Raw genomic sequence first — 44497 nt, 5'->3', positions numbered from 1 at the left:
TTCTTCTGCAAACTCAAAGAGTTCAAGCGCATCGCCATGCGCGCCTGCAAAACCGATCTAAGCTTCTCCGCAATGATCTACCTCGCCGCAGCCGTCATCAACTCGCGATGAATCCCCACAACCCCTAAAGTTCATGTGGCGATTGCGCCGGACTCTGGTTAAGACGCCCGCCAATCCTCGTATTTCGGAAGCCTATCATGACCGACAGCCTGCCCGACCGCCTCTCGATCAACCCGACCAGCCCGCATTATAATGGCGCGCTGCTCGAACGCGGCATCGGCATCAAGTTCAAGGGCACCGAGAAGACCAATGTCGAGGAATATTGCGTCAGCGAGGGCTGGATCCGCGTCGCGGTCGGCAACACCCGCGACCGCAAGGGCAATCCGCTGACGATCAAGCTCAACGGCCCCGTCGAGCCCTATCTCAAGGACGCCGCCGACACCGCATCGGAAGATGCCGAAGGCTGATTCCGCCATGGCGCTCCGCATCCAGTCGGATCGCCTGACCGCCGAGATTTCACCCGACGGCGCCGAGCTTCGGCGGCTGACCGACGCGGCAGGGCGCGACTGGTTGTGGGACGGCGATCCAACCTTCTGGTCGGGCCGCGCGCCGATTCTCTTCCCGATCGTCGGGACGCTGGGCGGGGATCGCTTCCGCTGGCACGGCCGGGAATATACGCTCCCCCGCCACGGATTCGCCCGCCGCCGCGGCTTCGCGCTCGTCGATCATGATGCCGACGGCCTGGTCCTGCGGCTCGATGCCGACGACGCGACCCGCGCTGTCTGGCCTTTCGATTTTACGCTCGACATGATCTTCACCGTCCGGGGCGCTACCCTGGATTCCATCCGGCGCTGCGCTGGCCGCTACCCGGTACGCCGAGCAAGGCGGACCACATCATCCGCTTCGAAAAGCCCGAGCCCGCCACGGTTCGCCGGCTAGACACGGACGGGCTGCTCGATCCGGAGCGGCGCGCAACCGCCGTCGAAGGCGACACGTTGCGCCTCGATGATGCGCTGTTCACCGAGGACGCGCTGATCTTCGATAATCTGGCAAGTCGCAGTCTGGTCTATGAAGGTCCCGGCGGTGCGCGGGCGACCATCGACTTTCAGGATATGCCGCATCTCGGCCTGTGGATGAAGCCGGGCGCCGGCTATCTGTGCATAGAGCCGTGGCAGGGCTTTTCGGACCCTGCGGGCTTCGACGGCACACTCGACGAGAAGCCCGGCATGGTGGCGGTCGCGCCGGGGGAGAGCCGCAGCTTCTCGATGGCGGTTACGATCGGCTGAGCCCGTGGCCGGCGGCCCCGATCGGACCGCCGGCTTGCGGATCAGGCCGCCTTGGTCTTTCCCTTCAGCTTGGGCAGCAGGCCGCCCCGATCGTTGGCGGGCGCGCCTATTTCGATCCGGCGCGGCTTCATCGCTTCCGGAATCTCGCGCTTGAGGGCGATCGTCAGCAGGCCGTTGTCGAAGCGCGCGGACTGAACTTCGATGAAGTCCGCGAGCTGGAAACGCCTTTCGAACGCGCGGTTGGCGATACCGCGATGAAGATAACGGCTTTGGTCGGATCCAGCGTCATCGGCTTTGCGACCGCTGACGAGCAGTTGATTCTGCTGCGCCGTGATCTCGATCTCATTGGGGCCGAACCCCGCGACGGCCAGGGTGATGCGATAGCTGTCCTCGCTCACCCGTTCGAGATCATAGGGCGGAAAGCCTTCGCCCAGATCGGTTCTGACACCGGTTTCGAGCATGTCGAACAGCCGATCGAAGCCGACCGTCGAACGGCGATAGGGAGTAAAGTCGAAATTGGTCCTCATATCCAAATCCTCTTCTGAGCAATCTGAGCATGAGAAGCGCCGGGGGCAGAGCCGACGCCCTCTCGTTCCGCCGGGTCCTTTCGGCACCCGACGCCGGGCGAGATAATTCGCGCTGCCCTCTCGTCAAGACAGCCCTACGGCCTATTGGAAAAAATTTTCTCCCATCGAACCAGTGGCATCGCGACCCTCTTGACGCGTGAGGCCGGCTTTCCAAAATCGTCCCGTGGCGAACCCGCCATGGAATGCGTGACTGGACGAAAGGAGGAACAATCCATGTCGCTTTCCCATTTCAGACATCCGTTCGATATTGGTCGGCACCCCAGTTTCGAGCCCGAGGTGCAGCGCGCTATCCTCGCGTCCTGGGCTTCCGACGCCGCGACCTTGAAGCACGATCCGCACCTGCGCAGCTCACCGCCGAAGGGGAGCGCCAGCCCCGTCAGCGACGCTCGGTCCGCGCTGAAATCGCTTGACCGATATATGGAGGGCAGATGATGTCGAACCGCTTCTTCGCATATCTGGAACGCGAGCACGCCAGGCTTGAAACGCTTGTCGCCGAGCAGCTCCGCCGGCCGATGCCGGACACTATCGAGATCGCCAAGCTCAAGAAGCAGAAGCTGATGGTCAAGGATCAGATCGACCGGTGGCAAGCCGACGCGAGGGCATCGCAGACCGCATGAGCGCAACGGCCCGACGCTCCTCCAGAAGCGCCGGGCCGCACGCACGAACCGTGCGAAATTTTGGGGGCGATTCCCCTGCGCCCCCGTACGCCGACGCAACCACTCGGACGCCATGCAACGTCGCACCGCACCTTAGGAGGGTTAATGGCAGCGCGCAGTGACGCGCGTCACAGCTTGACCTTGCCCGGTCGCACCACCACATTTCGAAGCATGGACAAGCTAGACCTCACCGATGCCGAATGGCGCGACCGGCTCACCCCCGAACAATATCATGTGCTCCGCCAGGCCGGCACCGAGCGCGCCTTCACCGGCAAATATTGGAACAACCATGACGACGGCAGCTATCATTGCGCCGGCTGTGGCACCCAGCTGTTCGCGAGCGACAGCAAATATGACTCGGGTTGCGGCTGGCCGAGCTTCACCGCCCCCGCCGACGAGGCGATGGTGACAGAACATCGCGACGTTACCCATGGCATGGTCCGCACCGAGGTTCGCTGCGCCAAATGCGAAGGCCATCTCGGCCATGTCTTCCCCGACGGGCCGGGACCGACCGGCCTGCGTTACTGCATCAATTCGGCGGCAGTGGATTTCGACGGGGACAAGTAAAGGGCAACTTGTCCGCGTCGCCCCGGCCCCCGGGTCTGGCTTTCGCCAGCCCGAGGAATGGCATCCCGGGGCCGCCAGCGGCTCTTAGGGTCAGGTCAACGCGGGAGCCTATCGCGGCCCCGGCCTCCGCCGGGGCGACGAAGATCCTTCATTCATCCCGGCGCAATGACCATTGATCGATAGCTGTGGATGATTGGCCGATATGGAGGGGACGCGCTTGGCAGCGATCGGGATAGCTTGTAAGTCGACCGTCGCTGATGCCAACCGCCAAACCCTCTCCGGACAAATCTAAGCGCATGGGCTGGATCAGGACTCTGCTGAAATTCGCGTTGTTCGCCACGCTCGCTGGGCTGGGTGCGCTGGTCGTCGCGGTGCTGATCGCGATGGCGTCGCTGCCTGGGTTCGAGGAGCTGAAGTCGAGCCCGAACGGTCAGATGGTCCGTGTCCGCGCCGCCGACGGCTCGGTGATCGTCTCGCTCGGGCCAAGCTATGGCGACTGGCTGCCGTCGCAGCAGATTCCCGAGGACATGAAGAAGGCGATGGTCGCGGTCGAGGACCGGCGCTTCTACATGCACCCCGGGATCGATCCGATCGGCATGGGCCGCGCCGCCTGGGTCGCGTGGCAGCGCAAGGGCGAGGGCCGCCGCCTCCAGGGCGCGTCGACGATCACCCAGCAGCTCGCGCGCAACATCTTCCTGACCAACGCCTACAGCTTCGGCCGCAAATTCCGCGAAGTGATCCTGGCGCTGGCGATGGAGCGTAAATTCTCCAAGCAGCAGATCCTCGAACTCTATCTCAACCGCGTCTATTTCGGCGGCGGCGCTTATGGCATCGACGCCGCTAGCCGCAAATTCTTCGATCATTCGGCCAGCACGTTGAACCTCGCCGAAAGCGCGATCGTCGCCGGCCTCGTCAAGGCGCCATCGCATTATTCGCCGACCGCCGACCGCCAGGCCGCGATCGACCGCGCAAAGGTGGTGCTCGAAGTGATGCAGGACGCCGGCGCGATCACCCCGTCGCAGGCCGATGCGGTCGACCTCGACAAGGTCGACCTGGCGCCCGAGCGCGACCAGAATGCGGTGCGCTATTTCACCGACTGGGCGCTGGCCCAGCTCGACGAGGTCGTCGACGAGCAGGTCGAGCCAATCGACGTGTGGACCACGATCGACCCGGCGATGCAGAAGGCGGCCGACGCTGCGATCCGCACCAATGCGCCCGAAGGGACGCAGGGCGCGCTCGTGGCGCTCGACCGCGACGGCGCGGTGCGCGCCATGGTCGGCGGGCGCGACTATGTCTCGTCTATCTACAACCGCGCGACCCAGGCCGAGCGCCAGCCGGGCTCCGCGTTCAAATTGTTCGTCTATCTGGCGGCGATGGAAGCCGGGATGAAGCCCGACACGCCCGTGACCGACGAGCCGGTCGATATCGATGGCTGGAGCCCGCGCAACAGCAACCGCGAATATGCCGGCGAGATCGACGTCCGCACCGCCTTCGCCTTCTCGATCAACACCGTCGCCGCCAAGATCGGCCAGCAGGTCGGCTTCGACGCCATCGCCGACATGGCGCACCGCTTCGGCATCGCCAGCAAGCTCAACACCCACCCGTCGATGGTGCTCGGCACCTCCGACGTCCGCCTGATCGACATGACCCGCGCCTTCGCCGCGATCGCGCGCAAGGGGATCGCGGTGGTGCCCTATGGCATCGTCAAGGTGACGACCGGCAAGGGCGACCTGCTGTACGAGCATCGCACCGACGACAATCGCGTGCTGGTCGCGCCCTGGGTCGCCGCCGAAGTGACCGACCTGCTCCAGACCGCAGTCAACACCGGCACCGCGCGGGCCGCGCAGATCGGACGCCCGGTCGCGGGCAAGACCGGCACGACCTCGTCGAACAAGGATGGCTGGTTCCTCGGCTTCTCCTCGGGGATCACCACCGGCGTGTGGATGGGCCGCGACGACGCCAAGGCGGTGTCTGGCCTGCAGGGCGGCCGCGCACCCGCGCGCGCCTTCGCCCAGTTCATGCGCGTCGCGGTGGCCAAGCGCCCGACCGAAGCGTTCGAAACCGCCGTCACCCTGCCCGAGTTCATGATCGAGCCCGACGACGAAGCTTACGGCCTGCCCGACGATGGCTTCGTCACCCCCGACGGCCTGCCCATCGAGGACGGCAGCGAGCCCCCCGCCGATCCCGAGGACGGCTTCGAACCGCAGGCTCCACCGCCGGCCGCGCGCGCACCGCAAGCCGCCGCACCGGCCCCGCCGCGCACCTCGCTCGGCTCGGATTTCCTGAGCGGCGTCGAACCGCAGCGCCCCGCACGGCGGCAGTAAGCGGCGAGCGTCACCCCGGCGGAGGCCGGGCCGCCAACGGTTTTTGCCTCGCGATTGCCTGACTCTCTAGCGGCCCCGGCCTCCGCCGGCGCGACGCTTTTTTAGGGCTCGCGGCCCAGCCAGTAGAGATGCCGTCCATGCTCGCGCAGCCAGTTGCGCTCGGGCAGGGGGTCGCGGCCCAGCAGCCGTTGGACGGCGGCGTGGAATTCACGGCTATGGTCCATGTGGAGACGGTGCGCGACCTCGTGCGCGACGGTCGCTTCCAGCACCTCGGGCGGGGCGAGGATCAGCCGCCAGCTGTAGCGGATGTCGCCATTGGCCGAGCAGCTGCCCCAGCGTGCGCGCGGATCGCCGATCGACACCCGGCCGATCGACACCCCTGCCAGCGTCGCGAAGCGTGTCGTCTCGGCCTCCAGCCGTTCCAGCGCGCGGGCGCGCAGCCACCGCGTCACCCTCGTGGCGAGCAGTTCGTCGGGGCGGGGGACGATCAGCCGGTCGCCGGAGCGCCGGACGATCCGGCCGGTGTCGGTCAGCTCGATCCGCAGCGTCTCGCCCGCGACTTCGATCGTCATGCCGTCCTCGATCGGCCGGGCATTGGGGAGCGCGTCGAGCGCCGCCTCGATCCAGTCGCGCTTGCTTTCGACCCATTTGATCGCGGCGCGCAGCGAGGCGCGGTTCGGCATGACCAGCCGCACCCCGCCATCGCGCGGATCGACGCTGAGCCGCATCCGCCGGGCCTGCGCCATCCGCCGGACGATCAGCGGACGGCTGCGCCCGCCGGCTTCGAAGACAAGCTCGGTCTCGGTCGGCGGCGCGGTGCGGCGAAAGAGCATGTTCGGCAGCTTAATCGGCCTGACTCCGTTCGTGCCCGGCCAGGATAGGCGCTTTACAGGTCACGATCCACCAGATGATGTTCCAGATCGCCCGCCTCATTTTCCGACACCGTCCAGCCGCGCACCGAAACGCCGGCGCGGTGAACCGATTCGGGGTCGCCGGTCTTGAGCGGATGCCAGTCGGGAAGGGGCTTGCCCTCATCGAGCAGGCGATAGGCGCAGGTCGATGGCAGCCAGTCGATCTCCGACAGGATTTTCGGGGTCAGCCGCACGCATTCGGGGACGAAGGTCCGGCGATGCTTATAGTCCTTGCACAGGCCCGAGCGGCGATCGAGCAGGCGGCAGGCGACATTGGTCGCCATCAGCTCGCCGGTTTCCTCGTCCTCCAGCTTGTGAAGGCAGCATTTGCCGCAGCCGTCGCACAGCGACTCCCATTCGGCGCGGCTCATCTCGTCTAGCCGCTTGGTTTCCCAGAAGGGGGGCTGTTCGGTCATGGGGACTGTCTACTCTACTAACGGCGTCATGCTGAACCTGATTCAGCATCTGCCAAGAAACACGGGCGATCCCATGGGCTCGTACGGAGAGCCGGGATTCAAATATGCAGCGCGCTCGCGTGGACAAGGGGATGCTGAAACAGGTCCAGCATGACAGGGTGCAGGCTATCTGGCCCAGCGCTCGATATCGGCGGCGGCGGTGTCGCCATCCTTGTCCTGGGTGATCAGCGCCAGCGGCTCGCCTTTCGGTCCGAACAGCATCGCCTGGCGGGCATGATCGACCAGATAGGTGCCGTCCGGCCTGGGATCCTGCTTCATGTGATAGATCGCGAACTTTTTCGCGACCGCCGCAATCTCCGCCTCGCTGCCAGTCAGCCCGATCAGCTTGGGATGGAAGGCGCGGACGAACTGCTTGAGTGCGGCGGGCGTGTCGCGCGCCGGATCGATGGTGATGAAGATCGGCTGGATCTTCGCCGCGAGCGCGGGATTCTCCGCCTCGATCTTGCGATAGCCCTTCATCAGATTCTGCACGTCGACCGGGCAGACATCGGGGCACCATGTATAGCCGAAATAGACGAGCCGATATTTGCCCGCGAACTCGGTATCGCTGACCTTCTTCCCGTCCTGATCGGTCAGGGTGAAGGGGCCGCCGATGCTGCTGCCCGCAAGGGGCGGGGTTTCGGGCGCGGCGCCGCCGCAGCCGCTCAGCGCCAGCGACGCGATGCCCAGCAGCACCGCCGCCGCGGCAGCGGTACAGCGATCGAAGAAGCTCGGATTGTTCATGGTGCGGCCAGCCATGCTTTGCTATTGCCGCGCATGCAAGGGCGTTTAAGAACAGGGACATGACAGACACTATGGTCCGCCGCCACATCCTATCTCCCGTCCTTTGGGCCGCTGCTGCGCTGGCGATCGCCGCCACGCCGGCCATGGCGCAATTTTCCGACAGCTATAATTTCCTCAACGCCGTGCGTCAGTCGGACGGCGAAAAGGCGACCAAGGCGCTGCAGGGGAACGGCTCGACGATCATCAACACCCGCGACTACACCACCGGTGAGACCGCGCTGATGATCACGATCAAGCGCCGCGACCTGACCTGGTCGAGCTTCCTGCTCGGCAAGGGGGCGAACCCCAATGCCAGGGACGCGCAGGGCAACGGCGCGCTCCACGTCGCCGCACTGCTCGGCTTCCAGGAGGGAGCCGAATTGCTGGTCGCCCAGCGGGCCCAGGTCAATCTCGCCAATAACAGCGGCGAGACCCCGCTGATCATCGCCGTTCAGCAGCGCAACACGCCGATGGTGCGCTTCCTGCTGACCAATGGTGCCGATCCCAAGCAGGCCGATCGCATCGCCGGCAAGTCGGCCCGGGACTATGCCGCCGACGATCCGCGCGGCGCGGCTGTACTCAAGATCCTCAACGAAGCGCCTGCCGTGAAGGCGAAGCCGAAAATGTCGGGGCCGGGGCTTTAGGCGCTATGTCGGGCGCGAGCGCTGAGTAAGGGTAGCCAGCGTTTCGTCGAAGCGCCCTTCGGCTTCGGCATCACGCAGAAATTTGACCCATTGAACCGCGATCTCCTGCGGTGTCGGCGTCTGGGCGAACAGGTTCATCACCTCGTCGATATAGTCGTCGAGCGGCATATAGCCCTCGCGTGTCTCCTGACCGGGGGTGAGTCCAGTCTGGACACCCGGAGGCACCAACTCAATCACCTCGACCCTGCCACGCAGCTGCTCACGCAGCGACAGGCTGTAGCTGTGGATCGCCGCTTTGGTCGCCGAATAGGTCGGCGCGAACACCAGGGGCACGAAGGCGAGGCCTGAGGAGACGGTAACGATCGCCGCGTCCGGGCGGGTGACGAGATGATCGATCAGTGCATCGATCAGCCGGATTGGCCCAAGCAGGTTGGTGAGGATCGTCGCCGCTGCATCGGAGAGATCGCGCGGTGCGTCCAGCGCCTCACTGCGCATGCTTCCAGCGTTGTTCACGACGACATTGAGATCGGGATGGTCGGCGATAACCCGCGCAGCGATGTGACCGATCTGCGCCGCATCCTCGATGTCGAGTTCTACCGCCACCATGTTCGAGCGATCCCCTATCACCTCGTCGAGCGCGGCGCGCCTCCGCCCCGCAATGATCACTTTGTTTCCCTGGTCGTTCCAGCGATGCGCGAGCGCCCGCCCGATACCGGTGCCGCCGCCGGTAATCAGAATCGTGTTTCCGCTCGTCTTCATGGGATCGCCTCGCCTGTAGCTGAGAATGCTGAAGTAGGCATGCGCATGCCATTGAAAAGGCGGCCGTGGAAATTTACCCGCCGGCGAAGGTGGGCAAGCTAGACGCAGCTTTCCGGAAACGGATCGAGATCGCCCCAGAGACGGCGCGCGGCGCGGCGGGCGAAACGCAATGTCTCGGCCTTGCGGCGCGCGCCCGACAAGGGCCGGTGCTGCGGCTCGCGGATGATCGCGGCGTCATAGCGATCGGCGACGATCAGGCCGCAGCATTGGGGGCGGAAAGGATCGGTCTCGAACGGCGACAGATCGAATCCGCTTGGCACCGCCCAGTAGAAGCGGTCGCAATAGTCGAGATAGTCGGGCCATTTGCCGTCGCCGAGCAGATCGCCTCGCGACACCTTGATCTCGACGATGGTGATGCAGCCTTGCGCGTCGATTGCCATGATGTCGGCGCGGCGGCCATTGCCCAGCGGAACCTCGGGCAGCGGCGTCATCTCCGCGCGCAGGAATAGCCGCGCGATGCCGCGTGCGACGTCATTCGCAACGAGCGGAGCGACGATTAGCGGTTCGAGCGACTCAGGGAGGGTAGCCATCACCGGATCTTAGAACAAGAAGGGAACGATTTCCAGCGCACGCCCCTCGCCGCACCCGACGGCCCGGCACGCGCTCAGGATAAACTTCAGCCAAAGGCTGAAGGCTGGCTTCTCGGGCAGCCGCTAAAGCAGCATCTCGCCGGCGATCTTCTCGGCCTCGCGATGATCGACTTCGACCACCCACAGATCGGGATCCGAACGCCGCCGCTTCGCGACATAGTCGCCCGCAGCACCCGGTTCGTTGGGATCGGCGGGCCCGACCCGCTCAAAGCCATGCCCGCCATCGAAGCGCCAGACCCGATCGACGATCGCGCCCACTACACCGCGATCGGCCAGGATAAGGAGCATCGCCCCGGCGACGGCGTCGCCCTTGGCGATCACCATCGCCGAGCCGCCATCCGCCTCGACGCGGCGGATCAGGGCCGAGACCAGCAGCCCCGAAGCGGGCCGCGCTTCGAGAGTCACCGCGAATATCCGGGCAGAGTCGCCAGCGGGATCCGCGAGCGCATGAAGGTGCCGGTGCCGCGCGCGACCTCCTCGCCTTCCGAGTCGATCAGCCGCGCATCGGCGACCAGCACGCGGCGGCGGCCATTGACCCAACGGCCCTCGGCGGTGACGGGTCCCGCCGCCATCGGCCGGGTAAGCAGAAGGTTAAACGCGGTGGTGAGCAGGAAAAAGTCGTTCACCAGGCTGTTCGCCGCGTAGAAGGCGGCATCGTCGAGCATCTTGAAATAGGTGGTGCCGTGCGCCGCGCCGGCGGCATGGAAATGGCCCGGGTCGATCATGAAGCTGATCCGCGACGTTCCCTCGCCGGTAATCTCCAGCCGCGACGGGAACATCCTGTTGATCGGCGCGACCGCATAGAGCGATTCCAGCGCGCGAAAATGCGCCTCGGCGCCCGATGGCGCCTGATCGGCGGGGGTGTCGCCGCTCACGGGCGATCAGGCGGCGTGACGGGCCTCGCCGGTGGCGAACAGTGCGTAGAGCGCATCGTCCGATCCGGCGCCGCGCAGCTTGGCGACGAAGGTCTTGTCACGCATCCGCCGGCTGACCCGGGCGAGCGCCTTGAGATGTTCGACCCCGGCATCCACCGGCGAGAGCAGCAGGAAGACGAGGTCGACCGGCAGGTCGTCGATCGCCGCGAAGTCGATCGGCTGGCCGAGCCGGGCAAACAGCCCGACGACTCGATCGAGCCCTTCGATTTTCCCATGGGGAATGGCGATGCCGCCGCCGAAGCCGGTCGAGCCGAGCCGCTCGCGCTCGACCAGCCGCTCGACGATCATACGCGAGTCCGCATCGACCAGCTTCGAAGCGATGCTACCAAGCTGCTGGAACAGCGCCTTTTTGTTTGGGACGACCAGGGCGGCCTGCACCGCCTGAGGCGATAGCAGATCGCCCAGGTCGTCCATCGATTTGCTGTCAGTCATGTAACGGAGTCGCTATTCCTGTTCAGGCCACCCGGCTCGGCTCCACCCAGCCGATCGTGCCGTCGGTGCGCCGATACACCATATTGAAGGCGCCGGTACCAGAATTTCGGAAAAGAAGCGCGGTCGTATTTCGCAGATCGAGCATCATCACCGCGTCGGATACGCTCGCGTCGGGAACGTCGACCCGGGTCTCGGCGATGATGACGGGGGCGTCGCCCTCGACCTCCTCGTCGCGGACCGGCTCGAACACCGTGTAGCCGGCATTGTCGTCGATCGCCTCGAGCGCGGGGGCAGGGGCCGGCGTGCGGGACTTGAGCCGGTTCATATAGCGGCGCAGCTGGGTTTCGATCCGCTCTGCGGCCTGATCGAAGGCCGGATGCGCATCCATCGCATGGCCGCTGCCCTTCAGGATCACTCCATGCATGACATGCGCGACGATATCGCAGGAGAAGCCGTTGCCATGCTGGCCGCGGCCGAAGGTGACATGCGCGGAGAGACTTCGTGAGAAATATTTATCGGCGATCGCGTGGAGCCGTTCCTCGACATGGGTCCGGAGCGCATCCCCCGTGTTCACCTGATGTCCCGAAACACGAATTTCCATAGCTATTCTCCACTATTGGTCCGGGGATGGTGAAGCGCCCACTGGCGTCCCGCCATCCGCACAAACACGGATCTACCGTCTAGCTCGCCGCGCCCTCCATCCAGATCGGCGCATCGAGCTTCTCAACAAACGCTCTATGTCTCTCCAGTTCCTCCTCACTTGCAAAATGGGGTCGTATCGCCCGGATGGTGCGGGCGGCCGCGACAAAGGCCGGCGTCGCGACCAGGATCCTCTCCTCGACGATGGTCTCGCCGATCGACAAGCCGATCTGGCGGCCGCCAGTCAGCTCGACATAGACCTGCGCGGTCAGCTGGGCATCGAGCAGCGCGCCATGCTTGACGCGGTGGCTGCGATCGATGCCGTATCGCGAACATAGCGCGTCGAGGCTGTGCTTGGCGCCCGGATGCGCCTTGCGCGCCAGCGCGAGCGTATCGACCATCCGGCCGAGATCGACATGCGGATGGCCGCAGGCTTTGAGCTCCCAGTTGAGAAAGCCGAAATCGAAGCTGGCATTATGCGCCACCAGCGGGCTGTCGCCGATGAACTCGAGCAGTTCGGCGACCTTGTGCCCGAACAGCGGCTTGTCGCCGAGAAAGCGGTCGGACAGCCCATGGACCTGCTCCGCCTCGATCGGCATCGCCCGCTCGGGGTTGAAATAACAATGGAAGACCTGACCGGTCTCGACCCGGTTGAACAGCTCGACACAGCCTATTTCGACCATCCTGTCCCCGGTTGCGGGATTCAGGCCGGTGGTTTCGGTGTCGAAAACGATCTCGCGCATGAGCGACAATATCGGACTCCGTGCGCGCGGAGGCAAGTGATCAGATGATGGACGGCGGCACGGGTGCGTCCGGCCGAGCCGCCATTGTCGATCACGAAGTCGGCGCGGGCCCGCTTGACATGGTCAGGGGTCTGCAAGGACCGGATATGGCGTAATTTCAAAGGGTTCATGCCCGGTCTTGCCAGCACGCGACGCGCCTGTTTCCAGGCGGGAGCGGAGACGACGGCGATTGCATCGACCTGCCGCCAGCCTTTTTTTTCGAACAGCAACGGAATGTCGAGCACGACCAGCGGCCGTGAGCGGTGCCGCCGCAGGAAACGCCGCCGCGACTCGGCCACGGCCGGATGGACGATGCGTTCGAGTCGGTGGAGCGCGGCGCGGTCGCCGAGCACGACCTTGCCGAGCACCGCGCGGTCGATGCCATGCGGGCCCGAGCTGCCGGGAAAGGCCGCCTCGATCGCCGCGACTAGCCGGCCGCCGCGCCCCTGGAGGCGGTGGACCTCGGCGTCGGCGTCGAACACCGGGACGCCGGCGCGGGCAAACATCCGCGCGACGGTCGACTTGCCCATCCCGATCGATCCGGTGAGACCCAGGACGATCATGGCTTGCCCATGATCATGAACGACGGCGCGATCATCCGAGCAATTTCTCGCGCAGCGCCTTGTCGTCCCCGCGCGGCGCCGGGGTTCCGAAGAACAGCGCAAAGGCCGCCGCCGCCTGGCCGATCAGCATGTGCAGCCCGTCGATCGTGCGCAGCCCCCGCGCCCGCGCCTCGGCGAGGAGCGGGGTTTCGAGCGGCGCATAGACGATGTCGTAGACCACCGCATTGGGGGGAACATGGCTAAAATCGAGCAGCAGCGCCGGTTGCCCCGCCATGCCCAGCGAGGTGGTGTTGACGATGAGATCGAGAATGCCCTCGCGGTCGTCGAACGGGAAATCGGTTGGGGTGGCGAACAGGTCGAGCGGGGCGATCAGCCGGTCGTCGGGCTCGAAACTCTCCCGCAGCGCGCGCGCCTGATCGGGATTGCGGGCGATGATGACATTGGTGAAACCCTGGTCGTGGAGCGCGAGCGCGACCGCCTTTGCCGCGCCTCCCGCGCCGAAGATCCGCGCCATGCGGAACAGGTGCGCCTGTCTCAACAAGGGCAGCAGAGGCTCGAGAAAACCGATATAATCGGTGTTGTATCCGACCAGCTTGCCCTTCTCGGGCCGCACCGTGTTGACCGCGCCGATCCGCTCGGCGGCGGGATCGATCCGGTCGAGCAGCGGCATCACCGCCTGCTTGTGCGGGATGGTGACGTTGCACCCCCGCCACAGCCGGTCGCGCCGCCGCTCTTCGAAGAAGCTCTCAAGATCTTGCGACCGGACATGAGAAGCGCGATATTCGGCGGTGATTCCAGCCTGTTGCAGCCAGTGGTTGTGAATCGTCGGCGACTTCGAATGTGCGATCGGATCACCGATCACCTCGGCATAGGCCTGCCCGTTCACCATTGCCCCGTCACCATCGCGCCATCCCCCGCCATCATGCGGGCATAACCCCGCGAATGCGAAGATAGTCGAGCAGGGGCAGGAGGGGCAGGCCCAATATGGTGAACTGGCTGCCCTCGATCTTCGCAAACAGCTGCGCGCCCGGCCCCTCGATCCGGTAGCCGCCGACGCAGCCGCCGATCACCGGCCATTCGGCGTCGAGATAGGCGTCAATGAACGCCTCGCTCAGCGGCCGGACATGCAGGCGCGCGACATCGACATGCCGCCACACCGGCGCGCCGGCTTCGCAGATCACCGCCGCGCTGTAGAGGCTGTGCCGCTTCCCCGCGATCAGCCGCAGCAGATCACGCTGCTCGTCGCGGCTCCCGGCCTTGTCGAGCATGGTGCCGTCATCGAGCACCACCGTGGAATCGCAGCCAAGGACGAGATCGGCCGGATGGCGGCGCGATAATTTGGTCGCCTTGAGCTCGGCCAGCGCATCGGCAAGATCGCGTGCGCTTACGCCCTCGGCGCGCAGGGCAGTCTTCATCGACTCCTCGTCGACCGCCGCGGCCATCGCCTGGTGCGGAACGCCCGCGGCGTCGAGCATCGCCCGACGCGAGGCGGATTGGGAGGCGAGGATGAGCGTCACGCGCTCGGATCACCCTCGGGCGAGCGTTCGTTGACGAGGTTGATGATCGCCGCCGCGGTCTCCTCGATCGAGCGGCGGGTGACGTCGATCACCGGCCAGCCCTGATCGGAGAAGATCCGCCGCGCAAAGGTGAGTTCGGTGACGACCGCCTCATGGTCGACATAGGCGGTTTCAGGCGACTGGTTGAGCGTCAGCAGCCGGTTGCGGCGAATCTGGATCAGCCGGTCGGGGCTGGTGGTGAGCCCGACGATCAAGGGATGGACCAGCGAATAGAGACTCTTCTGCGGCGGGGATTCGATCACCAGCGGGACATTGGCGACCTTGTAACCGCGATTGGCGAGATAGATGGCGGTCGGAGTCTTAGACGATCGCGACACCCCGGTCAGGATGATGTCGGCCTCTTCCCAGTCGTCGGAGCCGATGCCGTCGTCATGCGCGATCGTGAACTGGATCGCCTCGACCCGCGCATAATAAGCCGCGTCGAGGATGTGCTGGCGGCCCGGCCGGGCGAGCGCGGTCTGCCCGAGCAGCTGCGACAGCGCGTCAATCACCGGATCGAGCGCCGACACGCTCGGCAGGCCCAGCGCATGGCAGCGCGATTCAAGCCGCTTGCGGATATCATTGTTGACCAGGGTGAAGATGACGAGCCCCGGCCGTTGCGCTATTTCAAGAAGGATGCGGTCGAGATGGCCCTGGCTGCGGACCATCGGCCAGAAATGCTTGATCGTCTCGACGCCTTCGAACTGGGCGAGGCCGGCCTTGGCGATATTTTCGAGCGTCTCTCCGGTCGAATCCGAAAGCAGGTGGAGATGCAGCCGGATCATCGGTGTTGCCTGATCGCTGAAATGCCAGGGACGAGTCTGTGGAAAACCATGGGGATGGGGCTAGCGGAAGGCCGGGGAGTGTTTCAAGCCGCGCTTTCATCCCCGTTGACAGCATTTCTTTCCAGCAACCATCCACAGGGGATCGTTGAAATCGTCTGCCTGTGGATAACGGTAATGGCCGGAGAGACTCGCTTGGGCTAGGCGATTCCGCATGAGTCAAGCTGTTGGCAATCAGGCCAACTGTGAATAAACCCCGCGACACAACGCCCTACTACCCCTTCAGTTCCCTTATTAAGAATCTACTTAAGGAAGAAGATGGCTGCTCAGTTTGCCGAAACACGCCCGTTGCTCGCCGTCCTCAAGGGCGAACGGCGTGATCCGCCGCCCGTCTGGCTGATGCGGCAGGCGGGACGCTATCTTCCCGAATATCGCGCGCTCAGAGCGGAGAAGGGCGGATTCCTCGAGCTCGCCTATGACAGCGACAGCGCCGCCGAGATCACTCTTCAGCCAATCCGCCGCTTCGGCTTCGATGGCGCGATCCTTTTCTCCGATATCCTGGTCATCCCGCATGCCATGGGCCAGGACCTGCGCTTCGAGGCGGGCGAGGGGCCGCGCCTGTCGCCGACCTTGGTCGATCATGCGCTCGAGAGCCTGAGCGCGGTCCCGGAGCGGCTGCTGCCGATCTATGACACGGTCCGCAAGGTCCGCGCGCAACTGCCGCCCCGCACGACCTTTCTCGGCTTTGCGGGCAGCCCGTGGACGGTCGCGACCTATATGGTGGCGGGACAGGGCAGCAAGGAACAGGCCGAGACCCGGCGCATGGCCTATCGCGATCCGGCGGCGTTCGGCGCGATCATCAATGCGCTGGTCGATACCACCGCCGATTATCTGTCGTTGCAGATCGTGGCCGGGGTCGATGCCGTCCAGCTGTTCGACAGCTGGTCGGGCAGCCTCGCGCCGAAGGAGTTCGAACGCTGGGTGATCGCACCGACAGTCGAGCTGGTGAAGCGCCTCCATGCCCGCCACCCGCAGGTGCCGGTGATCGGCTTTCCCAAGGGCGCTGGTGGCAAGCTGCCCGCTTATGCACGCGAAACCGGAGTCGACGCGGTCGGGCTCGACGAGACGGTCGATCCGGTCTGGGCCGACAGGAATCTTCCGGCCAGGCTCCCGGTGCAGGGGAATCTCGATCCGCTCGCGCTGATCGCGGGGGGATCGAAGCTCAATGAGGCGATCGATGTGATCAGAGGGGCTTTCCCCGAGCGCCCGCATGTGTTCAATCTGGGCCATGGCATATTGCTTGATACGCCGATCGCCCATGTCGAACAGCTTCTCGCGCGGCTCAGGGGCTGATCGATGGAGCTGATGGGTTTCCTCGGCAACACCTACCCGTGGGTGAAGGCCGCGCATGTGATCTTCGTGATCTTCTGGATGGCGGGGCTGTTCATGCTGCCGCGCTTCTACGTCTATCATCATGCCGCCGCACCCGGATCGGCGGAGGATCGCGCCTGGATCGAGCGCGAACGGCGGCTGCGTTCGATCATCATCAATCCCGCGATGCTATTCGTGTGGATATTCGGGCTGATGCTCGCCTTCGATCAGGACCTGTGGAGCATACGCTGGTTTCAGGCGAAGTTCGCGACCGTCTTCCTGCTCAGCGGGTTCCACGGCTGGGCGGTGGGCTATGGCAAGCGGATGGCGGCGGGCCATCGCGCACCGTCGGACAAGGCGTTGCGCATCATGAACGAGATTCCGGCGATCGCCACAGCGGTCGTCGTCATCTTGGTGATCGTGCGGCCTTTCTGACCGCGCGATTCCTCGCCGCTTGACTTGGGAAGCGGCGCCGCCTACCTCGCAAGACAGAACAGGCCCGCCGTTCGAGCTGGGTCCCTTTTCTCCTATCACATTGTCGTGCCAGCGCGCCCAGGCCGCTCGAACTTCCCCAAGACCAGCCGGTTAAGACCCAGGAATCCCGTAGATGCATTTGAAGGACCTCAAGAAGAAGAGCCCCGCCGATTTGGTCAGCATGGCCGAAGAGCTGGGCGTCGAGGGCGCATCGACGATGCGCAAGCAGGACCTGATGTTCGCAATTCTCAAGGTCGAGGCCGAGAATGGCGAGCAGATCATGGGTGAGGGCACGATCGAAGTGCTTCCCGATGGCTTTGGCTTCCTGCGGTCGCCCGAGGCGAACTATCTCGCCGGTCCCGACGACATCTACATTTCGCCGAACCAGGTCCGCAAATTCGGCCTGCGCACCGGAGACACCGTCGAAGGCGAAGTGCGCGGCCCCAAGGATGGCGAGCGCTATTTCGCGCTGACCCGGCTGGTCTCGATCAATTTCGACGATCCCGATGTCGTCCGTCACCGCGTCAATTTCGACAATCTGACGCCGCTCTATCCCGAAGAGAAGCTCAATCTCGACACCTTCGATCCCACGGTGAAGGACAAGTCGGCGCGGGTGATCGACATCATCTCGCCGCAGGGCAAGGGCCAGCGCGCTCTGATCGTGGCGCCGCCGCGCGTCGGCAAGACCGTCCTTCTCCAGAATATGGCGAAGGCGATCACCGACAATCATCCCGAGGTGTTCCTGATCGTCCTGCTGATCGACGAGCGGCCCGAGGAAGTCACCGACATGCAGCGCTCGGTTAAGGGCGAGGTTATCTCCTCGACCTTCGACGAGCCTGCCCAGCGCCACGTTCAGGTCGCCGAAATGGTGATCGAGAAGGCCAAGCGTCTGGTCGAGCACAAGAAGGATGTCGTCATCCTGCTCGATTCGATCACCCGCCTCGGCCGCGCCTACAACACCGTCGTGCCCTCGTCGGGCAAGGTGCTGACCGGCGGTGTCGACGCCAACGCGCTACAGCGGCCGAAGCGCTTCTTCGGCGCCGCGCGCAACATTGAGGAAGGCGGCTCGCTCTCGATCATCGCCACCGCGCTGATCGACACCGGCAGCCGCATGGACGAGGTGATCTTCGAAGAGTTCAAGGGCACCGGCAATTCCGAAATCGTCCTCGATCGCAAGGTCGCCGACAAGCGCATCTTCCCGGCGATGGATGTCGGCAAGTCGGGCACCCGCAAGGAAGAACTGCTCGTCGACAAGGGCAAGCTCAGCAAGATGTGGGTGCTGCGCCGCATCCTCATGCAGATGGGCACCATCGACGCGATGGAGTTCCTGCTCGACAAGATGAAGGATTCGAAGACCAACGAGGACTTCTTCGATTCGATGAACCAGTAAGAGCATTTGCGTCGCCCCGGCCTCCGCCGGGGCGACGCGCGCTTTCAACGCTCGCTCGCCGGTCGTGAATTCACGCCACGCGCCACGGTAACATCCTCGACAAGCACGTTGGTTTCGCTAGGTAGGACGCTATGCTCGACCTCTGGAATCACATCGTCGCCGACTTCTCGAACATCGGCAGTCCCGCAACTATGGCGGCCTTTCTCCAGGTGCTGATGATCGACATCGTCCTCGCGGGCGACAATGCGATCGTCGTCGGCGCGCTTGCCGCCGGTCTTCCTGCCGATCAGCGGCGCAAGGTCATCCTGATCGGCATCATCGCCGCGCTGGTGCTGCGGATTGTCTTCGCGCTGTTCGTCAGCTTCCTGATGGGTATCGTCGGGCTGGTCTTCGCGGGCGGGCTCCTGCTGCTGTGGGTAGCGTGGCGCATGTATCGCGAGATTCGTCATGCTGGCATGGCGGCGGGCGATGACCCGGCCGAGCATGACGGCATCCCCCAGACCAAGACCTTTCTTGGCGCGGCCTGGGCGGTCGCGCTCGCCGACGTATCGATGAGCCTCGACAATGTGCTCGCGGTCGCCGGGGCGGCGCGCGAGCATCCCGGCATCCTGGTGATCGGTTTGTTGCTGTCGGTGGCGCTGATGGGCATTGCGGCCAATCTGATCGCGCGTTATATCGAACGCTATCGCTGGATCGCCTATGTCGGCCTTGTGGTGATTCTCTACGTGGCGGTCAAAATGGTCTGGGAAGGCGGGCATCAGCTCATTCCGATTCTCGTCTGATTCGCCCCTTAACGCCTGTTTCCTTGATTTTCTGGATCTCGATTCCACTTTTGTGGCGGTGGAATCCTGTCTGATTTTTTATCAGACCTTCCATCCGGGTATACGAAGTTTTACCCATTAATACTTCGCGATACTGAAGTATGTATTTTATTATTACTTCCTATTTCATTTATACCTAGTGAGTGTCGGATTTTTTTACAGTTCATTCCTGTCCCATAGGCGTGTGTTACCGGGGTTTTGACCTTTTATTATTGGATTTGTCTTAGAAGTTTCGGTAGAGGATCGGTCAGACGGTAGCCTCCGCGATAGAGATGCTGCCAGATGATTTACCGGTTGTGGGGTATTGCGATGCACAAGGTCCGTATGATGCCGCTGATGGTGGCGGGTCTGATGGTGGTGGCGAATGCGGGAACGGCTTCGGCTGCGCTCGTCGGCCAGTCGATCAGCACCGGTATCGCCGCGCTGAAGGAATGGAACGTCGTCTCGTTCAATAACTTCACGACCTCCAACCATGTTGGCGGCCGCGCGCTGGTCGGCGGCAATCTCACCATCAACAACGGCGTGATGGCGATGAACGGCCTCGGCAGCGGCAACAGCACCTATGGCACGGCGGCGATCGCCGTAGTCGGCAACGCCGCCATGAACGGCAACGTCAACGGCGCGGGCGTCCAGGTCGGCGGCAATCTGACCGGCTCGTTCAACAACAATGGTGGCGGCGCGGTCCAGGTCGGCGGCACCGCGCAGAACCAGCCGAATTTCCAGAACCAGATTACGGCCGGTATGGGCGCGAACTTCACCAACACGCTGCTCAGCCAGGCGAACGACATCAAGGCGTCGCTGACCAGTCTCAGCGCTAATCTGGCCGCGCTCTCCAATACCAGCGACGTCGTCGTTGGCGGCGACAGCAACAACCAGTTGATCACCGTCACCGGTACGGGCCTCAAGGTTCTCAACTGGTCGGAAGCGATGTTCGAGGGCACGAGCAACCAGCAGCTGCAGGTGTCGATTCCGTCCGGCGCGACGCTGGTCGTCAACGTCGCCGGCACCGACATCGATTTCAATCGCAACTTCAACACCTACGCCAATATGAGCAACGTGCTGTTCAACTTCTATCAGGCGACCACGGTCGACATCATGAAGCAGTTCAGCGGCTCGATCCTCGGCGTCAACGCCGCGGTCACGGGTGGTTATGCCGGCAATATCGATGGCACCGTGGTCGGCAACAGCGTGACCCAGGGCGCGAATGGCGAGATCCACAACGTTCCCTTCCAGGGCGACTTGTCGAGCGTCGGCGGATCGGTCGTCTCGACCGCGCCGGAGCCGTCGACCTGGGCGATGCTGATCCTCGGTTTCGGCTTAGTCGGACTGCTGATGCGCCGCCGCGAGAAGCGCGTACTGATGGTCCAGGCGGCGTAAGGCGCTGATCATCACGGGAGGAAAGGTCCACCCGATCGGGCCTCTCTTTGCTAGCGGCCAAGCCACCAGCCGGCGAGAACGCCGGCCGTGACCAGCCAGAGCATGACGATGACCACTGCGGCGGCGAGGCTGCACGGGCGCTCCTGCAAGAGCGCGGCTGCGCGATATTCAGCCATTAGCGCGGGTGCTACCCAGCGTAGCGCCAGCCAGATGCCGGCGGGGACGATCAGCAGATCGTCGAGCAGTCCAAGCAGCGGAATCGCATCGGGAATCAGGTCGATCGGGCTGAGCGCGTAGGCCGCGACGGCCCCCGCCAATAGCTTGGCGCTCAGCGGCGTGCGGGGGTCGCGGGCGGCGATCCATAAAGCGACGACATCGCGCTTGAGCGAGCGCGTCCAATCGCGCAGCGCCGCCGTCATAGGCTGGAAGTTCACGGGCTCAGGACAATCGACCCTGTCGTCCGCCGCCCTTCCAGCGCGCGATGCGCCTCGGCCGCCTCGCGTAGCGGCAGACGCAGGGCGATCTCGATGGCGAGCTTGCCGCTGCCGATCATCGTGAAGAGGTCAGCGGCGGCGGCCTCGAGCTCGGCGCGGGTCACAACGAAATCATACATGCGCGGGCGGGTCACTATCAACGATCCACGGCTCGCCAGTTCGAGCGGACTGAACGGCGGCACCGGACCCGATGAGTTGCCATAGCTGATCAGCAGCCCGCGCCGGGTCAGCGAATCGAGCGAGGCGGTGAAGCTCGCCGCGCCCACGCCATCGAACACCACATCGACGCCGCGCCCGCCCGTCGCATCGCGCACCGCGGTGGCGAGCGCCTCCTGCGGGCAATGCAGCGCATGCGCTGCACCGAGCTGCGCGGCGATCGCCGCTTTCTCCGCCGATCCGGCATGGGCGATGACGGTGACGCCGATCGCCGCCAGCCATTGCACCAGCAGGCGGCCCATGCCCCCGGCGGCGGCGTGGACCAGCGCGGTCTGCCCCGCCGCGATCCTGGCGCATCCGAAGATCAGCGTCTGTGCGGTCAGGCCTTTGAGCGTGGCGGCGGCGGCGAGTTCATCGCCGGTGCCGGCGGGCAGCGGCAACAGCCGGTCGGCGGCGACATCGGTCCAGCTCGCATAGCTGCCCGGCGCCGCCACCGCATAAACTACGCGCTGGCCGACCGTCAGGCCGGCCACGCCGTCGCCGAGCGCCTCGACCACCCCCGCGCCCTCGACGCCGAGCAACGCCGGCAGCTTCTGGGGATATAGGCCGGAGCGATGATAGGTGTCGATGAAATTGACCCCAATCGCGCGGTGGCGCACCCGCGCCTGTCCCGGCGCAACCGGCCCCGCGACGATCGGCTCTGCCTCGATCACCTCGGGACCGCCGAAGCGGCGCGCTACGAGCCGGTAGTCCTCGCTCATGCGAGGTGCCCGGCGAAGAAGGCCTCGGTGCGGCCATCGGCGAGCTGCGCCCCCGCCTCGTCGCGACGCTGGCCCATCTGGGTCGCGAAGCCATGGTCGAGCCCAGGATAGTCGTGCAGCGTCACCTTGGGATGATTGTCGAGCCCTTCGTGCATCTTGCGCTGCGCCTCGGGCAGCACGAAATGATCGGCGGTCGGGATATGCAGCATCAGCGGATGGGCGATCGCATGGCTTTCGCCGAGCAGCCCGTCGATGCCGACGCCATAATAGCCGACTGAGGCGTTGATGTCGGTGCGCGCGGCGGTCATGTAGGCGAGCCGTCCGCCCAGGCAATAGCCCACCGCGCCGACCTTTCCTCCGCCCACCATCTTGCGCGCCTCGCGGATCGTCGCCTCGAGGTCGCGGATGCCGGCCTCCTGATCGAACTGGCCGAACAGTCCGAACGCTTCCTGAAGCTGGTCAGGGACATCGGGATCGAGCTCGATGCCCGGGCGAATCCGCCAGAACAGATCGGGCGCGATTGCCAGATAGCCCTTCGATGCCCATTCGTCGCACTTGGCGCGGATGCCGGAGTTTACCCCGAAAATCTCCTGAATGACGATGATCGCCGCTTTGGGCTGGGAAACGGGTTGCGACGTATAGGCAAGGAATTCCTCTTCACCACCACCTAAGACATTGATTTCAGTGAAACTTTTCACAGCAGTCCTCCTCGTCGTTCGTGGTTCAGCAACCAGCGCTTGGTAGCGACTCCCCGCCCGCCTGAATAATGGCCGATCGCGCCGCCGCTGCCTACCACCCGATGGCAGGGAATAATGACGGGAAATGGGTTGCGCGCACAGGCCTGGCCGATCGCGCGCGGCCCCGATCCTGCGATCCGGGCAAGCGCGCCATAGCTGAGCGTGTCGCCCGACGGGATCGCGGCGATCGCCGCGCGCAATGCTGTGCCGCGCTCGCTCGACGCGGGCGCGAGCGGCAGGTCGAAACCACTGTCGCGATCGGCGAAATAGGCATTTAGCTGCCGCCGCACCTCGGCGGCGAGCGAGGCTGGCGCGGGCTCTCCATAGCCGGCTGGAATCGTCTCGACGCCATCGAGGATATGGATCGAGCGCAGCCATCGCTCGTCATCGTCGATGAGGATTGCCCCGATGGGCGAAGAGAGAATTGCTTTTGTCATGGACGCACGCGAGGCGAGACTCTAGCCATGGTACCGGATGTTTCAATCTCTCTGGAGGCGGACATGAAGGTCACGGTCGATGTCGATTGCACGCCGGAGGAGGCGCGGCGGTTCATGGGCCTACCCGATATGTCGAGCGTCCATGACGCCTATACCGATAAGATGAAGAAGATGATCGAGGACGGGATCACCCCCGATTCGGTGGAAGCGATGATGCGCAACTGGATGCCGATGGGCGAGGCGGGCATGAACCTGTGGCGCACGATGTTCGATCAGATGAGCCGTGCCGGCGGCAGCGGAAAATAAGCGGCCGACGATCTTTGCCCTGTCGAGCGGTGCGCCGCCCGCCGGGGTGGCGGTCGTCAGGATCAGCGGCACCCATGCGGGATCGGCGCTCGATCGTCTGACCGGCCGTGCCCGGCCCGCGCCGCGCCGCGCGACTCTCCGCACGCTCACCGATCCCGACAGCGGCCTGGCGCTCGACCGGGCGCTGCTGCTCTGGCTGCCCGGCCCGGGCAGCGCGACCGGCGAGGACATGGCCGAACTTCACCTTCATGGCGGCCGCGCGGTGACATCGGCGGTGTTGGCCGCTCTGGCGCGTTTGCCGGGCCTGCGTACGGCCGAGGCGGGTGAGTTCACCCGCCGAGCGTTCGAGACCGGGCGGATCGATCTCAACGAGGCCGAGGCACTCGCCGATCTGCTGGCCGCGGAGACCGAAGCGCAGCGGCGCAACGCGATGCTGCTCGCCGATGGCGCGCTGAGCCGTGCGATCGCGGGATGGCAGGCGGAACTCCTGTCGCTGTCGGCGCGGCTGGAGGCGCAACTCGACTTCGCCGATGAGGAGGATGTCACGCCGCTCGACCCTGGCTTCGCCGCCGAACTGGCGGCGCTCTCCGCCGGAATCGAACGTTGGCGCAACAGCCCGCCCGCCGAGCGGCTGCGCGATGGCATCCGCGTCGTTCTCGCCGGCCCGCCCAACGCCGGCAAGTCGACTCTGCTCAACGCGCTGGTCGGGCGTGACGCGGCGATCGTCACGCCGATCGCGGGGACGACGCGCGATCTGATCGAGGCCCCGGCGGCGATCGGTGGAGTGCCTTTCCTGTTCGTCGACACCGCCGGGCTTCATGAAGCTAGTATCGATGTCGTCGAGCGGATCGGTATCGACCGCGCCGAGCATGCGATCCGTGCCGCCGATATTCTACTCTGGCTTGGTGACCCTGCGGATGCGCCCGACGGCGCGATCCGGATCGGAGCGCAGAGCGATCGGCGTTCCTTTGACATGGCGCGCTACGATCAGCTGTTGTCGGCTGTAGCCGGAGACGGGATGGGCGATCTCATCACCCTCTTGCTGAACCGCGCGGCCAATCTTTTGCCGAGCGAAGGGGAGGCGGCCTTGTCGGCGCGGCAACGCGAGGCGCTCGATCGCCTTGCCGAGGCGCTGGCGTTGAGCGCGTCTGAAGCGGACCCGGTGCTTATTGCCGAGTCGCTCCGGCTCGCGCGCGTGGCCATTGATCGCCTGACCGGACACGCGGGCACCGAAGACATGCTGGACGGTCTGTTCGGCGGTTTTTGCATCGGCAAATGACACGTTCCACGTGGAACAATTTTGACTCGAACCGCGTGGTCCGGTAGCGCGGCGATCATGGCAGACAGCTATGATGTGATCGTGGTCGGTGGCGGCCATGCCGGCTGTGAGGCAGCCGCTGCGGCTGCTCGGATGGGCGCGCGGGTCGCGCTCGTCAGCATGCGCCGCGACATGATTGGCGCGATGTCGTGCAACCCGGCGATCGGTGGGCTCGGCAAGGGCCATCTCGTCCGCGAAGTCGATGCTTGCGATGGACTGATTGCCCGCGCCGCAGACCGCGCCGCAATCCATTACCGCATGCTCAACAGCAGTAAGGGCGCGGCAGTGCAGGGCCCGCGCGTCCAGGCCGATCGCACGCTTTACAAGGCCGCAATCAACGACATGCTGTCCGAATTGCCAACTCTCGACATTATCGAGGGAGCAGCCGAGCGCCTGCTGATACGGGATGTTCCACGTGGAACAGTTGGGCTCGCTCTCGGCGATGGCCGCGAGCTGATGGGGCGTGCGGTCGTTCTGGCGACCGGAACCTTCCTCAACGCCAGGCTCCATTTCGGGCTGGAGTGCCGTGATGGCGGCCGGGTGGGCGAGGCGGCGGCAACGGGACTAGGCGAGCAGCTCCGCGCGCTCGATCTGCCGATCGCGCGACTCAAGACTGGGACGCCGCCGCGCCTCGACGGGCGCACGATCGATTGGGCGCCACTCGACCGTCAGCCTTCAGATGATGGCGACTGGACCTTCTCGGCGATGAGCGAGCGGCGCACAATGCCGCAGCTTGCCTGCGCGATCACCCGAACCAACGCCGCGACGCATGATATCATCCGCGCGGGGCTCGATCGGTCCCCACTGTTCTCCGGGGTAATCGAGGGTGTCGGCCCGCGCTATTGCCCTTCGATCGAGGATAAGGTGCATCGCTTCGGTGATCGCGACGGGCACCAGATATTCCTCGAGCCCGAAGGTCTGGGCGACCACCTCATCTATCCCAATGGCGTGTCGACCTCGCTCCCCGAAGATGTCCAACTGGCGATGCTCCGCACGGTGCCCGGACTCGAACAGGTGGAAATCGTCCAGCCCGGCTATGCGGTCGAATATGATTATATCGATCCACGTGCGCTGACCTCGGGGCTCGCGTTGCGCGCGCTGCCAGGTCTCTTCTGTGCGGGACAGATCAACGGCACGACGGGCTATGAAGAGGCTGCGGCACAGGGCTTGGTCGCGGGTATGAACGCCGCGGCCTTTGCGGCGGGCGAGGGGGAAATCCTGTTCGACCGGGCAACCAGCTATATCGGTGTGATGATCGACGACCTCACCCTGCAGGGCGTTTCCGAACCCTATCGCATGCTCACCGCCCGCGCCGAATATCGTTTGCGGCTGCGTGCAGACAATGCCGGCACGCGGCTGACGGGATGGGCTGACGAACAGGGGGTGATCTCACCCGCACGGCGGACGAAGCATCAGGCGCGAGAGGCTGCCCGTGCGCGGATCGGGACGGCGTTGAACGCTCGCATAGCCGGCGCGAGCGAGATGGCTGCGACGGGTGCGGCGGTCGCTACCGATCACGGCCGTCGATCGCTGGCCGAGTGGTTGCGCTATGGCGAGGTGCGCGCCGAGCATGTTCTGCAGCTTGTGCCTGTGATCGGTGACGAGCCCAGTGATATCCTCAACGAGGTTATCCAGGACTACCGCTATGCGCCCTATCTTGTCCGTCAGGATCTGGAGATCGCCCGATTGCGCGCCGACGCGGCGATCAGCCTGGCCGGCATCGCCGACTATCGGGCAATTGGTGGGCTGTCTAACGAGATGGTCGAGAAGCTTAATGGCGCGCGGCCCGGCGATCTCGGCGCGGCGGGCCGGATCCGAGGGATAACTCCGGCGGCGCTTGCGGCGATCTTGGTCCACGCCCGGCGTAGCGCGGCATGACCGAGGACGATGCCCGTGCATGGATCGCTGATCATGTTCCACGTGAAACAATGGCGAAGCTCGAGACGCTGGTCGGGCTGATCCTCGACGAAATGCCTCGCCAAAATTTGATCGCTGCTTCCACCGCCGAGCATATCTGGGCGCGCCATATCGTTGACTCGGCCCAGCTCGTTGCGCTCGCGCCAACGAATATCGAGCGATGGATCGACCTTGGCTCGGGTGCCGGATTTCCGGGGATTGTCGTCGCCCTGATGCTGCCGGCGCTGCGCATGACACTGGTCGAGTCTCGGCGCAAACGGATCGAGTTTCTCCAGCACCTTGTCGACTCGCTTGGCATCGCCGACCGGGTGACGGTCGCCGGCAAGCGGCTCGAAATGCTCGAAGCGGACCCGCAGGACGTGATCAGCGCTCGCGCCTTCGCGCCACTCGACCGGCTGCTTCCGCTGGCGCATCGCTTTTCCCATCCGGCCACGGTCTGGCTGCTTCCGAAAGGGCGGAGCGCAGCTTCCGAACTGGAAGCCGCCGCGACTTCATGGCAGGGTGATTTCCGGATCGTGGCGAGCCTGACCGATCCCGAGGCGGCGATCATCGCCGCGACGCAGGTGCAGCCGAAGGGCAGCAGGCCGACGACCAAGGGGCAGAAGGGACGCCGATGATCCGCATTGCCATCGCGAACCAGAAGGGTGGGGTGGGCAAGACGACCACGGCGATCAACCTCGCCACCGCGCTCGCGGCAACCGGCTGGCGCGTCCTGCTGGTCGATTTCGATCCCCAGGGCAATGCCTCGACTGGCCTGGGCATCGACCAGTCGCAGCGCGCCAAGTCGAGCTATGAGCTGCTCCGCGACGACTGCACGCTCACCGAGGCGGTTATCCCGACCAAGGTTCCGCGGCTCGACATCGTTCCCGCCACGGTCGATCTGTCCGGGTCGGAAATCGAGCTGATCGACGTGGAGCGCCGCACCCACCGCCTTCATAATGCGCTGGCGCAGGACGAGTCGCGCTGGGATGTCTGCCTCATCGATTGCCCGCCTTCGCTGGGCCTGCTCACGGTCAACGCGCTCGTCGCAGCGAACATGATGCTGGTGCCGCTGCAATGCGAATTCTTCGCGCTCGAAGGGTTGAGCCAGCTGCTCACCACGATCGAGCGGGTGCGCGCGCGCTTCAACCCGAATCTGTCGATTCTGGGTGTGGCGCTGACAATGTACGACCGGCGCAACCGGCTGTCCGAACAGGTCGCGGAGGATGTCCGCGCGGTATTGGGGAATGTGGTGTTCGAAACGGTGATCCCGCGCAATGTGCGCCTGTCCGAAGCGCCCAGCCACGGCATGCCCGCTCTGATCTACGATCATCGCTGCCCCGGCTCCGAAGCCTATATCGCACTCGCCCGCGAATGCATTGCCCGCCTCACCAAGACGGCGCAGGCCGCATGAGCGCGGATACACCCTCCAGGAAAAATCTGGGGCGCGGTCTGGGTCGCGGCCTGTCTGCCCTCATGGGCGAGACCGCCATCGAGCAGCCGATCGATCCCGCCGCCCCGCGCTCGGCGGGTGTGCGATCGATGAGCGTCGGGCATATCGAGCCCAACCCCGGACAGCCGCGCCGCCACTTCGACGATGCCGCGCTCGACGAACTCGCCGCCTCTATCGCCGCGCGCGGGCTGATCCAGCCGATCGTCGTCAGGCCGAGCCCGTATAGCAGCGCCTATCAGATCGTTGCCGGCGAGCGCCGCTGGCGAGCGGCCCAGCGTGCGCAGTTGCACGAGGTTCCTGTGATCGTGCGCGAACTGTCGGACGCCGACACGCTCGAGCTCGCAATCGTTGAGAACGTCCAGAGACAAGATCTTAACGCGATTGAGGAAGCCGAGGCTTATCAAAAGCTTATTGGTGACTTTGGCCACACCCAGGACGCGATCGGCAAGCTGGTCAGCAAATCGCGCAGCCATATCGCAAATCTGCTGCGGTTGCTCGAACTGCCCAAGGGGGTACGCGACATGGTCGCCGACGCCCGGCTGTCGATGGGGCATGCCCGCGCCCTGATCACGGCCGCCGATCCGCTGGCGCTGGCGCGGCAGGTCGTCGATGGCGATCTGTCGGTGCGCGAGACCGAGAAGCTGGCGCGGGCCGGCAAGACCGGGACGAAGCCGGCGCGCCCGAACGCGGTGTCCGGGCCGACCGATACCGACGTCGCCGCGCTGGAACGCCAACTCGGCGATATCCTCGGCCTCAAGGTCCGGATCGTCCATGGCGAAAAGGGCGGAGAAATATCGGTGGCCTATTCGACCCTCGACCAGCTTGATCTGGTGTGCCAGCGGCTGAGCGGCGAGCCGATCTGAGACGGCGTATCAACACGTTCACAATCTCTTCGAACGTCATTCCAGCAAAAGCCGGAATCTCAATGCGTTAAGCGACGAAAGAGAAGAGATATCCCAGCTTTCGCCGAGTGATGGGCGGGGGCGATCAGCGTTTGACCGCCGCGGCGCGCGCGATCGTCAGAAGTTCTTCGCCGATCAGGACCATGCCGGCGGTTCCCGAGCGTTTATACGAGCGTTCGAGCGCGGCGAGGCGGGTCGTCACGGTGGCGATGCGTTCAGGGGTCCAGCGCTGAAGAAGGCCAGCTATCGTCTTCTGATCCTTCCAGAAAATGCCGCGCCCCGCGCCGGCCATCACCGCGTCGACGCTCTGGCCGGCCGCGACCTCGGCCCGCAGCGGTGCGATCTGCGCCAAACGGCGGAGCAGCGCGCGGACGACGCCGATCGCCTCGGTCGCGCCGATCAGCGCAAGTTCGGCGGCGGCGCGCTCGGGGCGGCCGCCCATCACGGCATCGACGATAGCGCTCAGGTCGCTCTCGTCGTTGGCCGCGCCGATCTGTGCCAGAGCCGCCGCATCGGCGGGCTTGGGGTCCTCCGGCGACGCATCGAGAAACAGCGCGAGCTTCTCGATCTCGCGCAGCATCAGCCCGCGATCGGCATTGGTCGCCGACACCAGCGCTTGCGCGGCGCGCGGTTCGAGCCGCAGGCCGTGGTCGCGCGCAATATCGACCGCAACGCGGTCGGCGGCCTGGCCTTCCGGCAGATAGGACGCGAAGGCGAGCGCGGCGGGCGAGGCGAGGGCGAGCTTCACCAGCTTGGCGTCCTTGCGCAAATTGCCCGCGACCAGCACCACCGGATTGCCGGCGGAGGTCGACTCCATCAGCGCCTCGACCGCTTCGATAATGTCGTCGCCAGCCGGATCGACGCGGATGTGGCGCGCGCCGCCGAACAGCGAGATCGATGCGGCCTCGTCGGCGAGCAGCGCCGGATCACCCTTGAGCTGGCCCGGAGACAGGTCGATGCGCTCCGCGTCGCTGCCGAGCGCCTTGTCGATCCGCGCCGCCAGCGCGCGCGATCCCGATTCGTCGGGGCCGTAGAGGAGAAAGAGGCGCGTCGCCGGATCGGGCTTGTCCAGCGCGCGCGCAATCTGGCCGGCATCGGCCTTCACGGCAGTTCGATTCGCTGACGCGAATGTGCGGGCCGGTACCGCCGTTTCAGCTTTGCTGAAACCATATCATTGCCCGGCACTACGGCCCGCATAGGTCGCCAGCCGGGCGACGATCTGGTCGGCAAGCCCCTCGGTCAGCCGCTCCAGAGCGGTCTGTTCGGCGGCGGCGGTGGCATATTCGGATCCGGCGACGTCGATGCCGGCGTCAGCCATTGCGGTCTGGTCGAGCAGCACGCCGCCGGTCGCGGCGTCGATCAGGCGGTAGCGCGCGCGCAGGATGCGCCGCTCGCGGGTGATGGCATTGTCCTGGCGCACGCCGAATCCGCTGATGTCGTCGTCGAGTTCGACCTCGAGCCGATAGCGCGTGGCGCCCTCGCCCTGGCGATGGAGCCGGTCGTTGAGCGCGTTGCGAACCAGCCAGCCGCGCTGGCCGCCGATCGGCCCGACCTCGACCGAGCTGAGGCTGCTCGCGACCGGACCCGCATCGCCGCTCGCGTAGAGCGGCCGCAGTCCGCAGCCCGGTAGCAGCAGGAGCAACGCGATCGGCGTCAGCAGGGGCAGGAGCCGCTTCATGCGACTATGTTCACCAGCCGGTCGGGCACGACAATCACCTTCTTCGGGGCGGCGCCGGCGAGCAGCGCGACGATCTTGTCGGACTGCAGCGCCATGGCTTCGAGCGCATCCTTGGCAAGACCCTTGGGGGCGGTCAACGTGTCGCGCAGCTTGCCGTTGACCTGGACCGCGATCGTCACCTCGTCGTCGATCAGCAAGGCGGGGTCATGCGCGGGCCACGGGGCGTCGGCGACGAGGCCCGATTCTCCCAGCCGAGCCCAGGCTTCCTCGGCGAGATGCGGCACCATCGGCGCAACCAGGCGGACCAGCGCGCGCGCCGCGGCGGTGCGGCTTGCGGAGGGCGCGGCCTTCTCGATCGCATTGGCGAGTTCGTGGATCTTGGCGACGGCGCGGTTGAAGCCCAGCGCCTCGATATCGGCAGCGATGCCGGCGATCGCCTTATGGAGCTTGCGATCGAGATCCTTATCCTGGCCTTCGCTCGTCTCGGTCGCATCGGTGATCCGCCACAGCCGGTTGACGAAGCGCCAGCAGCCCTCGATGCCGCTCTCGGTCCATTCGAGATCGCGCTCGGGCGGGCTGTCCGACAGCATGAACCAGCGCACCGCGTCCGCGCCATACTGATCGACGATCGGGCCCGGATCGACGGTGTTCTTCTTCGACTTCGACATCTTCTCGATGCGGCCGAGCGTCACCGGTTCGCCGGTGGCAATGACCTTGCCGTTCGAGACTTCCTCAGGACTCAGCCATTGGCCGTCGGGCGACTTGTAGGTCTCGTGGGTCACCATGCCCTGGGTGAACAGGCCGGTGAACGGCTCCTTGATCGAGATCTTGCCGATCCGTTCGAGCGCGCGCGTCCAGAAGCGGGCGTAGAGCAGATGGAGGATCGCATGCTCGACCCCGCCGATATATTGCCCGACCGGCATCCAGCTCTCCGCGACTGCGCGATCGAACGGCTTGTCGCCGGGCTGGCTGGCGAAGCGGATGAAGTACCAGGAGGAATCGACGAACGTGTCGAGCGTGTCGGTTTCGCGCCGCGCGGGCTTGCCGCAGCTCGGACAATCGACATGCTTCCAGGTCGGATGGCGGTCGAGCGGGTTGCCGGGAATGTCGAAGCTGACGTCCTCCGGCAGGATCACCGGCAGCTGGTCCTTGGGAACGCCGACCGGGCCGCAGGTCTCGCAATGGATGATCGGGATCGGGGTGCCCCAATAGCGTTGGCGCGACACGCCCCAGTCGCGCAGCCGCCATACTGTGGTGCCGGTGCCCCAGCCCTCGGCCTCGCCGCGCGCGATCACCGCCGCCTTGGCCTCGTCGACCGGCTTGCCGTCGAGGAAAGCCGAATTGACCAGTTTGCCGGGGCCGACATAGGCCTCGTCATGGATCGGCGTGTTCGCTTCCTCGGGTGAGGGCGCGACGACGCGCTTGACCGGCAGCGCATATTTGCGCGCGAAATCGAGGTCGCGCTGGTCGTGCGCGGGGCAGCCGAACACCGCGCCGGTGCCATAATCCATCAGCACGAAATTGGCGACGAACAGCGGCAGCTTCCACGTCGGGTCGAGCGGATGAACAACCGAGAGCCCGGTGTCATAGCCCTTTTTCTCGGCGGTCTCGATCTCGGCTGCAGCGGTGCCGGTGCGCTTGCACTCGGCGATGAAGTCCTGCAGCGCGGCATTATCGGCGGCCAACGCCTGCGCGATCGGATGATCGGCGGCGATCGCGGCGAAGCTCGCTCCGAACAGCGTGTCGGGGCGGGTGGTGAAAACTTCGAAGCTGCCGATGTCGCCCGCAGGCGCATCGAGGTCGAACCGGAACCGCATGCCTTGCGATTTGCCGATCCAGTTCTCCTGCATCGTCCGGACCTTTTCGGGCCACTGGTCGAGCGTCGAGAGGCCTTCAAGCAGTTCGTCGGCGAAGTCGGTGATCTTGAGGAACCACTGGCTGAGCTTGCGCCGCTCGACCAGCGCGCCCGAGCGCCAGCCGCGCCCGTCGATCACCTGCTCATTGGCGAGCACGGTCATGTCGACCGGATCCCAGTTGACCGCCGATTCCTTGCGGTAGACGAGGCCCGCGGCGAGCAGGTCGAGGAACAGAGCCTGTTCCTGGCCGTAATAATCGGGTTCGCAGGTGGCGAGTTCGCGGCTCCAGTCGAGCGCGAAACCAATCCGCTTCAGCTGCTCGCGCATCGCCGCGATATTGGCGCGCGTCCAGTCGCCGGGGTGGACCTTCTTTTCCATCGCCGCATTTTCGGCGGGCATTCCGAACGCATCCCAGCCCATCGGGTGGAGCACCTCATAGCCCTGCATCCGCCGGAAGCGGGCGAGGACATCGCCCATCGTATAGTTGCGGACATGCCCCATATGGATGCGCCCCGACGGATAGGGGAACATCTCGAGCACATAGCTTTTGGGCTTGGGGCTGTCGTCGCGCGCATGGAAGGTGCCCTGGTCAGCCCAGATGCCCTGCCAGTGCGCGTCGGCCTTCACATGGTTGAAACGCGCGTTCACGATGATGCTTAGCTCTCAGAGCGATTTCGAGGGCGGACGCTTGTAGCTTCCGGCCCGAAAACCGCGGTAAAGGGTTATCCGGCGATGGTGGCGCGGCGCATGTCGCGCGCCTTGGTCAGGATGATGTCCTCGAGCTTCTGGGTCGTCGCGGCCTGGACCACGCTGTCGACCCAGTTGCCGTTCGACAGCACCTGGCGCTGTGCGGCGACGCGCACCGCATCGGCGCGCAGATCGGCGTCGAGGATGGTGACGGTCAGCTTCATCCGCTCGGCAGGCTGGTTCGGGTTCACATACCAGTCGGTGACGATCACGCCGCCGTTCGAATCGGTCTGGAGCAGCGGCATGAAGCTCAGTGTTTCGAGCGAAGCCTTCCACAGATAGGCGTTGACGCCGATCGAGGTGGTCTTGGCCGCCGCGATGTCGGAAGCGAGCTGCGCCCGATTCTTGCCGCCGCCGCAGCCCGCCAGCGCGGCGATGAGGGCGATGGCGATCACGGTGCGAGTGGTGCTGATCATTTCCGGGCGGTCCTCAAGGCTCAATCTACGCAATGAGCGCCGTTTATAGAGATGCGGGGACGACCCGCAATGTTTGTTTAGCCTCTATAAGGATGCGGGCGGCATGCCATGCAGCGATTCGGAAGGTGCGGCGTTATGGGGCGCGGCGGCCTATGTGGGTTTTGCGCAACAACCGCAGGTTTTCGCCAACGGGCATATGGCAACGACTCACATGCGGTGCTACGGGCAACTACATAGAATAGAATGAGTTACGCAGGATGATGATCAAGGGGGTTCAGTTCAGGCTGATTGGCGCTGCGTTTGCGGCATCGCTCCTGCTTGCCTCGCCCGCGATCGCCGCGAAGCCCGCGCCCACCCCCAAGGTGAAGATCGACCGCAAGAAAGCCAAGGGAATCGGCTTTTTCGCACCCGTCGCCGCCGATCCGCGCCAGGCGGCATTGTTCGATCGCGTCGGCGGCAGCTTCGCCGAACCCAGCTTCCGCTTCACGCCTTCGGGCGGCATCAACAAGCGCGCCGTCACCGTGGCGATTCGCGCCCGCGCCAACCGGCCCAACGCCGCGCCGACGCTGATCACGGCCAATCCTTCGGCGATCTACGCCGGCCTCGCGCCGTCCGCTTACAGCCTGGGCGCTTCGCTCGGCTGGAAGCATTTCGCGCTGTCGGGCGATTTCTCGCGGATCGATGGCGGCGCTGTTCCCGACAGCCGCGAACTTGCCGATATCGGCGTGAGCTATTCGGGTTCGAAGTGGAGCACCCGTCTCCTGTTCGGCGCCGAGCGCGCCACCGACAAGTCGAACATTGCCGGACCCGACGAAGCGCTGTCGGTCGATCTGGGCGGCTCCTATTCGCTCACCCGCAACCTCGAACTATCGGGTGGCGTGCGCTACAAGTCGCAGCGCGAGCGCCTCGACATGCAGGCCGACCAGCGCCGCGACAGTCAGGCGATCTACATCGGAACCGCATTTCGTTTTTGATCGTCAACCCAGCGAAAGCTGGGATCTCGGCGGCAAGGACGGACTGGACCTCTCCAACCACGACTGAGATGCCGGCCTTCGCTGGCATGACGCTGTACCGCGTCAGCTCCACGCATCGATAGCAGCCCAGCCATGCGCGCCGACCCGCATCGCCATATAGCCCCGTGTCCGGTCCATCCCGCCCAGCGCGATCACGGGCAGGCGGGTCGCGCGGGTGAGGGCGGCGAAGCGCATTCTGCCGAGTGACGGCGTGTCGGGGTGCGAACGGGTGGCGTGGAGCGGCGACAGGAAGACCGCGCTCGCCCCCGACCGTTCGGCAGCCCTGATCTCGCGCAGGTCGTGCGCCGCGGCGGTACCGTAACGTGGGGCATGGGGGTGGCGGTGATGCGCGCCGTCGGCGCCCCAGCGGCGCGCCTTGGCATCTTTCGCCGCGAGCAGCAGCACCAGCCCGCGCGCCGCCGCGATCCGCCGGACGCGGTCGAACAGCCGTCGCCGCCCGGCTTCTGGCGTGTTCTTGTGGCGGAAGACGACCCCCGATCCGGCGGGCAGGCGCAGGATCGCGGCCCAGAGCCGGTCGCCCTGCCGCTCATCGGTCATCATCCACAGGCGTGGAAGGTCGGGGTGGCGGGGCCGCATCGCCCCTCCTATAGCGAAGCGCATGTCCGATATCGATATGCCTGCCGCCCGGCGCCTCGCCGACATTACCGCCCGCATCGCGCATGCAGCCAGCCTTGCCGGGCGCAAGCCGGATGAGATCGAACTGATCGCGATATCCAAGACCCATGAAGCGGTCGACATCGCACCGCTGATCGCGGCGGGCCAGGTGAGCTTCGGCGAAAACCGCGTGCAGGAGGCAGAGGGGAAGTGGCCCGGATTGCTCCGGGACAAACCGGTGAAGCTGCATCTTGTCGGGCAACTCCAGTCGAACAAGGCGAAGGAGGCCGTCGCGCTGTTCGACGCGATCCATTCGATCGACCGGCCTTCGCTGATCGAGGCGGTGGCGAAGGCGATGGACGCGGCGGGCAAGCGCCCCGACTGCTTCATCCAGGTCAATATCGGCGAGGAGGATCAGAAGGGCGGCTGTGCGATCGCCGACCTGCCCGCGATTTTGAAACAGGCGCGCGATGCGGGGCTACCTGCCATCGGCCTGATGGCGGTGCCCCCCCTCGACGTCGAGCCCGCGCCCTATTTTGCGCTGCTCGCCAAGCTGGCGAAGCGGCACGGGCTGGCGGCACTCAGCATGGGCATGTCCGCGGACTTCGAGACCGCGGTGATGCTGGGCGCGACCCATGTCCGGGTGGGAACCGCGCTGTTCGGCCAGCGGGGCTGAGGCCTAGCTGCGAAACCAGCGCGCAAAGATGAAATAGCCCGCGACCGCCGCGCCGACGAGGACGCTGAACCCCGTCACCGCCCAGAAGGACAGCGGGTGGTGGGCATAAGGAATGCCGTCGACGTTCATCCCGAACAGTCCGGTCACGAAGGTCAGCGGCAGGAAGATCAGCGCGACCACGGCGATGATCAGCGACCGGTTGTCGATCTTCTCGGCGCGCAGATCGGTGATCTGTTCATGGAGCAGCGCCGATCGCTCGCGGATCGCCTCGAGCTCCTCGGCCATGCGGGCGAAACGGTCGGCGGCCTCGCGGAGGTGGATGCGGTCCTCATCCTCGATCCAGTCCATCTCAAGCAATGACATGGCTTCGAGCGCCTGGCGCTGCGGCACCACGAAGCGGCGGTAGCTGATCGCGGTCGAACGCGCCTTGGCGATCTCGCGGCGCAGCGTATAGCCCTCGCCCGACAGCGCGAGCTCGCAATCGTCGACCTGATCGCCGAGGTCGGCGACGACCGGATCGAGGTGATGCGCGATCTGGATCGACAAAGCGGCGATCAGGTCGCCGGGATCGAGGAATTCGCCCTTCTCCATGCGCTGGCGCAGCGCGCCGAGCCCCGCCATCCGCCGATAGGAGACCGAGACGATGCGGCCGCGCTCGGCCCAGATGCGGATCGAGACGAGCGCGTCGCCATCCTCGGCTTCATTCCGGCGCGGCCCGCGCAGATTGATGATTACGCCGTTGCCGAGCGGCTGGCAGCGCGGCCGGGTCTCTGCGGTGGTCAGGTTGAAGCGCGCGGTCTCGGGCAGGCCATGCGCGTCGCCATCGAGCCAGCGCATCGCCTCGGCGTCGCGGCCGTCGATATGGACCCAGCAAAAGGGGGCGTTGGGCCGTTCGTCGATAGTCCAGCTTGGCGTCATACAGGGTCCAGATCGATCGAGAGCCCGGAGCCGGGCATGGCGGGGGGAGCACCGCATCCGATCCGATCGGCATCGGCGCGGGCGCGGGCGAGGATGGCGGCGGGCACGCCGGGGCGGTGAAAGACCCGGTCGGCCTGGCCGAGCAGGCGCGCCTCGGCGAGGGTGAGATCGTCGGGATCGGCCGAGCGCAGCCGGATGTGGACGAGACGGTCGGCCGTCGCGTCGTCCGCCGCGTCCAGCCAAGGCGTGACGCCAGCCGCGCCGCCGGCCCGCAACGGATCGAGCGGACCATCTTCGGCGAGCCCGGCGTCGATCGCCCTGCGGCGCGCATCGGCATCGGCCCAGCGGGTGCGGATCGCGGCGCGGGCGGCGAACAGGGCATCGGCGAGGCGGCCGAGATCGGCGGGCAGAAGTGCCTCGAACCGCTGGCGCAGCGCCTTGGCGAGCCCCGCCGAGCGGCCACCGGTGCCGATCGCGACCAGCACCGGATCGCGGTCGACGATCGCGGGCAGGGTGAAGTCGCACAGCGCGGGACGGTCGGCTACGTTGATCAGCAGGCCGCGCGCGCGAAGCCGCGCCGCCGCTGCCTCGGCCGCCTGGTCGTCCCCGATCGCGACGAAGCCGATCCGGGCGTGGGGGTCATCCTCGCCGACCGGCACGCCGCCGGCGCGCTCGACCAGCCGGCGCTTCGCCCCGGCGATCGCGCCGTCGCCGATCACGACGACGGGCTGGCCAGTCAGCGTCAGGAAGATCGGCAGGCTGTGCATCGAACGTCTTGTCGCGCGCGGGGAGGGCTTTGCCAAGCGGCTTCGCGCATGGCAGACGAGGCCGATCCAAGGAGAATATCGTGGTTTCGAAGCGCAACATCGGTCGTCACAAGATCAACCCCATAGGTCTGGGCTGTATGAGCCTGAGCGCGGCCTATGGCGCCGACCCGTCCGAAGCCCAGGCTGAGCGGCTGCTCCATCACGCACTCGACATCGGCTATGATTTTCTCGACACCGCCGCGATCTATGGCGAAGGGGTCAGCGAGACCCGGATCGGCCGCGTCCTGAAGGACCGGCGTGGCGACTATGTCCTCGCCTCGAAATGTGGTTTCCGCCCCGGGACGCGGACCCCCGACGGATCCCCGGCGACGATCGCGCAGACGCTCGAACTCAGCCTGCAGCGGCTCGGCGTCGACCATATCGATCTCTATTATCTCCATCGGCCCGATCCGCAGGTGCCGATCGAGGACTCGGTGGGGGCGCTCGCCCGCGCGGTCGAGGCGGGCAAGATCGGGTTGATCGGCCTGTCCGAGGTTTCGGCGGAGCAGCTGCGCCGCGCGCATCGCGTCCATCCGATCGCCGCGCTCCAGACCGAGTATTCGCTGTGGACCCGCAATCCCGAAATTGCCGGACTCGACGCCTGCCGCGAACTGGGCACGACCTTCGTCGCCTTCTCGCCGGTCGGCCGCGGATTCCTGACGGGTGACTTCGGGCCGGGCACCATGCTGGCCAATGATGATTTCAGGACCGCCATGCCGCGCTTTCAGGAACCGCATTATAGCCATAACCTCGCGCTGCTCGACGGCTATCGCGCAATCGCGGCGGAGGCCGGCTGCACCCCGGCGCAACTCGCGCTCGCCTGGCTGCTCCACCGCGACGCCGATCTGGTGACGATTCCCGGAACCAAGAGCATCGCCCATGCCGAGGAGAATATCGGCGCGAACGGCGTCACGCTGTCGGACGCGCAGATGGCGGCGCTCGACGCGCTGATCAACGAGCGGACGGTCGCCGGCAGCCGCTACAATGCGGCGATGCAGTCGACTGTGACGACCGAGGATTTCGCTTAGGCTCCGCCAGTACGGCGACAGCCCTATTTCAGCGTCTTGATGAAAGCGCGGATCGAATCGGCGATCTCGGGCCGTTCGAGCGCCAGCGCGATATTGGCTTGGATGAAGCCGGCATTGTCGCCGCAGTCATGCCGGTCGCCATCGAAGGTCTGGGCATGGAAAGGCTGGACGCCGACCAGCTTGGCCATCGCGTCGGTCAGCTGGATCTCACCGCCCGCGCCGCGCTCGCCCTTGTCGAGCAGGTCGAAGATTTCGGGCTGGAGGATGTAGCGGCCGACGATCGCGAGACGCGACGGGGCGGCGCCAGCGGCGGGCTTCTCGACCATCTTGCGAATTTCGGTAACGCGGCCTTCGGCTGCGCCGGGATCGACAATGCCATATTTGTGGGTCTGGTCCTCGGGCACTTCGAGCACCGCGACGACATTGCCGCCCTTGGCGTCATATGTTGCGGCCATCTGCTTCAGGCAGGGTGAGGCCGGATTCCACAGCAGTTCGTCGGGCAGCAGCACCGCGAAGGGCTCGTCGCCTACCAGATGGCGGGCGCAGGCGACGGCATGGCCGAGGCCGAGCATCTGCTGCTGGCGGACGAACGCCGCCTGGCCGGGGGCGAGCCTCGTCTTTTCGAGGATGTCGAGGAAGGACGTCTTGTTCTTCCTCGAGAGTTCGGCCTCGATCTCATAGGCGCTGTCGAAATAATCCTCGATCGCATATTTGTTGCGGCCGGTGACGAAGATCATCTGCTCGATCCCGGCCGCGCGCGCCTCGTCGACGGCATATTGGATCAGCGGCCGGTCGACGACGGGCAGCATCTCCTTGGGAACGGCCTTGGTGGCGGGTAGGAACCGTGTGCCGAAACCGGCGACGGGAAAGATGGCCTTGCGGACAGGCTTCATGCAGAAAACATCCTTCTAGCGATTTTGCCGCCCCCGATGCGCGTCAGTCTATATCCACGGCGGAAGCTTGTCCGCCGCGATGAGTGCCTCGATCGGCTGCCTCTCCCGAACCACCGCCCACTGATCCCCGCTCACCAGCACTTCAGGCGTCAAGGCGCGTGAATTATAGGTATTGGCCATCGTCGCCCCATAAGCGCCCGCCGTCATGAAAGTAACGAGGTCCCCCGGCCCGACGGTATCCATAACTCTCTTCTTGGCGAAAGTGTCGCCGCTTTCACAGATGGGCCCCACGATATTGGCCGTCATTACGGCACCGTCTGGCGAAACCGCGCGGATATCGTGCCATGCGTCATAGAGGCTGGGGCGCATCAGGTCGTTCATCGCCGCGTCGACGACGACGAACGGATCGCTGACCCCCGGCTTGACCCGGATCACCCGGCTGAGCAGCACCCCGGCATTGCCGACGATCACCCGGCCCGGCTCGAACAGCAACCGGACGTTCCAGCCGCGCGTCACCTCGCACACCATCGCGCCATAATCGGCGGGCAGCGGCGGGATCGGCTTCGCGGGATCATAAGGCACGCCGAGCCCGCCGCCGAGATCGGCGGTGACGATGGCATGGCCGGCGGCGCGCAGATCGGCGATCAGCGCGCCGATCTTTTCGAACGCGGCGCGCGACGGGCCAAGGTCGGTCAGCTGACTGCCGATATGGACCGCGACACCGCGGATATCGAGGCCGGGCAGCCCCGCGGCATGGGCATAGGCAGCGAGCGCGCGATCATAGGCGACGCCGAATTTGTCCTCGGACCCGCCGGTCGAGATCTTCGCATGGGTGCCCGCGACGACATTGGGATTGATCCGGAAGGCCACCGGCGCGCGCAGCCCCATCGCCAGCGCGACTTCGGACAGCATTTCGGCTTCGGGCTCGGATTCTATGTTGAACTGGAAAATGCCCTCGCCGAGCCCCAGCCGCATCTCATCGGCGGTCTTGCCGACGCCGGAGAAGACGATCCTGTCGGCGGCGATCCCCGCCGCACGCGCGCGCAACAGCTCGCCGCCCGAGACGACATCGGCGCCGAGCCCGGCCCTGGCCAGCGTCGCCAGCACGCCGCGATTGGGGTTGGCCTTCACCGCGAAAGCGATCAGCGGCCCCTCGGGACCCGATTCGACATCGGCCAGCGCGACCTTGAACACTGCGACATGCCGCTCGATCGTCGCGGTCGAATAGACATAGACCGGGGTGCCCACCGCCTCGGCGATCGCGGGCAGCGCAACGTCCTCGGCGTGGAGAACGCCGTTAATGAGCTCGAAATGATCCATGCGGGTCCCTGTTCAAATCGTCGCCCCGGCGGAGGCCGGGGCCGCTGGAGGCAGATCGCGACGTCGCCCCAAGCGCGTGGCGGCCCCGGCCTCCGCCGGGGCGACGGCAAAAGATCAGCCCGGGGGCGGCAGATTGAAGCGGTCGTCCGGCCGCTCTTCCGAACGGCGCAGTACGTCGTCGTTGCGACCGGGCCGGGTCTCGACCGGTGGGGTCAGCAGCGTGTCGACATCGGGCTGGGCGGCGGCGGTCGCGGGTTTTGGCGGCAGGCTGTGGCCGTCGGCGGGGCGCAGCGCGTCGCGCTTGCCGCAGGCGGCGAGCGCGAGCAGCGCGACGGCAGCGAGGATCGTGCGGCTGTTCATTCGCTGTCCAATCCTAAAGCCGACCGCGCCTCGGCGATACGCGCGCGGACCTGTTCGGGGGCGGTGCCGCCGAAGCTCGCCCGGCTGGCGACCGAGGCATCGACCGAAAGCGCGGCATAGACGCGCTCGTCGATCCGCTCGTCGATCGCCTTCAGTGCTTCAATCGGCAGCTTGTCGAGCGCCAGCCCCTCGCGCTCGGCCAGCTTCACCGCGGTGCCGGTAATGTGGTGCGCCTCGCGGAACGGGATGTCGGCGACGCGGACCAGCCAGTCGGCAAGGTCGGTCGCGGTCGAGAAGCCTGCCTCCGCGGCCTGGCGCAGCCGTGGCGTCACGAACTCGCAGGTCTCGACCATCCCGGTCATCGCCGCGATCGACAGCGCGAGCAGGTCGTGCGCCTCGAACACCGGCGGCTTGTCGTCCTGCATGTCCTTCGAATAGGCGAGCGGCAGACCCTTCATCGTCATGACCAGCGCGGTCATGCAGCCGGCGATCCGCCCGGCATGGCCGCGCACCAGCTCGGCGGCGTCGGGGTTGCGCTTCTGCGGCATGATCGACGAGCCGGTCGAATAGCTGTCGGGCAGCTTGACGAAACTGTATGGCTGGCTCGCCCATACAATAAACTCTTCGGCGAGCCGCGACAGATGCAGGCTGAGCTGGGTTGCCGCCATCAGATAGTCGAGCGCGAAATCGCGATCGGAGACCGAATCGAGCGAATTGCGGGTGGGCCCGTCGAAGCCGAGCGCCTCCGCAGTCATCGCCCGATCGATCGGGAAGCCGGTGCCCGCGAGCGCGGCGGCGCCCAGCGGCGACAGGTTGAGCCGCGCGCGCGCATCGGCAAAGCGGCTGCGATCACGCGACGCCATTTCATAATAGGCCATCAGATGGTGGCCGAGCGTGACCGGCTGGGCGACCTGGAGATGGGTGAAGCCCGGCATCACGCTCGCGGCATGTTCGCCGGCGCGGGTGACGAGCGCGGCCTGAAACGCGGCGAGGCCGGCGTCGACGGCGTCGATCGCGTCGCGCACCCACAGCTTGAAGTCGGTCGCGACCTGATCGTTGCGCGAGCGCGCGGTATGCAGCCGTCCGGCGGGCGCGCCGATCAGCTCGGCAAGCCGGCCCTCGGTCGCCATGTGGATGTCCTCGAGCGCGAGATCGACCGGCACGCCCTGGGTGCGATATTCCTCGGCGACCTTGTCCAGACCTTCGCTTATCGTGGCGGCATCGGCCTCGGTGACGATCTTCTGCTTCGCCAGCATGGCGACATGCGCCTTCGATCCGGCGATGTCCTGTTGCCACAGCCGCTTGTCGAAGGGTATCGAGGCGTTAATCTCGCGCATCACCGCGGCGGGCCCTTCAGCGAAGCGCCCTCCCCACATCTTGTTGGAGTTATCCGTGCGGCCGTTGATCGCCTGTCTCCTCATGCTGGCGCTGGCCGCCTGCGATAGTAAACCCAAGGATGCGCCGCAAGGCGGGCCGCCCGCCGAATCGGTCGGAAGGGTCGATATTTCGCAACGTGGCAAGCAAATGCCGGCGATTCCCTTCACGGCGCCGGGCGGCGGCCCGGCGACGCTGACCCAGTTCCGGGGCAAGCCGCTGATGGTCAACCTGTGGGCGACCTGGTGTGCGCCCTGCGTCGCCGAGATGCCGACGCTGGAAAAGATCGCCACGCAGGACGAGCGCTTCCGGCTGATCACGGTGAGCCAGGACCTCGAGGGCGCGAAGGTGATCGCGCCCTTCTTCAAGGAGAAGGGCTTCAAGGCGCTGACCCAATATAGCGACCAGCAGAATGTGCTGATGGCCGAACTGGGCACCGAGACGCTGCCAACGACGATCTTCTACGACGCGCAGGGCAAGGAAATGTGGCGCGTCTACGGCATGATGGACTGGAACGGCGCACCCGCGAAGAAGCTGATCAGCGACGCGATCGGAGGATAGGCCGGTGGTGACGAACGCTGTGTTTCGATCCCTGCGATTGAAAGCGCGGCCCGACCGGCCGATCTTTCAGGGATGACCAGACAACCCAGCTTCTACATTCCGCATGGCGGCGGCCCCTGTTTCTTCATGGACGACCCTGCGGGGACATGGACCGGCATGGCGGCGTTTCTGCGTGGGCTGCCCGATCGGTTGCCCGCACGGCCCAGCGCGATCCTGATCGTCTCGGGCCATTGGGAGACCGATGGCTTCGCCTTTACCGGCGCGCCGAACCCGCCGCTGGTCTTCGACTATTACGGCTTCCCGCCGCACACCTATGAACTCAGCTATCCGGCCCCAGGCGATCCGGCGCTTGCTGACCGCGCCGCCGCGCTGTTGCAGGCGGCGGGCCTCCAGGCGGGGGTCGATGCCGAACGCGGGCTCGACCATGGCGTGTTCGTGCCGCTCAAGGTCGCCTTTCCCGATGCCGACGCGCCGGTCGTCGAGATGTCGCTCGACACGCGGCTCGATCCCGGCCTCGCCTGGCGGGCCGGTCGGGCGCTCAGGCCGTTGCGCGACGAGGGCGTCCTGATTCTCGGCGCGGGGATGAGCTTTCACAACATGCGCGCCTATCGCCATGCCGAGGCGACCGCCCCTTCGGTGGCGTTCGACGACTGGCTGGCGAATGCGATCGAAGGCGATCCCGCCGCGCGCGAAGTGGCGCTGGCGGGCTGGGCAGATGCGCCAGGCGGCCGTTTCGCGCATCCGCGTGAGGAGCATCTGCTGCCGCTGATGGTGGCGGCGGGGGCATCGGACGGGCCGGGACATCGCATCTATAGCGAGGTCGTGATGGAGACGATGATCTCGGCGTTCCGCTTCGATTAGAGTTTGTTTCAGCGAAGCTGAAACGGCGGTACCGGCCCGCCCCCCCACCCAACCTCCCCCTCCCGGGGAATATTACGGGGGGGTGGGGGGGGGGGGGGGGCCGGAGCCCTTCCACGGCAGGGAAAAAAACTCCAAGGGCCCGCCCGGCGGGGCCCTCGTGGCGCGGCGGGG

The 44497-nt window shown here is 65.7% G+C and carries 53 protein-coding genes and 1 pseudogene; 24 read left to right on the top strand and 30 right to left on the bottom strand.

The window, feature by feature from the left end:
• From WP12_RS25785 to WP12_RS26335, 4 genes and pseudogenes are all read left to right on the top strand, one after another.
• Positions 1–111 (top strand): annotated as a pseudogene (locus WP12_RS25785) (IS5/IS1182 family transposase); the annotation flags it as partial.
• A gap of 86 nt (positions 112–197) precedes the next feature.
• Complete coding sequence (locus WP12_RS08245; protein ID WP_046193231.1) at positions 198–467, top strand: DUF3297 family protein; 270 nt, start codon at positions 198–200, stop codon at positions 465–467.
• Positions 468–474: 7 nt separating this feature from the next.
• Positions 475–939, top strand: a complete 465-nt coding sequence (locus WP12_RS26340) for an aldose epimerase family protein (RefSeq protein WP_327196198.1) — start codon at positions 475–477, stop codon at positions 937–939.
• A gap of 56 nt (positions 940–995) precedes the next feature.
• Positions 996–1286 carry a hypothetical protein gene (locus WP12_RS26335; protein WP_327196197.1) on the top strand — a complete coding sequence of 97 codons (291 nt, stop codon included), beginning with the start codon at positions 996–998 and terminating at the stop codon, positions 1284–1286.
• Between the two features lie 41 nt (positions 1287–1327).
• On the opposite strand, the gene WP12_RS08235 is transcribed toward WP12_RS26335, so the two are convergent.
• A complete protein-coding gene (locus WP12_RS08235; protein ID WP_046193230.1) occupies positions 1328–1813 on the bottom strand; it encodes an Hsp20 family protein in 486 nt (161 codons plus the stop codon).
• Between the two features lie 488 nt (positions 1814–2301).
• Here WP12_RS08235 and WP12_RS08225 point away from each other — a divergent pair, with 488 nt between their 5' ends.
• The 3 genes from WP12_RS08225 to WP12_RS08215 all read left to right on the top strand — a co-directional run bounded on the left by WP12_RS08225 (position 2302) and on the right by WP12_RS08215 (position 5420).
• Positions 2302–2490: a YdcH family protein gene (locus WP12_RS08225; protein ID WP_052730279.1), complete on the top strand. Its 189-nt coding sequence runs from the start codon at positions 2302–2304 to the stop codon at positions 2488–2490.
• Positions 2491–2700: 210 nt separating this feature from the next.
• Entirely contained in the window at positions 2701–3096 is a 396-nt protein-coding gene (msrB, locus tag WP12_RS08220; protein WP_046193229.1) for a peptide-methionine (R)-S-oxide reductase MsrB, read from the top strand.
• A 296-nt stretch (positions 3097–3392) separates the two neighbouring features.
• Positions 3393–5420, top strand: a complete 2028-nt coding sequence (locus WP12_RS08215; protein ID WP_235399044.1) for a transglycosylase domain-containing protein — start codon at positions 3393–3395, stop codon at positions 5418–5420.
• Between the two features lie 101 nt (positions 5421–5521).
• Here WP12_RS08215 and WP12_RS08210 read toward each other — a convergent pair whose 3' ends face one another.
• From WP12_RS08210 to WP12_RS08200, 3 genes are all read right to left on the bottom strand, one after another.
• Positions 5522–6253 (bottom strand): M48 family metallopeptidase, encoded by a 732-nt coding sequence (locus WP12_RS08210; RefSeq protein ID WP_046193227.1) that lies wholly within the window; start codon positions 6251–6253, stop codon positions 5522–5524.
• A 53-nt stretch (positions 6254–6306) separates the two neighbouring features.
• Positions 6307–6747: a YcgN family cysteine cluster protein gene (locus WP12_RS08205; protein WP_046193226.1), complete on the bottom strand. Its 441-nt coding sequence runs from the start codon at positions 6745–6747 to the stop codon at positions 6307–6309.
• 165 nt (positions 6748–6912) lie between these two features.
• Positions 6913–7545 carry an SCO family protein gene (locus WP12_RS08200; RefSeq protein ID WP_046193225.1) on the bottom strand — a complete coding sequence of 211 codons (633 nt, stop codon included), beginning with the start codon at positions 7543–7545 and terminating at the stop codon, positions 6913–6915.
• A 44-nt stretch (positions 7546–7589) separates the two neighbouring features.
• Between WP12_RS08200 and WP12_RS08195 the strand changes: the two genes are divergently transcribed.
• Complete coding sequence (locus WP12_RS08195; protein WP_046193224.1) at positions 7590–8213, top strand: ankyrin repeat domain-containing protein; 624 nt, start codon at positions 7590–7592, stop codon at positions 8211–8213.
• A 3-nt stretch (positions 8214–8216) separates the two neighbouring features.
• On the opposite strand, the gene WP12_RS08190 is transcribed toward WP12_RS08195, so the two are convergent.
• The 11 genes from WP12_RS08190 to WP12_RS08140 all read right to left on the bottom strand — a co-directional run bounded on the left by WP12_RS08190 (position 8217) and on the right by WP12_RS08140 (position 15314).
• Positions 8217–8972 carry an SDR family oxidoreductase gene (locus tag WP12_RS08190; RefSeq protein ID WP_046193223.1) on the bottom strand — a complete coding sequence of 252 codons (756 nt, stop codon included), beginning with the start codon at positions 8970–8972 and terminating at the stop codon, positions 8217–8219.
• 98 nt (positions 8973–9070) lie between these two features.
• Positions 9071–9562: an MmcB family DNA repair protein gene (locus WP12_RS08185; protein ID WP_046193222.1), complete on the bottom strand. Its 492-nt coding sequence runs from the start codon at positions 9560–9562 to the stop codon at positions 9071–9073.
• 123 nt (positions 9563–9685) lie between these two features.
• Positions 9686–10027 (bottom strand): DUF1491 family protein, encoded by a 342-nt coding sequence (locus WP12_RS08180; RefSeq protein ID WP_084691041.1) that lies wholly within the window; start codon positions 10025–10027, stop codon positions 9686–9688.
• Positions 10024–10497: a PaaI family thioesterase gene (locus WP12_RS08175; RefSeq protein ID WP_046193221.1), complete on the bottom strand. Its 474-nt coding sequence runs from the start codon at positions 10495–10497 to the stop codon at positions 10024–10026. The genes WP12_RS08180 and WP12_RS08175 overlap by 4 nt, the downstream gene beginning before the upstream one ends.
• A gap of 6 nt (positions 10498–10503) precedes the next feature.
• Complete coding sequence (locus WP12_RS08170; RefSeq protein ID WP_084691040.1) at positions 10504–10989, bottom strand: PTS sugar transporter subunit IIA; 486 nt, start codon at positions 10987–10989, stop codon at positions 10504–10506.
• 22 nt (positions 10990–11011) lie between these two features.
• A complete protein-coding gene (hpf, locus tag WP12_RS08165; RefSeq protein WP_046193219.1) occupies positions 11012–11590 on the bottom strand; it encodes a ribosome hibernation-promoting factor, HPF/YfiA family in 579 nt (192 codons plus the stop codon).
• A 79-nt stretch (positions 11591–11669) separates the two neighbouring features.
• On the bottom strand, positions 11670–12371 hold the full coding sequence (gene dnaQ / locus WP12_RS08160; RefSeq protein ID WP_046193218.1) for a DNA polymerase III subunit epsilon: 702 nt from the start codon (positions 12369–12371) through the stop codon (positions 11670–11672).
• Positions 12332–12973 (bottom strand): dephospho-CoA kinase, encoded by a 642-nt coding sequence (coaE, locus tag WP12_RS08155; RefSeq protein ID WP_046193217.1) that lies wholly within the window; start codon positions 12971–12973, stop codon positions 12332–12334. The genes dnaQ and coaE overlap by 40 nt, the downstream gene beginning before the upstream one ends.
• Before the next feature lie 31 nt (positions 12974–13004).
• Entirely contained in the window at positions 13005–13862 is an 858-nt protein-coding gene (aroE, locus tag WP12_RS08150) for a shikimate dehydrogenase (protein ID WP_046193216.1), read from the bottom strand.
• A 31-nt stretch (positions 13863–13893) separates the two neighbouring features.
• Positions 13894–14490, bottom strand: coding sequence for a Maf family protein (locus WP12_RS08145; protein WP_084691039.1), 597 nt, complete (start codon positions 14488–14490; stop codon positions 13894–13896).
• Positions 14487–15314 (bottom strand): pyruvate, water dikinase regulatory protein, encoded by an 828-nt coding sequence (locus WP12_RS08140; protein ID WP_046193214.1) that lies wholly within the window; start codon positions 15312–15314, stop codon positions 14487–14489. Before WP12_RS08140 ends, WP12_RS08145 begins: the two co-directional genes overlap by 4 nt.
• Before the next feature lie 315 nt (positions 15315–15629).
• Here WP12_RS08140 and hemE point away from each other — a divergent pair, with 315 nt between their 5' ends.
• The 5 genes from hemE (at position 15630) to WP12_RS08115 (ending at position 20744) form a co-directional block, all read left to right on the top strand.
• On the top strand, positions 15630–16664 hold the full coding sequence (gene hemE, locus WP12_RS08135) for a uroporphyrinogen decarboxylase (RefSeq protein WP_046193213.1): 1035 nt from the start codon (positions 15630–15632) through the stop codon (positions 16662–16664).
• 12 nt (positions 16665–16676) lie between these two features.
• A complete protein-coding gene (locus WP12_RS08130) occupies positions 16677–17117 on the top strand; it encodes a CopD family protein (RefSeq protein WP_046193235.1) in 441 nt (146 codons plus the stop codon).
• A gap of 172 nt (positions 17118–17289) precedes the next feature.
• Positions 17290–18546 (top strand): transcription termination factor Rho, encoded by a 1257-nt coding sequence (gene rho / locus WP12_RS08125; RefSeq protein ID WP_046193212.1) that lies wholly within the window; start codon positions 17290–17292, stop codon positions 18544–18546.
• 131 nt (positions 18547–18677) lie between these two features.
• Positions 18678–19328, top strand: coding sequence for a TerC family protein (locus WP12_RS08120; RefSeq protein WP_046193211.1), 651 nt, complete (start codon positions 18678–18680; stop codon positions 19326–19328).
• 348 nt (positions 19329–19676) lie between these two features.
• Positions 19677–20744, top strand: a complete 1068-nt coding sequence (locus tag WP12_RS08115; RefSeq protein WP_046193210.1) for a choice-of-anchor A family protein — start codon at positions 19677–19679, stop codon at positions 20742–20744.
• Between the two features lie 50 nt (positions 20745–20794).
• Here the strand turns inward: WP12_RS08115 and WP12_RS08110 are convergent, their stop codons facing one another.
• From WP12_RS08110 to WP12_RS08095, 4 genes are read right to left on the bottom strand one after another with little or no spacing between them, the layout of a single operon-like run.
• Complete coding sequence (locus WP12_RS08110; protein WP_443027858.1) at positions 20795–21178, bottom strand: YkvA family protein; 384 nt, start codon at positions 21176–21178, stop codon at positions 20795–20797.
• Positions 21175–22155, bottom strand: coding sequence for a quinone oxidoreductase family protein (locus WP12_RS08105; RefSeq protein WP_046193208.1), 981 nt, complete (start codon positions 22153–22155; stop codon positions 21175–21177). The genes WP12_RS08110 and WP12_RS08105 overlap by 4 nt, the downstream gene beginning before the upstream one ends.
• Positions 22152–22853 carry a dienelactone hydrolase family protein gene (locus tag WP12_RS08100; protein ID WP_046193207.1) on the bottom strand — a complete coding sequence of 234 codons (702 nt, stop codon included), beginning with the start codon at positions 22851–22853 and terminating at the stop codon, positions 22152–22154. The genes WP12_RS08105 and WP12_RS08100 overlap by 4 nt, the downstream gene beginning before the upstream one ends.
• Positions 22850–23329 (bottom strand): methylated-DNA--[protein]-cysteine S-methyltransferase, encoded by a 480-nt coding sequence (locus tag WP12_RS08095; RefSeq protein WP_046193206.1) that lies wholly within the window; start codon positions 23327–23329, stop codon positions 22850–22852. The genes WP12_RS08100 and WP12_RS08095 overlap by 4 nt, the downstream gene beginning before the upstream one ends.
• Before the next feature lie 63 nt (positions 23330–23392).
• Between WP12_RS08095 and WP12_RS08090 the strand changes: the two genes are divergently transcribed.
• From WP12_RS08090 to WP12_RS08065, 6 genes are read left to right on the top strand one after another with little or no spacing between them, the layout of a single operon-like run.
• On the top strand, positions 23393–23635 hold the full coding sequence (locus tag WP12_RS08090) for a DUF6489 family protein (protein ID WP_046193205.1): 243 nt from the start codon (positions 23393–23395) through the stop codon (positions 23633–23635).
• On the top strand, positions 23613–24914 hold the full coding sequence (gene mnmE, locus WP12_RS08085) for a tRNA uridine-5-carboxymethylaminomethyl(34) synthesis GTPase MnmE (RefSeq protein WP_046193204.1): 1302 nt from the start codon (positions 23613–23615) through the stop codon (positions 24912–24914). Before WP12_RS08090 ends, mnmE begins: the two co-directional genes overlap by 23 nt.
• Positions 24915–24971: 57 nt before the next feature.
• Positions 24972–26831: a tRNA uridine-5-carboxymethylaminomethyl(34) synthesis enzyme MnmG gene (gene mnmG / locus WP12_RS08080; protein ID WP_046193203.1), complete on the top strand. Its 1860-nt coding sequence runs from the start codon at positions 24972–24974 to the stop codon at positions 26829–26831.
• Positions 26828–27487, top strand: coding sequence for a 16S rRNA (guanine(527)-N(7))-methyltransferase RsmG (rsmG, locus tag WP12_RS08075; protein ID WP_046193202.1), 660 nt, complete (start codon positions 26828–26830; stop codon positions 27485–27487). The genes mnmG and rsmG overlap by 4 nt, the downstream gene beginning before the upstream one ends.
• Positions 27484–28263, top strand: a complete 780-nt coding sequence (locus WP12_RS08070) for a ParA family protein (protein WP_046193201.1) — start codon at positions 27484–27486, stop codon at positions 28261–28263. The genes rsmG and WP12_RS08070 overlap by 4 nt, the downstream gene beginning before the upstream one ends.
• The gene (locus tag WP12_RS08065; RefSeq protein ID WP_046193200.1) at positions 28260–29165 is read left to right on the top strand and encodes a ParB/RepB/Spo0J family partition protein; all 906 of its coding nucleotides are present in this window, start codon (positions 28260–28262) and stop codon (positions 29163–29165) included. Before WP12_RS08070 ends, WP12_RS08065 begins: the two co-directional genes overlap by 4 nt.
• 124 nt (positions 29166–29289) lie before the next feature.
• Here WP12_RS08065 and holA read toward each other — a convergent pair whose 3' ends face one another.
• From holA to WP12_RS08045, 4 genes are all read right to left on the bottom strand, one after another.
• Positions 29290–30309 carry a DNA polymerase III subunit delta gene (gene holA / locus WP12_RS08060; RefSeq protein ID WP_046193199.1) on the bottom strand — a complete coding sequence of 340 codons (1020 nt, stop codon included), beginning with the start codon at positions 30307–30309 and terminating at the stop codon, positions 29290–29292.
• A gap of 66 nt (positions 30310–30375) precedes the next feature.
• A complete protein-coding gene (gene lptE, locus WP12_RS08055; protein WP_046193198.1) occupies positions 30376–30882 on the bottom strand; it encodes an LPS assembly lipoprotein LptE in 507 nt (168 codons plus the stop codon).
• The gene (gene leuS, locus WP12_RS08050) at positions 30879–33386 is read right to left on the bottom strand and encodes a leucine--tRNA ligase (RefSeq protein ID WP_046193197.1); all 2508 of its coding nucleotides are present in this window, start codon (positions 33384–33386) and stop codon (positions 30879–30881) included. Before leuS ends, lptE begins: the two co-directional genes overlap by 4 nt.
• A 74-nt stretch (positions 33387–33460) precedes the next feature.
• Positions 33461–33901 (bottom strand): DUF3576 domain-containing protein, encoded by a 441-nt coding sequence (locus tag WP12_RS08045; RefSeq protein ID WP_046193196.1) that lies wholly within the window; start codon positions 33899–33901, stop codon positions 33461–33463.
• Between the two features lie 257 nt (positions 33902–34158).
• Between WP12_RS08045 and WP12_RS08040 the strand changes: the two genes are divergently transcribed.
• Entirely contained in the window at positions 34159–34875 is a 717-nt protein-coding gene (locus WP12_RS08040; protein WP_235399042.1) for a porin, read from the top strand.
• A gap of 102 nt (positions 34876–34977) precedes the next feature.
• Here WP12_RS08040 and WP12_RS08035 read toward each other — a convergent pair whose 3' ends face one another.
• Positions 34978–35511 carry a thiamine phosphate synthase gene (locus WP12_RS08035; RefSeq protein WP_046193195.1) on the bottom strand — a complete coding sequence of 178 codons (534 nt, stop codon included), beginning with the start codon at positions 35509–35511 and terminating at the stop codon, positions 34978–34980.
• A gap of 22 nt (positions 35512–35533) precedes the next feature.
• Between WP12_RS08035 and WP12_RS08030 the strand changes: the two genes are divergently transcribed.
• Positions 35534–36205, top strand: coding sequence for a YggS family pyridoxal phosphate-dependent enzyme (locus WP12_RS08030; protein WP_046193194.1), 672 nt, complete (start codon positions 35534–35536; stop codon positions 36203–36205).
• Positions 36206–36208: 3 nt separating this feature from the next.
• On the opposite strand, the gene WP12_RS08025 is transcribed toward WP12_RS08030, so the two are convergent.
• Together WP12_RS08025 and WP12_RS08020 are read right to left on the bottom strand one after the other, a co-directional pair.
• On the bottom strand, positions 36209–37123 hold the full coding sequence (locus tag WP12_RS08025) for a zinc transporter ZntB (RefSeq protein ID WP_046193193.1): 915 nt from the start codon (positions 37121–37123) through the stop codon (positions 36209–36211).
• Positions 37120–37890, bottom strand: a complete 771-nt coding sequence (locus tag WP12_RS08020) for a precorrin-2 dehydrogenase/sirohydrochlorin ferrochelatase family protein (protein ID WP_046193192.1) — start codon at positions 37888–37890, stop codon at positions 37120–37122. The genes WP12_RS08025 and WP12_RS08020 overlap by 4 nt, the downstream gene beginning before the upstream one ends.
• 80 nt (positions 37891–37970) lie before the next feature.
• Between WP12_RS08020 and WP12_RS08015 the strand changes: the two genes are divergently transcribed.
• Positions 37971–38957, top strand: coding sequence for an aldo/keto reductase (locus WP12_RS08015; RefSeq protein WP_084691042.1), 987 nt, complete (start codon positions 37971–37973; stop codon positions 38955–38957).
• Positions 38958–38980: 23 nt separating this feature from the next.
• Here the strand turns inward: WP12_RS08015 and galU are convergent, their stop codons facing one another.
• The 4 genes from galU to argH form a co-directional block, all read right to left on the bottom strand.
• The gene (galU, locus tag WP12_RS08010) at positions 38981–39850 is read right to left on the bottom strand and encodes a UTP--glucose-1-phosphate uridylyltransferase GalU (RefSeq protein WP_046193190.1); all 870 of its coding nucleotides are present in this window, start codon (positions 39848–39850) and stop codon (positions 38981–38983) included.
• A 48-nt stretch (positions 39851–39898) separates the two neighbouring features.
• Entirely contained in the window at positions 39899–41170 is a 1272-nt protein-coding gene (gene lysA / locus WP12_RS08005; protein WP_046193189.1) for a diaminopimelate decarboxylase, read from the bottom strand.
• 114 nt (positions 41171–41284) lie between these two features.
• Entirely contained in the window at positions 41285–41530 is a 246-nt protein-coding gene (locus tag WP12_RS08000; RefSeq protein ID WP_046193188.1) for a hypothetical protein, read from the bottom strand.
• Positions 41527–42906, bottom strand: coding sequence for an argininosuccinate lyase (gene argH, locus WP12_RS07995; protein ID WP_046193233.1), 1380 nt, complete (start codon positions 42904–42906; stop codon positions 41527–41529). The genes WP12_RS08000 and argH overlap by 4 nt, the downstream gene beginning before the upstream one ends.
• Before the next feature lie 16 nt (positions 42907–42922).
• Here argH and WP12_RS07990 point away from each other — a divergent pair, with 16 nt between their 5' ends.
• Together WP12_RS07990 and WP12_RS07985 are read left to right on the top strand one after the other, a co-directional pair.
• Positions 42923–43465: a TlpA family protein disulfide reductase gene (locus WP12_RS07990; RefSeq protein ID WP_235399040.1), complete on the top strand. Its 543-nt coding sequence runs from the start codon at positions 42923–42925 to the stop codon at positions 43463–43465.
• A gap of 72 nt (positions 43466–43537) precedes the next feature.
• Positions 43538–44326, top strand: a complete 789-nt coding sequence (locus WP12_RS07985; protein ID WP_046193187.1) for a DODA-type extradiol aromatic ring-opening family dioxygenase — start codon at positions 43538–43540, stop codon at positions 44324–44326.
• Positions 44327–44497 lie beyond the last annotated feature (171 nt).

Origin of the sequence: Sphingomonas sp. SRS2 (genome assembly GCF_000971055.1) — a bacterium.
GTDB lineage: Bacteria > Pseudomonadota > Alphaproteobacteria > Sphingomonadales > Sphingomonadaceae > Rhizorhabdus.
This window is presented reverse-complemented; position numbering and strand designations above follow the sequence as displayed.

Bases quoted from the DNA above. Each gene is read 5' to 3' on its own strand.
- WP12_RS08245 (WP_046193231.1), top strand. From the start codon at position 198: ATGACCGACAGCCTGCCCGACCGCCTCTCGATCAACCCGACCAGCCCG.
- WP12_RS26340 (WP_327196198.1), top strand. From the start codon at position 475: ATGGCGCTCCGCATCCAGTCGGATCGCCTGACCGCCGAGATTTCACCC.
- WP12_RS08235 (WP_046193230.1), bottom strand. From the start codon at position 1,813: ATGAGGACCAATTTCGACTTTACTCCCTATCGCCGTTCGACGGTCGGC.
- WP12_RS08225 (WP_052730279.1), top strand. From the start codon at position 2,302: ATGATGTCGAACCGCTTCTTCGCATATCTGGAACGCGAGCACGCCAGG.
- msrB (WP_046193229.1), top strand. From the start codon at position 2,701: ATGGACAAGCTAGACCTCACCGATGCCGAATGGCGCGACCGGCTCACC.
- WP12_RS08215 (WP_235399044.1), top strand. From the start codon at position 3,393: ATGGGCTGGATCAGGACTCTGCTGAAATTCGCGTTGTTCGCCACGCTC.
- WP12_RS08210 (WP_046193227.1), bottom strand. From the start codon at position 6,253: ATGCTCTTTCGCCGCACCGCGCCGCCGACCGAGACCGAGCTTGTCTTC.
- WP12_RS08205 (WP_046193226.1), bottom strand. From the start codon at position 6,747: ATGACCGAACAGCCCCCCTTCTGGGAAACCAAGCGGCTAGACGAGATG.
- WP12_RS08200 (WP_046193225.1), bottom strand. From the start codon at position 7,545: ATGGCTGGCCGCACCATGAACAATCCGAGCTTCTTCGATCGCTGTACC.
- WP12_RS08195 (WP_046193224.1), top strand. From the start codon at position 7,590: ATGACAGACACTATGGTCCGCCGCCACATCCTATCTCCCGTCCTTTGG.
- WP12_RS08190 (WP_046193223.1), bottom strand. From the start codon at position 8,972: ATGAAGACGAGCGGAAACACGATTCTGATTACCGGCGGCGGCACCGGT.
- WP12_RS08185 (WP_046193222.1), bottom strand. From the start codon at position 9,562: ATGGCTACCCTCCCTGAGTCGCTCGAACCGCTAATCGTCGCTCCGCTC.
- WP12_RS08170 (WP_084691040.1), bottom strand. From the start codon at position 10,989: ATGACTGACAGCAAATCGATGGACGACCTGGGCGATCTGCTATCGCCT.
- hpf (WP_046193219.1), bottom strand. From the start codon at position 11,590: ATGGAAATTCGTGTTTCGGGACATCAGGTGAACACGGGGGATGCGCTC.
- dnaQ (WP_046193218.1), bottom strand. From the start codon at position 12,371: ATGCGCGAGATCGTTTTCGACACCGAAACCACCGGCCTGAATCCCGCA.
- coaE (WP_046193217.1), bottom strand. From the start codon at position 12,973: ATGATCGTCCTGGGTCTCACCGGATCGATCGGGATGGGCAAGTCGACC.
- aroE (WP_046193216.1), bottom strand. From the start codon at position 13,862: ATGGTGAACGGGCAGGCCTATGCCGAGGTGATCGGTGATCCGATCGCA.
- WP12_RS08140 (WP_046193214.1), bottom strand. From the start codon at position 15,314: ATGATCCGGCTGCATCTCCACCTGCTTTCGGATTCGACCGGAGAGACG.
- hemE (WP_046193213.1), top strand. From the start codon at position 15,630: ATGGCTGCTCAGTTTGCCGAAACACGCCCGTTGCTCGCCGTCCTCAAG.
- WP12_RS08130 (WP_046193235.1), top strand. From the start codon at position 16,677: ATGGGTTTCCTCGGCAACACCTACCCGTGGGTGAAGGCCGCGCATGTG.
- rho (WP_046193212.1), top strand. From the start codon at position 17,290: ATGCATTTGAAGGACCTCAAGAAGAAGAGCCCCGCCGATTTGGTCAGC.
- WP12_RS08120 (WP_046193211.1), top strand. From the start codon at position 18,678: ATGCTCGACCTCTGGAATCACATCGTCGCCGACTTCTCGAACATCGGC.
- WP12_RS08115 (WP_046193210.1), top strand. From the start codon at position 19,677: ATGCACAAGGTCCGTATGATGCCGCTGATGGTGGCGGGTCTGATGGTG.
- WP12_RS08105 (WP_046193208.1), bottom strand. From the start codon at position 22,155: ATGAGCGAGGACTACCGGCTCGTAGCGCGCCGCTTCGGCGGTCCCGAG.
- WP12_RS08095 (WP_046193206.1), bottom strand. From the start codon at position 23,329: ATGACAAAAGCAATTCTCTCTTCGCCCATCGGGGCAATCCTCATCGAC.
- WP12_RS08090 (WP_046193205.1), top strand. From the start codon at position 23,393: ATGAAGGTCACGGTCGATGTCGATTGCACGCCGGAGGAGGCGCGGCGG.
- mnmG (WP_046193203.1), top strand. From the start codon at position 24,972: ATGGCAGACAGCTATGATGTGATCGTGGTCGGTGGCGGCCATGCCGGC.
- rsmG (WP_046193202.1), top strand. From the start codon at position 26,828: ATGACCGAGGACGATGCCCGTGCATGGATCGCTGATCATGTTCCACGT.
- WP12_RS08070 (WP_046193201.1), top strand. From the start codon at position 27,484: ATGATCCGCATTGCCATCGCGAACCAGAAGGGTGGGGTGGGCAAGACG.
- WP12_RS08065 (WP_046193200.1), top strand. From the start codon at position 28,260: ATGAGCGCGGATACACCCTCCAGGAAAAATCTGGGGCGCGGTCTGGGT.
- lptE (WP_046193198.1), bottom strand. From the start codon at position 30,882: ATGAAGCGGCTCCTGCCCCTGCTGACGCCGATCGCGTTGCTCCTGCTG.
- WP12_RS08045 (WP_046193196.1), bottom strand. From the start codon at position 33,901: ATGATCAGCACCACTCGCACCGTGATCGCCATCGCCCTCATCGCCGCG.
- WP12_RS08040 (WP_235399042.1), top strand. From the start codon at position 34,159: ATGATGATCAAGGGGGTTCAGTTCAGGCTGATTGGCGCTGCGTTTGCG.
- WP12_RS08035 (WP_046193195.1), bottom strand. From the start codon at position 35,511: ATGCGGCCCCGCCACCCCGACCTTCCACGCCTGTGGATGATGACCGAT.
- WP12_RS08030 (WP_046193194.1), top strand. From the start codon at position 35,534: ATGTCCGATATCGATATGCCTGCCGCCCGGCGCCTCGCCGACATTACC.
- WP12_RS08025 (WP_046193193.1), bottom strand. From the start codon at position 37,123: ATGACGCCAAGCTGGACTATCGACGAACGGCCCAACGCCCCCTTTTGC.
- WP12_RS08020 (WP_046193192.1), bottom strand. From the start codon at position 37,890: ATGCACAGCCTGCCGATCTTCCTGACGCTGACTGGCCAGCCCGTCGTC.
- galU (WP_046193190.1), bottom strand. From the start codon at position 39,850: ATGAAGCCTGTCCGCAAGGCCATCTTTCCCGTCGCCGGTTTCGGCACA.
- lysA (WP_046193189.1), bottom strand. From the start codon at position 41,170: ATGGATCATTTCGAGCTCATTAACGGCGTTCTCCACGCCGAGGACGTT.
- WP12_RS08000 (WP_046193188.1), bottom strand. From the start codon at position 41,530: ATGAACAGCCGCACGATCCTCGCTGCCGTCGCGCTGCTCGCGCTCGCC.
- argH (WP_046193233.1), bottom strand. From the start codon at position 42,906: ATGTGGGGAGGGCGCTTCGCTGAAGGGCCCGCCGCGGTGATGCGCGAG.
- WP12_RS07985 (WP_046193187.1), top strand. From the start codon at position 43,538: ATGACCAGACAACCCAGCTTCTACATTCCGCATGGCGGCGGCCCCTGT.